Origin of the sequence: Mucilaginibacter sp. NFX135 (assembly GCF_048565145.1) — a bacterium.
In the GTDB taxonomy this organism is placed as follows: Bacteria; Bacteroidota; Bacteroidia; order Sphingobacteriales; family Sphingobacteriaceae; genus Mucilaginibacter.
In genome coordinates, this window is record NZ_CP183412.1 from 2305066 (window position 1) to 2362736 (window position 57671).

The 57671-nt window shown below is 43.7% G+C and carries 52 protein-coding genes (2 of these 52 only partly in view); 36 read left to right on the forward strand and 16 right to left on the reverse strand.

What is annotated here, in order from left to right; translation table 11 throughout:
- From metE to ACNURT_RS09965, 3 genes are all read left to right on the forward strand, one after another.
- Window positions 1-160, forward strand: partial view of a 5-methyltetrahydropteroyltriglutamate--homocysteine S-methyltransferase gene (metE, locus tag ACNURT_RS09955; RefSeq protein ID WP_419702124.1) — the 3' portion only. It extends 2147 nt beyond the left edge of the window; the window shows 160 of its 2307 coding nt (coding positions 2148-2307); its start codon lies beyond the left edge, outside the window; it ends in the stop codon at window positions 158-160.
- A gap of 57 nt (window positions 161-217) precedes the next feature.
- The gene (locus ACNURT_RS09960; protein WP_419701616.1) at window positions 218-1216 is read left to right on the forward strand and encodes a beta-ketoacyl-ACP synthase III; all 999 of its coding nucleotides are present in this window, start codon (window positions 218-220) and stop codon (window positions 1214-1216) included.
- 140 nt (window positions 1217-1356) lie between these two features.
- A complete protein-coding gene (locus tag ACNURT_RS09965; RefSeq protein WP_370994607.1) occupies window positions 1357-1740 on the forward strand; it encodes an acyl-CoA thioesterase in 384 nt (127 codons plus the stop codon).
- 17 nt (window positions 1741-1757) lie between these two features.
- Here the strand turns inward: ACNURT_RS09965 and ACNURT_RS09970 are convergent, their stop codons facing one another.
- The 5 genes from ACNURT_RS09970 to ACNURT_RS09990 form a co-directional block, all read right to left on the reverse strand.
- The gene (locus ACNURT_RS09970; protein WP_370994605.1) at window positions 1758-2654 is read right to left on the reverse strand and encodes a YitT family protein; all 897 of its coding nucleotides are present in this window, start codon (window positions 2652-2654) and stop codon (window positions 1758-1760) included.
- A gap of 149 nt (window positions 2655-2803) precedes the next feature.
- Window positions 2804-4060 carry an aspartate kinase gene (locus tag ACNURT_RS09975; protein WP_419701617.1) on the reverse strand — a complete coding sequence of 419 codons (1257 nt, stop codon included), beginning with the start codon at window positions 4058-4060 and terminating at the stop codon, window positions 2804-2806.
- Complete coding sequence (locus ACNURT_RS09980) at window positions 4061-5029, reverse strand: DUF3298 domain-containing protein (RefSeq protein ID WP_419701618.1); 969 nt, start codon at window positions 5027-5029, stop codon at window positions 4061-4063. It abuts the gene before it with no gap.
- 3 nt (window positions 5030-5032) lie between these two features.
- On the reverse strand, window positions 5033-5500 hold the full coding sequence (locus tag ACNURT_RS09985) for an N-acetyltransferase family protein (RefSeq protein ID WP_419701619.1): 468 nt from the start codon (window positions 5498-5500) through the stop codon (window positions 5033-5035).
- A gap of 120 nt (window positions 5501-5620) precedes the next feature.
- Entirely contained in the window at window positions 5621-6307 is a 687-nt protein-coding gene (locus tag ACNURT_RS09990; protein WP_370994601.1) for a YggS family pyridoxal phosphate-dependent enzyme, read from the reverse strand.
- Between the two features lie 136 nt (window positions 6308-6443).
- Between ACNURT_RS09990 and ACNURT_RS09995 the strand changes: the two genes are divergently transcribed.
- The 6 genes from ACNURT_RS09995 (at window position 6444) to ACNURT_RS10020 (ending at window position 12626) form a co-directional block, all read left to right on the forward strand.
- Window positions 6444-6950 (forward strand): DUF4296 domain-containing protein, encoded by a 507-nt coding sequence (locus ACNURT_RS09995; protein WP_419701620.1) that lies wholly within the window; start codon window positions 6444-6446, stop codon window positions 6948-6950.
- A complete protein-coding gene (locus tag ACNURT_RS10000; protein ID WP_419701621.1) occupies window positions 6931-9294 on the forward strand; it encodes an endonuclease MutS2 in 2364 nt (787 codons plus the stop codon). Before ACNURT_RS09995 ends, ACNURT_RS10000 begins: the two co-directional genes overlap by 20 nt.
- Window positions 9295-9448: 154 nt before the next feature.
- Window positions 9449-9811 (forward strand): VOC family protein, encoded by a 363-nt coding sequence (locus ACNURT_RS10005; RefSeq protein ID WP_419701622.1) that lies wholly within the window; start codon window positions 9449-9451, stop codon window positions 9809-9811.
- Window positions 9812-9866: 55 nt separating this feature from the next.
- Entirely contained in the window at window positions 9867-10952 is a 1086-nt protein-coding gene (locus ACNURT_RS10010; RefSeq protein WP_419701623.1) for an SGNH/GDSL hydrolase family protein, read from the forward strand.
- Window positions 10953-11081: 129 nt separating this feature from the next.
- Complete coding sequence (locus ACNURT_RS10015) at window positions 11082-11780, forward strand: CoA transferase subunit A (protein WP_370994596.1); 699 nt, start codon at window positions 11082-11084, stop codon at window positions 11778-11780.
- 189 nt (window positions 11781-11969) lie between these two features.
- The gene (locus ACNURT_RS10020; RefSeq protein WP_419701624.1) at window positions 11970-12626 is read left to right on the forward strand and encodes a 3-oxoacid CoA-transferase subunit B; all 657 of its coding nucleotides are present in this window, start codon (window positions 11970-11972) and stop codon (window positions 12624-12626) included.
- Window positions 12627-12709: 83 nt separating this feature from the next.
- Here the strand turns inward: ACNURT_RS10020 and ACNURT_RS10025 are convergent, their stop codons facing one another.
- The 3 genes from ACNURT_RS10025 to ACNURT_RS10035 are packed head-to-tail and all read right to left on the reverse strand — an operon-like array spanning window position 12710 to window position 15148.
- Window positions 12710-13342, reverse strand: a complete 633-nt coding sequence (locus tag ACNURT_RS10025) for a uridine kinase family protein (RefSeq protein ID WP_370994594.1) — start codon at window positions 13340-13342, stop codon at window positions 12710-12712.
- Window positions 13335-14363, reverse strand: a complete 1029-nt coding sequence (locus ACNURT_RS10030) for a LysM peptidoglycan-binding domain-containing protein (RefSeq protein WP_419701625.1) — start codon at window positions 14361-14363, stop codon at window positions 13335-13337. The genes ACNURT_RS10025 and ACNURT_RS10030 overlap by 8 nt, the downstream gene beginning before the upstream one ends.
- Before the next feature lie 20 nt (window positions 14364-14383).
- Window positions 14384-15148 (reverse strand): DUF4905 domain-containing protein, encoded by a 765-nt coding sequence (locus tag ACNURT_RS10035; RefSeq protein WP_419701626.1) that lies wholly within the window; start codon window positions 15146-15148, stop codon window positions 14384-14386.
- 95 nt (window positions 15149-15243) lie between these two features.
- Between ACNURT_RS10035 and ACNURT_RS10040 the strand changes: the two genes are divergently transcribed.
- The 4 genes from ACNURT_RS10040 (at window position 15244) to ACNURT_RS10055 (ending at window position 18789) form a co-directional block, all read left to right on the forward strand.
- Window positions 15244-15723, forward strand: a complete 480-nt coding sequence (locus tag ACNURT_RS10040; protein ID WP_370994590.1) for a Dps family protein — start codon at window positions 15244-15246, stop codon at window positions 15721-15723.
- 176 nt (window positions 15724-15899) lie between these two features.
- Window positions 15900-16730 carry a 5-dehydro-4-deoxy-D-glucuronate isomerase gene (gene kduI / locus ACNURT_RS10045; RefSeq protein ID WP_370994589.1) on the forward strand — a complete coding sequence of 277 codons (831 nt, stop codon included), beginning with the start codon at window positions 15900-15902 and terminating at the stop codon, window positions 16728-16730.
- 31 nt (window positions 16731-16761) lie between these two features.
- Window positions 16762-17580: an SDR family oxidoreductase gene (locus tag ACNURT_RS10050; RefSeq protein ID WP_419701627.1), complete on the forward strand. Its 819-nt coding sequence runs from the start codon at window positions 16762-16764 to the stop codon at window positions 17578-17580.
- Window positions 17581-18000: 420 nt separating this feature from the next.
- Window positions 18001-18789 (forward strand): DUF4350 domain-containing protein, encoded by a 789-nt coding sequence (locus tag ACNURT_RS10055; protein WP_419701628.1) that lies wholly within the window; start codon window positions 18001-18003, stop codon window positions 18787-18789.
- Between the two features lies 1 nt (window position 18790).
- Here ACNURT_RS10055 and ACNURT_RS10060 read toward each other — a convergent pair whose 3' ends face one another.
- The 3 genes from ACNURT_RS10060 to ACNURT_RS10070 are packed head-to-tail and all read right to left on the reverse strand — an operon-like array spanning window position 18791 to window position 19575.
- On the reverse strand, window positions 18791-19087 hold the full coding sequence (locus ACNURT_RS10060) for a DUF3175 domain-containing protein (RefSeq protein WP_419701629.1): 297 nt from the start codon (window positions 19085-19087) through the stop codon (window positions 18791-18793).
- Between the two features lie 19 nt (window positions 19088-19106).
- A complete protein-coding gene (locus tag ACNURT_RS10065; protein WP_419701630.1) occupies window positions 19107-19361 on the reverse strand; it encodes a hypothetical protein in 255 nt (84 codons plus the stop codon).
- A gap of 10 nt (window positions 19362-19371) precedes the next feature.
- On the reverse strand, window positions 19372-19575 hold the full coding sequence (locus ACNURT_RS10070) for a hypothetical protein (protein ID WP_419701631.1): 204 nt from the start codon (window positions 19573-19575) through the stop codon (window positions 19372-19374).
- 695 nt (window positions 19576-20270) lie between these two features.
- Between ACNURT_RS10070 and ACNURT_RS10075 the strand changes: the two genes are divergently transcribed.
- Window positions 20271-20966: a hypothetical protein gene (locus tag ACNURT_RS10075; RefSeq protein ID WP_419701632.1), complete on the forward strand. Its 696-nt coding sequence runs from the start codon at window positions 20271-20273 to the stop codon at window positions 20964-20966.
- Window positions 20967-21243: 277 nt separating this feature from the next.
- On the opposite strand, the gene ACNURT_RS10080 is transcribed toward ACNURT_RS10075, so the two are convergent.
- Window positions 21244-21642, reverse strand: a complete 399-nt coding sequence (locus ACNURT_RS10080; RefSeq protein ID WP_419701633.1) for a hypothetical protein — start codon at window positions 21640-21642, stop codon at window positions 21244-21246.
- A gap of 640 nt (window positions 21643-22282) precedes the next feature.
- On the opposite strand from ACNURT_RS10080, the gene ACNURT_RS10085 reads away from it, so the two are divergent.
- Window positions 22283-22459 carry a hypothetical protein gene (locus tag ACNURT_RS10085; protein WP_419701634.1) on the forward strand — a complete coding sequence of 59 codons (177 nt, stop codon included), beginning with the start codon at window positions 22283-22285 and terminating at the stop codon, window positions 22457-22459.
- 64 nt (window positions 22460-22523) lie between these two features.
- On the opposite strand, the gene cobA is transcribed toward ACNURT_RS10085, so the two are convergent.
- Both cobA and ACNURT_RS10095 read right to left on the reverse strand, forming a co-directional pair.
- The gene (gene cobA / locus ACNURT_RS10090) at window positions 22524-23252 is read right to left on the reverse strand and encodes a uroporphyrinogen-III C-methyltransferase (protein WP_419701635.1); all 729 of its coding nucleotides are present in this window, start codon (window positions 23250-23252) and stop codon (window positions 22524-22526) included.
- Window positions 23253-23346: 94 nt separating this feature from the next.
- A complete protein-coding gene (locus tag ACNURT_RS10095; RefSeq protein ID WP_419701636.1) occupies window positions 23347-24045 on the reverse strand; it encodes a Crp/Fnr family transcriptional regulator in 699 nt (232 codons plus the stop codon).
- A 766-nt stretch (window positions 24046-24811) separates the two neighbouring features.
- On the opposite strand from ACNURT_RS10095, the gene ACNURT_RS10100 reads away from it, so the two are divergent.
- From ACNURT_RS10100 to ACNURT_RS10110, 3 genes are all read left to right on the forward strand, one after another.
- Entirely contained in the window at window positions 24812-25681 is an 870-nt protein-coding gene (locus ACNURT_RS10100) for a M57 family metalloprotease (RefSeq protein WP_419701637.1), read from the forward strand.
- Between the two features lie 127 nt (window positions 25682-25808).
- The gene (locus tag ACNURT_RS10105) at window positions 25809-26648 is read left to right on the forward strand and encodes a M57 family metalloprotease (RefSeq protein ID WP_419701638.1); all 840 of its coding nucleotides are present in this window, start codon (window positions 25809-25811) and stop codon (window positions 26646-26648) included.
- Window positions 26649-26739: 91 nt separating this feature from the next.
- A complete protein-coding gene (locus ACNURT_RS10110) occupies window positions 26740-29550 on the forward strand; it encodes a S8 family peptidase (RefSeq protein WP_419701639.1) in 2811 nt (936 codons plus the stop codon).
- A gap of 1249 nt (window positions 29551-30799) precedes the next feature.
- Here the strand turns inward: ACNURT_RS10110 and ACNURT_RS10115 are convergent.
- Complete coding sequence (locus ACNURT_RS10115; RefSeq protein WP_419701640.1) at window positions 30800-32092, reverse strand: esterase-like activity of phytase family protein; 1293 nt, start codon at window positions 32090-32092, stop codon at window positions 30800-30802.
- A 394-nt stretch (window positions 32093-32486) separates the two neighbouring features.
- Here ACNURT_RS10115 and ACNURT_RS10120 point away from each other — a divergent pair, with 394 nt between their 5' ends.
- The gene (locus ACNURT_RS10120; protein WP_419701641.1) at window positions 32487-33230 is read left to right on the forward strand and encodes an SGNH/GDSL hydrolase family protein; all 744 of its coding nucleotides are present in this window, start codon (window positions 32487-32489) and stop codon (window positions 33228-33230) included.
- A gap of 196 nt (window positions 33231-33426) precedes the next feature.
- Entirely contained in the window at window positions 33427-33744 is a 318-nt protein-coding gene (locus tag ACNURT_RS10125; protein ID WP_419701642.1) for a hypothetical protein, read from the forward strand.
- 9 nt (window positions 33745-33753) lie between these two features.
- Here ACNURT_RS10125 and ACNURT_RS10130 read toward each other — a convergent pair whose 3' ends face one another.
- A complete protein-coding gene (locus tag ACNURT_RS10130) occupies window positions 33754-34659 on the reverse strand; it encodes an AraC family transcriptional regulator (RefSeq protein ID WP_419701643.1) in 906 nt (301 codons plus the stop codon).
- A gap of 393 nt (window positions 34660-35052) precedes the next feature.
- Between ACNURT_RS10130 and ACNURT_RS10135 the strand changes: the two genes are divergently transcribed.
- The 16 genes from ACNURT_RS10135 to dinB all read left to right on the forward strand — a co-directional run.
- A complete protein-coding gene (locus tag ACNURT_RS10135) occupies window positions 35053-37281 on the forward strand; it encodes a hypothetical protein (protein WP_419701644.1) in 2229 nt (742 codons plus the stop codon).
- A 50-nt stretch (window positions 37282-37331) separates the two neighbouring features.
- Window positions 37332-38678 carry a sugar porter family MFS transporter gene (locus tag ACNURT_RS10140; protein ID WP_419701645.1) on the forward strand — a complete coding sequence of 449 codons (1347 nt, stop codon included), beginning with the start codon at window positions 37332-37334 and terminating at the stop codon, window positions 38676-38678.
- A 17-nt stretch (window positions 38679-38695) separates the two neighbouring features.
- Window positions 38696-42040, forward strand: a complete 3345-nt coding sequence (locus tag ACNURT_RS10145) for a DUF5107 domain-containing protein (RefSeq protein ID WP_419701646.1) — start codon at window positions 38696-38698, stop codon at window positions 42038-42040.
- A 53-nt stretch (window positions 42041-42093) separates the two neighbouring features.
- Entirely contained in the window at window positions 42094-43080 is a 987-nt protein-coding gene (locus ACNURT_RS10150; protein WP_419702125.1) for an aldose epimerase family protein, read from the forward strand.
- 526 nt (window positions 43081-43606) lie between these two features.
- The gene (locus tag ACNURT_RS10155; RefSeq protein ID WP_419701647.1) at window positions 43607-46873 is read left to right on the forward strand and encodes a SusC/RagA family TonB-linked outer membrane protein; all 3267 of its coding nucleotides are present in this window, start codon (window positions 43607-43609) and stop codon (window positions 46871-46873) included.
- Between the two features lie 28 nt (window positions 46874-46901).
- A complete protein-coding gene (locus ACNURT_RS10160; protein WP_419701648.1) occupies window positions 46902-48809 on the forward strand; it encodes a RagB/SusD family nutrient uptake outer membrane protein in 1908 nt (635 codons plus the stop codon).
- A gap of 49 nt (window positions 48810-48858) precedes the next feature.
- Window positions 48859-50103: a DUF4959 domain-containing protein gene (locus ACNURT_RS10165; RefSeq protein ID WP_419701649.1), complete on the forward strand. Its 1245-nt coding sequence runs from the start codon at window positions 48859-48861 to the stop codon at window positions 50101-50103.
- Between the two features lie 23 nt (window positions 50104-50126).
- Window positions 50127-51341 carry a DUF4998 domain-containing protein gene (locus ACNURT_RS10170; protein ID WP_419701650.1) on the forward strand — a complete coding sequence of 405 codons (1215 nt, stop codon included), beginning with the start codon at window positions 50127-50129 and terminating at the stop codon, window positions 51339-51341.
- A 319-nt stretch (window positions 51342-51660) separates the two neighbouring features.
- Window positions 51661-52521, forward strand: coding sequence for a helix-turn-helix domain-containing protein (locus ACNURT_RS10175; RefSeq protein ID WP_419701651.1), 861 nt, complete (start codon window positions 51661-51663; stop codon window positions 52519-52521).
- Between the two features lie 64 nt (window positions 52522-52585).
- Complete coding sequence (locus tag ACNURT_RS10180; protein WP_419701652.1) at window positions 52586-53125, forward strand: carboxymuconolactone decarboxylase family protein; 540 nt, start codon at window positions 52586-52588, stop codon at window positions 53123-53125.
- A 6-nt stretch (window positions 53126-53131) separates the two neighbouring features.
- Window positions 53132-53542 (forward strand): nuclear transport factor 2 family protein, encoded by a 411-nt coding sequence (locus ACNURT_RS10185; protein ID WP_419701653.1) that lies wholly within the window; start codon window positions 53132-53134, stop codon window positions 53540-53542.
- A gap of 26 nt (window positions 53543-53568) precedes the next feature.
- Window positions 53569-54255: a ribose 5-phosphate isomerase A gene (rpiA, locus tag ACNURT_RS10190; protein WP_419701654.1), complete on the forward strand. Its 687-nt coding sequence runs from the start codon at window positions 53569-53571 to the stop codon at window positions 54253-54255.
- A 14-nt stretch (window positions 54256-54269) separates the two neighbouring features.
- The gene (locus tag ACNURT_RS10195; RefSeq protein ID WP_370998617.1) at window positions 54270-54833 is read left to right on the forward strand and encodes a Crp/Fnr family transcriptional regulator; all 564 of its coding nucleotides are present in this window, start codon (window positions 54270-54272) and stop codon (window positions 54831-54833) included.
- Window positions 54834-54933: 100 nt separating this feature from the next.
- Window positions 54934-55404 carry a RidA family protein gene (locus tag ACNURT_RS10200; RefSeq protein WP_419701655.1) on the forward strand — a complete coding sequence of 157 codons (471 nt, stop codon included), beginning with the start codon at window positions 54934-54936 and terminating at the stop codon, window positions 55402-55404.
- Window positions 55405-55629: 225 nt separating this feature from the next.
- Window positions 55630-56829 carry a glycoside hydrolase family 88/105 protein gene (locus ACNURT_RS10205; RefSeq protein WP_419701656.1) on the forward strand — a complete coding sequence of 400 codons (1200 nt, stop codon included), beginning with the start codon at window positions 55630-55632 and terminating at the stop codon, window positions 56827-56829.
- A gap of 822 nt (window positions 56830-57651) precedes the next feature.
- Window positions 57652-57671 carry the 5' portion of a DNA polymerase IV gene (gene dinB / locus ACNURT_RS10210; RefSeq protein ID WP_419701657.1) on the forward strand. Its footprint extends 1171 nt past the window's final position, so the window shows 20 of its 1191 coding nt (coding positions 1-20); its start codon is at window positions 57652-57654; its stop codon lies beyond the right edge, outside the window.

Sequence of the window (57671 nt, forward strand, 5' to 3'; positions counted from 1 at the left end):
CGAAAAAGCCTCGGCATTGTTACCAGCGGGCAATTTATGGGTTAACCCCGACTGTGGTTTAAAGACCCGTAAATGGCCCGAAACACAAACCGCGCTGGTGAATATGGTACAGGCTGCAAAACAACTTCGTCAGTTAGTTGTAGAAACAACAGTTTCCTGACGTCAAAAACAGGCAATTTCCGTATAATTGCCTGTTTTTTGAAGAATTTTAGTATTTATGAAGTTAAAGAGCAGCGCAGTTATAACGGGTATTGGTGGTTATGTTCCAGATAGTATCCTGAGTAACAGCGATTTAGAAAAAATGGTTGATACTAACAGCGAATGGATAGTATCAAGAACCGGGATAAAGGAACGCAGAATTTTAACCGATAAAACGCTCGCTACTTCTGATATGGCCACCTGGGCCATAAAAAATTTACTTGATAGTACTAAAGTTTCTCCAGAGGAAATTGACTGTGTGATCATCGCTACATCAACTCCCGATCATTTGCTGCTATCAACCGCAAGCATTGTTTGTGATAAGGTGGGCATGCCCAACGCCTGGGCAACGGATGTTAACGCGGCATGTAGTGGGTTTCTGTACGCTTACACCTTAGGATCCAGTTTGGTTGAAGGAGGTCGTTATAAAAAAGTGATCGTAGTGGGCGCCGACCAGAACAGCGCTATTATTAATTATAAAGACAGGAACACCTGTATACTTTTTGGTGATGGGGCAGGAGCGGTTTTAATTGAACCTGCTACAGATGGTACCGGCTTAATTGACAGTGTTTTTAAAACCGAGGGCAAAGGCCGGGAGCATTTACTGGTACCGGGCGGGGGCTCAAAAGTTCCGGCAACGGCCGAAAGTGTTGCTGCCAACAAACATTTTATACACCAGGATGGCCGGGTTGTTTTTAAAGCCGCCATTAACGGTATGACAGATACCTGTAAAGCTGTGCTGGAACGTAACGATATGACCATTGATGATATCAACTGGCTGATACCGCACCAGGCCAATTACCGGATAATACATGCCGTTGGCGATCATTTAGGTTTACCTGCCGAGCGTGTAAAAGTAAATATCGAACGATACGGAAATACAACCGCTGCCACCATACCACTTTGTCTTTGGGATTTTAAAGACGATTTTAAATATAACGACAACATGATACTAACCGCCTTCGGAGCCGGTTTTTCATGGGGCGCCACTCTGCTAAAATGGGGTAAGCTGAGATAAGCTTAGCACATTAATTAATCTTGTAGACTTCAAAAAACGTCTTAAGGCCCTCTCCTTTAGAGAGGGTTAGGGTGAGGCTTTTGCTTCGTTCCTCAATGACGCGTTTTTATGTGTGCAAAGTACTTCAACAACAAAAAATCATGACAACAGACGAAAGGATCAAAGCATCCGAAACACGCATATTTAAAGCTGTATTTCCAAATACAACCAATCATTACGATACCCTTTTTGGCGGTACTGCCATGCACATGATGGATGAGGTAGCCTTTATTACCGCCACCCGTTTTACCCGTAAAAGAATGGTAACCGTATCATCAGACCGGATAGATTTTAGCCGACCCATACCTGCCGGTACTATCATTGAGCTGATCGGCACGGTTTCACATATCGGCAATACCAGTCTGAAGGTACAGGTAGAGATCTACATTGAAGAAATGTACTCTTTTGAACGCGAAAAGGCCATAACCGGTACATTTACCTTTGTAGCCATCGACGAACATAAACACAAAATAAGCGTTCTTTAGGCAGGAGTTTTCCGCTTTTAATGCAGTCCTTTTCGTTTAAGCAGACCGCCGGTAGTATCATCAATACTTTGCTGTACAATAAAAGCTTTGGGATCGATACCCAGGATGGTTTGTTTAAGCGATGGGATCTCGAGGCGGGTGGCCACGGTAAAAACAATATCCCGGGGATCGTTGATATGCCCATCCTTGCCATAACCGCTTTTACCCTGGTAAATGGTAACACCACGACCAAGCGTTTCGGTAATGGCTTTGCGGATGGCCTCGCTATGGGTTGATATCACGGTAATACCTGAGTATTGCTCAATACCATTCAAAATAAAGTCGATCATTTTGGCGGCAGCCATGTAGGTGAGTATGGAGTACATAGCGGGTTCCACACCTAATAAAAATGCGGCCAGACTAAATATGAGTACGTTGAGCAGCAAAATAAAGTCACTTACTTTGAGTAGTTGTGTTTTTTTGCTCACCAGCACGGCGGCAATCTCGGTACCATCAAGCACCGCTCCGCCCCGCATAGCCAGGCCACTGCCTGTACCTATAAACACACCACCAAATACGGCGGTAAGCAACTTATCATGCGTAACATCCGGGAATTGAACAGTAGCCAGGACTATAGCAAGCAAACCAATGGCAAGTGTGCTTTTAATAGCAAATTGTAGTCCCAGTTTTTTATAACCCAGCCAAAGAAACGGTACATTGATAATAAAAATAAGGATAGAAATGGGCGCGTGAGTAATATCAGATATCAACATGGCTATACCGGTAGCTCCTCCATCAATAAAATGGCTCGATAATAAAAAGCCCTTTAACCCAAATCCGGCAGATAATATCCCAAGCCCTATAGTTATTGCATCCTTTACTGTCTTCATAGCGTCCATGCCCAAATATAGCCGTTTGAGGCTAAAAGGAGGCATATTTGTGTTGTTTGTTTGCTATTAAAAAGCTAAAAGCGTCATTGCGAGGCACGAAGCAATCTCTATGCTATACAGAGTAAACAAGCATAGTTGCCCTGCTTTTGTAGAGATTGCTTCGTGCCTCGCAATGACGCTTTTGTGGATTTTAACTATTTCACTACCACCTGAGCCGTATTTCTGCTCACCTGCTCCAGCAATACGGTTTTACCCTCGATGAGCTCCTTCAGTGCACCCTCGGCATGGTGCCTGATGGTGATGAGCGTTAGGCCGGTATTATATTTTACCTTGAAATCCTGCTTCAAACTGTTGAGTAGCTTGTCAAAACGCTCTTCGTAAAAGTCAAAACAAACAGAAAAACTCAGGGCTGATGTTTGCATTACATTTACTTTTACCTGGTTCTGCGCAAACAAACCGAAAATATCACTCAGGTGATCTTCTGTAATAAAAGAGTAGTCTTTGGACGATATCGAAAGCAATACCTGGTTTTGTTTCAGAATAATAACCGGCTTTATAAAGGTGTTTATACCATCTTCTTTAATGACAGTACCCGAAGCTGCAGGATCGGTAAACGGTTTAACCAGCAAAGGGATATGCGCGTTTTGCAGTGGTTTAATAGTTTTTGGGTGGATAACACTTGCTCCGTAATAGGTCATTTCGATGGCTTCGGAATAGGAAAGCTCATCAAATTTTACGGTATCCTTAAAAAATTTAGGGTCGGCGTTCAAAATGCCTGGTACATCTTTCCAGGTAGTTACCGATTGAGCATTGAGACAGGCCGCGAAAATAGATGCCGTGTAGTCGGATCCCTCACGCCCCAGCGTTGTGGTAAAATTCTCTGATGTGCCGCCCAAAAAGCCCTGGGTTACTACAATGCCCTTATCCAGTAAAGCTGGGATATCCCTGGTAATACTTTCGCGGGTTTTATCCCATTGCACAATGCCTTCGCGGTAAGTGTTATCGGTATGGATATAGCCGCGTACATCCAGCCATTGGTTTTTCAGGCCTTCCTTGTTCAGATAGGCGCTGATGATTCGGGTTGATACCAGTTCACCGATGGATACGATCTGGTCGTAAATAAAATCATAGTCGTCCTGTGGTTCGTCTTCGATCATCCAGTCAATTTCCACAAAAGTGTTGGCTATTTCATCAAACACGGGATGTTTGGGCTCAAATAGTTCATGCAGGATATCAAAATGGTATTGTTTGATGCCCTCGTATATGAGGTGCATATTGTCCGATTGATCTACATAAGCCCGGGTGAGGCTTTCCAGCGCGTTGGTGGTTTTGCCCATGGCCGATACCACAATGAGTAATTGATCCCCCGTATATTTTTTAACAACGCTGGCCAGGTTAATAATGCCACCGGCATCCTTAACAGATGCACCTCCGAATTTAAAAACAAGCATTTATTTGATGTATTTGGTCACAACCGTATTTGGCCGTAGTAATGATTTTATTTGTGAATAGGGGATAACCAGTGTGGTAGTGCCAGCTGCGTAAGGCTTGATCTCGTACTGGTTATAAAAGAATTTAAGACCAAAAGGAGTGATCAGAAAATTATCATTAAGGGCGAATTTATCATCCTTGAAAAAATAATTGTTGGCCAGTGAGGCGGTATCGCTCAGCTTTTCGTCTTTCCTGAAAATAGCCTCGCCTATTTTTTTCAGCTTGTCCTGATAGTCGGCATTAAAAATATCACCCAGTACCAGGTTCTTATTAGCTTTGGTATCCCAGTTGATGAAATAGGTGGCCGAACCGCCATGAGCGCCGCCCTGGTAAGTATAACCGCCAACTTCAATGGCCGTAAAGCTGGAATCTTGCAGCAATACTTTGGCGTAGCTGTTCAACTCAAAAAACATCTCCGTACGCGGATCCGTTTTTTTGAAATCGGCATAAGCTTTCAAAAAGTTTTTGGTCATCAGGGCAATGCTGCTATCCGGTTTACCATCCATTGCAAACAGACTGGTGAGCTTCCGGATCACCGAATCGTTCAGCTTTTTTTTCCCTGCGAAAACCGGATATTTAACTTTTACCACTGTACACGCGCTGTCTGGCTTGGCGCCGCAATCAGCCGCCCGCTCATGTATGTTTTTGTAAGTGTAAGAAAGCGTGTCTACACTGGTATCCTTTTGCTTTGATGGAACACCCCACTGGCACGACGCGAAAGCGAAACTAATAAAGATGAATAAAAGATAAAAAGACAAAGGACTTTTGGGCTTCTCGTTTTCCAGACAAAAGAAACTTTTCCACCCGCTTTGCCGTAAAGCGGAAGAGAAGGTTGCCCCGTGAAGGGGGGACGCGGTAAGTCGTCCGCGATGTGTTGTTACAGCATTGGGATCAACCTTTGAAGAATTTGATTTGTAGCTGGTTTTCATAGCTTAATAGTTTAAAAGCTGTTCTTTTGACAAGGAGGCGTTAAGCCATCCGGCTTCAATATTAGCCTCATATTTTTTATAAAAATTAATGGCGGGCTCATTCCAATCGAGCACCTGCCATACCATGCCGCTAAAGTCTAATTCTTTGGCTTCGGCAATCAGTACGTTGAACAACAATTTACCAACACCTTTGCCGCGGTATTGTTCGGTAATGATGAGATCTTCCAGGTACAGGCGACAGCCTTTCCAGGTGGAGTAACGTATATAATAAACCGCGAAGCCAATGATTTGCCCTTCTGCTTCGGCAACAAATGCCTTCCATACGGGTTTGGGGCCAAAGCCTGCATCTTCAAACTCCTGTAGGCTCACGGTTACTTCCTCCGGAGCTTTTTCAAAAAGAGCAAGCTCATGTACCAGTTCCATTAAACGCGGGCAGTCTTCTTTTTTAGCAATTCTTATATTTATGTTCATTAGTTCAGTTGTTCATTAGTTCATTGGACCATGCAAGCCATGTAGGGAGTTATCATCTGGGCATTCTTTGTATCTACTCAAAGCAACCACTCACTTAATCAACCCAATCTAACCACTCACTTAATTATTTTTCCAGTGCTTAATAACCCGGCTGCCAAAAATGGTGCTGCCTACGCGTACCATATTGCTGCCCTGCTCAATGGCCAGTTTATAGTCGGATGACATACCCATCGACAGGGTATCAAAAGTATCTATCTTGCGGAAATAGCTTTGCTTAATGCCGTCAAAAAATGTCTTCAGCTCGTAATATTCTTCTTTGATCTGCTTTTCGTTATCGGTATTGGTGGCAATACCCATCAGTCCGCGGATGTGTACGTTATTGAAAGTTACAAACTCATCAGACCGTAACAGTTCAATAGCTTCGTCAAAACCTAAGCCGTATTTGGTTTCTTCATCAGCAATATATATCTGTAGCAGGCAATCTATAATGCGGCCTGCCTTTTCAGCATGTTTGTTGATTTCATGCAGCAGTTTCAGGCTATCGACGGACTGAATCATGCTCACAAAAGGCGCGATATATTTAACCTTGTTGGTTTGTAAATGCCCTATCAGGTGCCATTGAATGTCTTTAGGCAGTTGTTCATATTTCTCCACCATTTCCTGCACGGTGTTTTCGCCAAACAGGCGTTGGCCTGCATCATAGGCCTCCTGCAGGTCGGCAGCAGGTTTAGTTTTCGACACCGCCAATAAAGTTACCCCCGGGCCCGTTTCTTTTTTTAAGCTTTTGATATTATCTGCAATGCTCATTTATCCGTAAATTTGTTTTTTTTAATTTGAAAATTTGGTAATTTGAAGATTTGAAAATGCTCGGATCATTTAGGCATTTTCAAATTAACGCATCTTCAAATTTTCAAATCAAATTAATTAGCCGCTAAATTACAGAATGCATAAATATTTAACCTTGTTTTTTTCAGTATCACTATTTTTATGTGCCTGTAAAAACGATAGTCCGCCAAAAGGCTTAATAAAACCTGATGCCATGGCCGGCTTATTAACCGAAATCCACCTTATTGATGGGCGTTTATATACCGGTTTGCAAACCCCGGATACCTTGTACAAATATGGTATGGGTAATTACCTGGCTGCTTTTGAGCGGTTCCATACCGATTCGGGAACTTTTAAAAAAAGCCTGAATTATTATGCCACATATCCGGATAAACTTATGGCGATATATGATAAGGTTGATGAGCGGATCAAAGCCCTGTCTGATTCGGTTAACAAGATAGCGGCCCAAAAACGCCAGGCCGATTTAAAAGCCGATTCCATTAAAATGGCCCACAAAGCCGATTCTATCAAAAAAGCCGCGCAAAAGCCCGTGAAGGCTGTGAGCAAGGCCGATTCTCTAAAAAAATTAAAACAAAAACATCCTGATGCTTTACCCAAAAAATAGTGTTGATAAGCTGGGGTTTACCGAGGTAAAAGAATTAATAAAAGCACATTGCCTGAGCGAAATGGGTCAACAAATGGTTGACAAGATACAGGTAATGAGCAATTACGATCTGATATATAAGTTCCTGAACCAGGCCAACGAGTTTAAAAATATCCTGGTTAATGATGCTGCCTTACCCATTCATCACTTTTTCGATATAAAAACCTTAGCCAATAAAGCCCGTATCGAGGGCGTATTTTTGTCGGAGGAAGAATTTTACCAGGTGCAAACCTCCCTGCAAACCGTGTTCGCGGTGATCGCTTATTTCAGCGAGCGGGAGGGGCTATATCCCAATCTCGAGGCTTTATTTGAGCACCTGCCCATTGAAAAGGCCATCCTTAAAAAGATAGATGCCGTAATTGATGCCAAAGGTAAGATACGGCCCAACGCCTCGCGCGAACTGAATGAAATTACCCTGGGCATTGCCAAAGCCGAACAAGAGGCCCGTAAAAAGATAGACCAGATATTTAAAGCAGCATCCGGCAGTGGCTGGACGGCTGATGGCTCCCTTACTGTGCGCGATGGTCGTTTGTGTATCCCGCTGCTGGCCGAAAATAAGCGGAAGCTTAAAGGTTTTATCCATGATGAATCCGCATCGGGCCAAACCGTTTATATGGAGCCCGAAGAAGTATTTACGCTGAACAACCGTGTACGCGATCTGGAGTTTGAGCGCCGCCGCGAGATAGTTAAAATACTAACCGCTTTAACAGATGAACTACGGCCTTATACACCGCTTTTACTATCCTACCATGGCCTGTTAACCAAGCTTGATTTTGTGCGCGCCAAGGCTTTGTTTGCTATTGATATAGAGGCAGAAATGCCGCAGGTAGTTAACGAAGCCCGATTGAAACTATACAATGCGCGCCACCCGCTGTTGTTCCTGAATTTTAAGGCCGAACAAAAAACGGTGGTTCCGCTCAATGTGCATATTGACGAAGGTACCCGCATCATTGTGGTATCGGGGCCGAACGCCGGTGGTAAGTCGGTTTGTATGAAAACCGTCGGCCTGCTGCAAATGATGGTACAGGCCGGTTTGCTGATCCCCGCTGCCGAAGCCAGTGTGGTTGGCGTGTTTAAGCAGCTGTTTGTTGATATTGGCGATGATCAATCGATCGAGAGCGATCTGAGTACGTATAGCGCCCACCTGAGCAAAATGAAAACCTTTGTGGAGGATGCCAACAGCAAAACATTGATCCTGATAGATGAGTTTGGTACCGGTACCGATCCGCAGTTTGGCGGCCCTATTGCCGAGGCTGTGCTGGAATCATTGAACCAGAAAAAGGTAAGGGGGATGGTAACCACCCACTACTCCAACCTCAAAATATTCGCCAGCAATACGGAGGGTATCGAAAATGCTTCCATGTTGTTCAATAACGTGGAGATGAAACCGCTTTATCAGCTGGAAATTGGGAAGCCCGGCAGTTCATACGCGTTTGAGATAGCTCAAAAAATAGGCTTGCCCGCCAACGTGCTTAATCTCGCTAAAAACAAGATAAGCGAAGGCCAGAAAAAGGTAGATACTTTACTGGTTGACCTGGAACGCGAGAAACGCGAGATATTTGAAACCAAACAAAAACTGGATAAACAGCAGCGCCGGGTAAACGAACTGCAAACCGAAAATGAAAAACTGAAAAGCTACCTGGATGAAAATAAAAAGGTGCTGATCAAAGAGGCTAAGGATCAGGCGAAAAACATTATCCTGAATGCGAATAAGCTGGTTGAGAATACCATATCTGAAATAAAAAGCAGCAATGCCGATAAGGAAGTGACCCGTGCCCTGCGCGAGAACCTGAATACCGAGCTTAAAAAAAATACCGTTAAAGTTGAACCCGTAAAACCCAATCCGGCTACTGACGAGGAATTAAAACCGGGCGATTGGGTAAAATTAACCGACTCGGAAACGACCGGACAAATAATTGAACTGATTAAGGATAATGTGGTGATTGCCATTGGCGATCTGCGCACGGTGGCCAAAAGGAAACGGGTTGTCAAGGTTTCGAAATCCTCAGTGCCAAAGGATATCCGCAGGAATTTTAATTCGCATACCAATGATTTGGCCAGTTTTAGTCCGGAGATAGATGTGCGTGGTATGCGTACCGAAGATGCTCTGCATGCTATTGAAAAACTGTTCGACCGTGCCCTGATGATGGGTTTTAACAACCTCAAGATCATTCATGGCAAAGGCGATGGGATCCTGCGAAAAATGATCAGGCAATACCTTAAAAAGTACGACCAGGTTGACCGTTTGGAAGATGAACACGCCGACCGCGGTGGAGATGGTATAACATATGCATATTTAAAGTAAATTAGCTTTTTATAAGAGCAAGGATTTAGGGAGTAAGGAACAAGGATTTTAGGATTAAAGAATAAAATGACAGTAAATGTCCTTGTTCTTTGTTCCCAAAATCTTTACTTTCCCCGTCCTTGTTCCTTGTTCCAAAAATCCTTGTTCCGAAAAGATGGCATTAAAAAGTATCACTCCTATGTTGTATACGCTTCGTGTTAAGGAAAGCGTTGATTTTTATGTTAGTAATCTGGGTTTCACCTGTATTGGTTTTGATGAAGACTGGGGCTGGGCAACCGTAAGCAGGGATGATATCGAAATTATGCTGGCGCTCCCCAACGAGCACGAAACATTTACGGTGCCCAAGTTCACGGGTTCATTTTATATCCGCACCAATAATGTGGATGAGATCTGGAATGAAATGAAAGAGAAAGCCGTGATCTGCTATCCCATTGAAGATTTTAATTATGGCATGCGGGAGTTCGCGGTTTTTGATAATAATGCCTATATATTACAATTTGGTATGCCGTTAGACTAACGTCGTATCAATGTGTAAACCATGTAAACCCATCTTTTAATCACAACTATTAACAATGCGCAAAATCTGCTCTGTAGTTCTGTTCCTCATTTTTGCTGCCGGCTTAGGCTGCTCCAATGCTCAAATCGCGGTACTTAAAAGTAAAGACTCGCATATTCGCTATACCGGCCGTATCAACATGACGGATGAAGCCGCCGAGCTTTACTGGACGGGTTCGTCAGCGAAAATTAACTTTAACGGTACCGGAGCCTCGACCATGTTGCAGGATGAGCGCGGTGAAAACTATTTTACTGTAATTGTTGACGGTAAGGTGACGGGCACCATCCACCTGGATAATACCAAAAAAGTTTATACCCTTGCCGAAGGGTTACCCGCTGGTGTGCACAGTCTGGAGTTATTTAAGCGTACAGAATGGGATAAGGGTAAAACTATTTTTTACCAGTTTATACTGGCCAGGGATGCCACGGCTTTACCCGCGCCACCCGCTAAAAAGCACCGCATAGAGTTTTTTGGTAATTCTATCACCTGCGGATACGCTGTGGAAGATACCACCGGGCAGGACAGAGGTACCGCTCCTTATGAAAATGGCTATATCAGCTATGCCGCCATTACCGCCCGCCATTTTGATGCCGATTATGTATGTACATCAAAAAGCGGCATCGGTGTGCTGGTAAGCTGGTTCCCGCTCATTATGCCCGAAATGTATAACCGGCTTGATCCTACGGATCCGACAAGCCTGTGGGATTTTTCGAAGTACACGCCTGAGTTGGTGGTCATCAACCTGTTTCAAAACGACTCCTGGATAGTTCAGCAACCCAACAATGAGCAGTTTAAAGAGCGGTTTGGTGCCAAAGCTCCCGAGCCTGACCAGATTATTAAAGCCTACCGGGAGTTTGTAAAAAACATCCGCAAAAAATACCCCAAAGCACAGATCATTTGCGCGCTGGGCAGTATGGATGCCACCAAAGAAGGTTCGCCATGGCCCGGTTATATTGAAAAGGCAGTAGCCAGCCTCAACGATAAAACTATTTATACTCACTTTTTCCCTTTCAAAAATACCCCCGGGCATCCCAGCGCCAAAGAGCAGCAGGCTATGGCCGATGATCTGATCAGCTTTATTGATAAGCGGGTGAAGTGGTAAAATACCAGTAGAGTCAAGATATAAGAGTCAGGAATCAAGAAGGAAAAAGCTTTATTGCATGCTATTTCTTATGTCTTGATTCTTGACTCTTGATTCTTATATCTAAATTTGAGCAACCAATTATAGAACATGAATAAAGTAGTTAGTGGTGCCGATGAGGCCATCCGCGATATTCAGGATGGCATGACTTTAATGCTGGGTGGCTTTGGCCTTTGCGGGCTGCCCGAAAATTGTATAGCCGCGTTAGTGAAACAAGGGCGCAAGCAATTAACCTGTATCTCCAACAATGCCGGGGTTGACGATTTTGGTATCGGCCTGATGCTGAAACAACGCCAGGTGAAAAAAATGATCTCCTCGTACGTTGGCGAAAACGCCGAATTTGAACGCCAGTTGCTCAGCGGTGAGCTGGAAGTAGAGCTGCTGCCCCAGGGAACGCTGGCTACCCGCTGTATGGCCGCCGGTTATGGTATGCCTGCCATTTTTACTCCCGCCGGTGTAGGTACCGAAGTAGCCGAAGGCAAAGAAACACGCAATTTTAATGGTAAGGATTACCTGATGGAAATGGCCTTTGATGCAGATTTTGCCATTGTAAAAGCCTGGAAGGGCGATACCATGGGTAACCTCGTATACCGGTCGACCGCGCGTAATTTTAACCCGGTAATGGCCATGGCCGGTAAAATAACCATAGCCGAGGTAGAAGAACTGGTACAACCCGGAGAACTTGATCCTGACCATATCCATACCCCCGGTATTTATGTACACCGTATTTTCCAGGGAAAAGATTATGAGAAAAGGATAGAGCAGAGGACAGTGAGGGTAAAGGAATAGGGATAGAAGGAGCAAGGATAGAGGGAGTAAGGACGAAGGAGCAAGAATAAGAATATAAGAACCTGAATTAAAACCGCGCGTCATTGCGAGGCACGAAGCAATCCCAAACTGTACAGAACGGCTCTGTAAATCGGGGATTGCCACGTCGTTCCTCCTCCTATGACGCGTGGGGGAAATAAATAAGAAAACATGCTTGATAAAACAGGAATAGCAAAGCGAATAGCTAAAGAAATAAAAGACGGTTACTACGTTAACCTGGGTATCGGTATCCCGACATTAGTAGCCAATTACATACCCGAAACGATGGATGTGGTATTGCAATCAGAAAATGGATTGCTGGGGATGGGGCCCTTTCCGTTCGAGGGCGAGGAAGATCCGGATGTGATCAATGCGGGGAAACAAACCATTACCATGCTGCCCGGCTCGGCTATATTTGATTCGGCCATGAGTTTTGGGATGATCCGCGCTAAAAAGGTGAACCTTACCATACTGGGTGCCATGGAAGTATCCGAAAACGGCGATATAGCCAACTGGAAGATCCCCGGTAAAATGGTAAAAGGCATGGGCGGCGCGATGGACCTGGTGGCATCTGCCGAAAATATCATTGTAGCCATGCAGCATGTAAACAAAGCCGGCGAATCAAAACTATTGCCTAAATGTACACTGCCGCTCACCGGTGTGCACTGCGTTAAAAAAATAGTGACCGAACTGGGTGTATTTGATGTATTACCCGAAGGCGGCTTTAAACTATTGGAGCGTGCGCCGGGTGTAAGTGTAGAGGATATTAAAAATGCTACAGCCGGTAAGTTGATTGTTGAAGGCGAGATACCTGAAATTTTAATTTGAAAATTTGAAGATGAGTTAATTTGAAAATGCCTGCCTAATGAAAGGCATTTTCAAATTTTCAAATCATCAAATTTTCAAATCTTTTAAAAAAGCTTCTTCCTTAAATCCGCCGATATTTCTTCGGTTACCTTGATTATATCATCGGCAACATGACTGTTGTTGGTGATCACCCGGTCACATTCGTCTTTATAAGGCAATAAAAACTCTTTATAAGCCGGTACCACATGGTTTACCCATTTGTACATGGCATCATCGTTCGAATAACCGCGCTCTATCAGGTCGCGCTTCAGACGACGGTTCATGGCAACTTCTTCATCGGCTTCAATAAAAATTTTCATGTCGAGCATATTGGCAATATCCCTGAAATGCAGGATAAACAAACCCTCCACAATTAAAATAGGCGCCGGTTTTATTTCCAGCATCTTAGGTACCGCATTAGGGTTGTTAAAGGTATATTCAGGCTTAATAACGGTTTCATTATTAAAAAGCCTGCTGATATCCTGCTGAAAATGCTCATGGTCAATGGTGGATGGCAGATCAAAATTATACACCTTATTTTCTTCAGGCGTCATCTTATGAGCCACGCGAAAATAATAGTCATCCTGCGATACCAGGCATACCTCGTCGGCAGTGAAATGTTCCAGAAAACTTTTCAGGAAAAAGGTTTTGCCTGATCCACTACCACCGGCAATTCCAATAATATAAGGTTTATTCATTCGGGTTCGGACTGCCGTAGCTGATGTTTACGTGAATGCGTTTATCTAAAGCACCTAATGCGTCGGCAGTGTTCTTGGTCATTACAATAAGCACGTCCTTAGTAGCCTCGCTGTCGGTAAATCTGCCTACAACTTTAGCATAGGTGGTATGGTTGTTCATAGGATTAGTGATCTTTATCACGGTACCGATGGGGGCGGTACGGTGCAATACCAATTCCTTTTTCGGGTCAAGGCTGGTATCATCTATCCAGGTAGCTACACCTGTCTCATTTTTTTCGTACAGACCAAAACGGTTAGCTTTTAGTTTATTGCCCGCGCTGTCAATAGCGGCAACGGTTGAATCCTGGGTTAGCACTGCATCCTGTTTAGCAACCGGCCTTTCGGCGGGCGGCATACCTGAGCGTACTTTGATGACCTGGTTTGGAGTAAGCGTGTCGGATGTTAAGCCGTTGAGCTTGGTGATATCCTCAACAGAAGTACCAAAGCGTTTGGCTATAGAGTAAAGTGTTTCGCCTGCAGATACTTTGTACTGCTGCACGTTATCCATATTAACCGGTTTGGCGGGTGTGGTATCGGCTGGGGGCGGCGTTGTTGTAGCTACTGTTGCGGCCGGAGCTTGCTGCTGAACTACCGGTTGCTGTGTTTGCGGTTTTGGTTGTTGTGCTACAGGCTGCTGTGCTTGTGGCTTTGGCTGTTGAACCGGCTGCTGCGCTTGTGGCTTAGTTTGCTGAACAGGGGCGGGGGCTGCAGCTGTAGTTTGTGTAAACGATTGTTCGGTAGGTACTTTAATAATACCGCCAATTTTAAGCGGCGCATTATTATTGAATTGCATAATAGCCTTTGGGCTTACATTATAACGGCGACCGATGGAGTAGTAATTATCTTTAGGATCAAGTTTGTGTAGTACAACTTTTTTTCCGTTCTGGTTTTCAACTCCAACAGAGTCAACAACCGGGTTTGCAAAAATGGATATGGACAGGGTAAGCAGGGGAGCGATGACTAATAAAATCTTTACTTTCATAATGAATTAAAATACTTAGCTTATAAGTTTAAAACTATTAATGCTGACCGTTCTTTTATATAGATCAGGTTATTCTTATGTACTACAAACGCCTCGGGCTGCAATTTTTGTATGTTGCTGTTTAACAAATCATGGTAAACAATTACACCTTCGCTGTTAATAATATATAAATGCTGTTTTAATTTTTCCTGAAAAAACGTGTGCAAAGATACAATTCTGTAGCTATTGTGCTCCAAATAATGCAGGGTATTTGCATAAGGTTCGGCAGGCAAGGTCAATTCTTTTAAAAGATCTGCAGGGAGCATCTGCGGCACAACAATATGGTTATTCAAAGGGATGTCAATTACCGGTTGATAGGCCTGTAAAAGACCGCCTGTTTTAATATCGGCCAAAAATAATTTTGGAGGTTGCACCTGGGCGTTATAAACTGTGGGGCCGTTTATACACAAATGATCAAAGGCCAAAGTATAATTGCTCCACAGGGTTTGTCCGCTTGTGCCATCTATCGCTATCAGGCCTTTATGTACAGGCCCTTTCTCTGATTGGTAATTGTGCACGAGGAGCGTACCATCATAAGCCGCTTCAATGCCCGTGAGCCATCGTTCGGGCGTGGTTATATCCTTAAAATAAACCTGGCCATTGAGCAGGCTTATCGCACCAAAAGCTACTTTTTTATCTTCGCTGTTACGTAATTCAACAAACAAAGTAGCGCTCATATCATCAATTTCCATGCGCCAGATGGGCCAGTTAAATTGCTCGTTGATAAAAGGTAGCATCTGTGTCATAAAGTGTGTAAATATGGGTAATAAATTCAAATCTGCTTATATTTACCAAACATTGCTGCCAAGCAAATGTTAAACATAAAAATCACTATTTATATATGAACGCTAAAGAAATTAGTCTGGAAGAAGGTAAAGTAAAACCCGTTGTTGACCACTTAAATGACCTTTTGGCCAACTATCATATCTACTACCAAAAAGTACGTGGCTGCCACTGGAACATCAAAGGGCAAAACTTTTTTACCCTGCATTTAAAATTCGAGGAACTGTATACAGCCGCGTTAACCACTATTGATGAACTTGCCGAAAGGATACTGACCCTGGGCAAATCGCCATACAGCACATTTAATGATTACATCGAAAAATCGGCTATTAAAGAGATCCAAACCATTGGCTTAAAAGATACCAAAATGGTAAAGGCTGTTATTGATGACCTGGCAGTTTTAATTGCCAAGGAAAGAGAGATCCTTGACATTACCGCCGAAGCCGGTGATGATGGCTCCAACGATATGGTAAACCGCTTTATGCAGTTTAACGAAAAAAATACCTGGATGCTGCGTTCGTTTGTGAACGAAGACTAACGAACACCGGTCAAGTATCATTTTATAAAGCCGCTGATATTTTATGTCAGTGGCTTTTTTTGTTGCGTTTACGTTAATAAGGCCTCTCAGCGCAAACGTTTGAGTAGAATAAACCGGCGAATACTTTTGATTTAAAAAAGATACGTTGTAGAATTGCCTTACCAAAACATAAAGCCTTGAAAGTAATACATAGCGTACACCCCGAAGATTTTAAAAGTTATCAAACCGCACAAATAAGAGAACGTTTTTTAATTGACCAATTGGTACAGGCCGATAAGCTGAACTGTACTTATACCCATTATGACCGTATGATAATAGGGGCGGCGCACCCGGTGACTAAACCGGTAGAGCTGGAGAACTACCCTGATCTGCGGGCTGATTATTTTTTGGAGCGACGCGAAATAGGCATCATCAACGTGGCCGGCGACGGGGAAGTTACCGCTGATGGCCAAACTTTTAAGGTCAACAAACTGGATTGCCTTTATATAGGCAAAGGTGTTAAAAGTGTAAAGTTTGCCAGTAAAAACAGTGCGCAACCCGCGGTATTCTATCTGCTTTCGGCCCCGGCACACGCGGTATATCCAACTACGTTAATGACTAATGAGGATGCAGCCAAAGTGCACACCGGCTCTATCGAAACGGCCAACAAACGTACCATTAATAAATACATTCACCTGGAGGGTATTAAAAGCTGCCAACTGGTGATGGGCCTTACCATATTGCATGGCGGTAGCGTGTGGAACACCATGCCTGCACATGTGCATGATCGCCGGATGGAGGCTTACTTTTATTTTGACGTACCCGCGGGACAAAGAGTATTCCATTATATGGGCGAGGGACAGGAAACCCGTCATATCCTGATGGATAATTATGATGCCGTAGTTTCACCTCCGTGGAGTATCCACTCGGGCAGCGGTACGGCCAGCTATAGTTTTATATGGGGCATGGCCGGCGAAAACCTCGACTATACCGATATGGACGCTATAGCCATACCTGATATCAGATAAAGATCAATTGATTAACAAAATATAAAAGACATTGGAAAATTCATTTTCATTAGCCGGTAAAGTTATTGTAGTAACCGGCGGTACCGGAATATTGGGCGACGCCTTTGTAAACGCTATTGTGGAAGCCGGAGGCGCGGTAGGTATCCTCGGCCGTAAAAAAGAAGTGGCCGAAGAGCGTGCCGAAGCCATCAATAAAAATGGCGGTAAAGCCATAGCATTGGTGGCCGATGTGTTGAACGAAGAAGAGCTTATAGCCGCCAAAGATAAAATTGTAGCCGCTTTTGGCCGGGTGGATGGCCTGGTGAACGGCGCCGGTGGTAACATGCCCGAAGGTGTTTTAGCCCCCGAAGAAGATATTTTTAAAATGAACATTGCCGGTATGAAAAAGGTAATGGACCTGAATACCTGGGGAACTATCATCCCTACACAGATATTCGGCGAAGCCATTGCTACCACTGTTGGTAAAGGCAGTATCGTGAATATATCGTCCATGAACTCCAAGCGTGCTATCACCAAGGTATTGGGTTACAATATTGGCAAGGCCGCGGTTGATTGCTATAACCAATGGTTCGCGGTAGAGCTGGCCAACCGTTACGGCGATAAGATCAGGATGAACGCTTTGGCACCTGGCTTTTTCCTGACCGAACAAAACCGTAACCTGCTGACCAGGCCCGAAGGTGGTTATACCCAACGCGGTGAGTTGGTGATCAAGCAAACGCCGTTTAAGCGTTTCGGTCATGCCGATGAACTGAAAGGCGCGCTGACCTGGTTACTGAGTGATGCTTCGGCATTTGTAACCGGATCCATGATTTGCGTTGATGGCGGGTTCTCAATATTTGGCGGGGTTTAAAAAATAAGACGTGATGTGCGATTCCCCTCTTGAGAGGGGTGGAGAGGTGTGTTGTCTGCTTATAGTATAACACACCCCGCTACTACACAAACATACGCGCCCCCTCTTGAGAGGGGAATAGCCCATGAAAAGACAGCATCTATACTAATTCAAGAGGTGTAGCCCCTAATGGGGCAAAAAACCTTTTGGTTCTATTTCTACAAATATGTAATCCCTATGGGACATGAAATACAGCCACATTTGCAGCTTAAATTGTTGCTCTATGTCCCGTAGGGATTACATATTTGTAGAAAATAATTGTAAAAATTTGGTGTGCCCCGTAGCGGGCTACCCCTCCTGTCATTTGATGGGCTATTACTCTCCCAAGGGGGGAACTGTAAAACTAAATTGTATTCAAATTGTACACTTATTAAAGTACTCATGATGAAAGCCAAAATAGCCATTACTGCCTTGTTAATGGGTGCCAGCGCAGCCGCCAGCGCGCAAACTGTTACGCTCGATTATTATTTTAACCACGAAGTGCATAAAAATAAGGCCGGGCAGCAGGAGCGTTTTCATTACCTGTGGGGCGAAAAGCAGAATTCTGGCTTTTCAATTTTAGGTGCCACTTTTGCAACCGCCGGTGCCAGGTTGGATTCTCTTGATCAGGCACCTACAGCAGATAATCTCAAAAATACGGCTATCTATATTATTGTTGATCCGGATACCAAAAAGGAAAGTCCGAACCCCAACTATATCCAGCCAAAAGATGTGGAGGAAATTGCCAAATGGGTAAAAAAAGGCGGTGTACTTTTAATGATGGCCAATGATAGCGCTAATGTAGAGTTGCCTCATTTTAACACCCTGGCTGCCAAATTTGGGGTGCATTTTAATGATGATCTGCAAAATCACGTAATTGATGACGCTCATTTTGAAGATGGCGCTGTAAAAACCACGGGTAACCCGGTGTTTCCTTCTGCCAACAAAATATTCATGAAGGATGTATGCTCCATTGGTCTTAATGGCCCGGCAAAATCGGTTTTGAAGAATAGTAATGGCGCTACCATTATAGCCAGCGCCAAATATGGCAAGGGAACAGTGGTTGCCGTTGGCGATCCCTGGTTATATAACGAATACATAAATGGCCGGCTCCCGGCCGGTTTTGAGAATGACAAAGCCGCCAACGACCTGGTGCAATGGTTAGTGCAACTGGCTATCGCAAATAAATAGCCTATTGTTCTGGCTTGCCGAATAACTTGCGCAGCTTATTCTTGGCTTTTTCAAGAGGTGCTTTTTGCTTTTTACTTAAGTTTTTACCCGCCCGGTTCTCATAAAAATTCAGCATCGACATGGCGCTTTGAAATGGCGAGGCCTTGCGGCGGTGACTTTCTTCGGCCGATTTTTTCAATGACTCAGCTATTTTTTCAGGGTCCTTTAATTTGAATACGCCGTTCTTCAGGTCGAGCGCATTGCTGGTATTGGTTACTCTGGCCGACCATTTTCTTCGTTTCGCTGTTTTTGTTTTCATGATCAATTAATGATGTTACTTACTTCTTACTACTGTCTGGCTTTGCCAATTGGGCGCTGTCTTTTGCTATCCGGGTGCCGCCCGATGCGCTGTTATCCAAATTGCTGGCATCGCCCGTAGTTGTGGTGGTTTTGGAGGTATCGATGTTAGAGGGAACGCTGTCATGTGTGTTTTTAGCAGTATCCCGAACAGTCCTGTCGGAGTGATCGCCGTTGCATGCAAAAAATGTAGCAACAGTGCAAGCCAACAGCATAACCGAAATTTTCTTTTTCATAGTGTATCTTTTAAAGGTTTTCGCCTTTAGGGCCTTTATCTACATTGGAGCTGTCTTTTTGAACATTGGGGCTATCTTTTTGAGCAGGCGCGCCCGGGTTGCCACTATCATTATCGGGGGTTACTGTTTTTACGCGTGGTTCATCGGGTTTCTTTTGTACGTTGGGTAATTTACCCTTTTGGGTATCCTTTGTGTTTGCTGGTGTAGTTTCCATGGTTTAATATTTTATATGATTTGTATAGAAATAAAATAAACTAATAGTAAAAATTGTTTTGTTTTATTTGATATTGAAGAAAGGAGAGTTATAAGAGTAATAGCCCATTAAAAGGCATAAGGCGAAAATTAGGCACCTATCGACTCACCCCGACATCGCTGCGCTCGTCACCCCTCTCTCCGCTTCGCGCATAGAGGGGGCTTTCTTTACCCTCTTTGCGGCAAAAGCCGTAGAGAGGGTGGTCCAGCGTAGCGTAGACCGATGAGTCGGCTCTGCGGTTTATTTTTAACCTTGTCGGTTTCAACGCAGTCTTTTCATGGGCTATTACTCTTATAAGAAGGCAGGGCAACCTTAAGAACCGAAACCCGTTCCAGGTATCGGAAAGCACTTCATTTATTGCGGTCAGCGATCTATATAATGGAGGTGAAGTAATGAATAAACTTATAAACTGAAGTACTTTTTGACTAATGAATGGCAAGTAATATATTGGTATTATATTTTCCGGTTGTGTAATGGTGGCATTTCTGATTCCGGTTCAGACGATCGTGGTTCGAGCCTATGCAAGAAAACTTAAAAATAATTTGCCGGTTCGACTCCGGCGCTGAGTACTATTTATGACAAGTAGCCAATTTTATTGGCTACTTTTTTTATGGGGTAAATTTTAGCTCTTATTAAAAATAGCTATATTTATAAATATGCAATTGTTCAATCTCTTTAAAAAGAAAAGTGAGGATCTATCTCAATTAAGCGTGGAAGAACAGTTGAGCTATTTAATTGATTATATACCTGACTTCTATAAAGATCACAGACAATATTTAAATGCTACCGACTATCTTAAACACGATGAATGGGGCTTGTCACTTGAAAGCCTGATTGAATTAGCAGTAGAAACAGGCCATTATTTTTCTGAAGAATATTGGCAAAGACTTGCTGATATCGCTAACTCAATGAGCATGTCTGAGTTGTCCAATTATTGTTTGAAACAAATTGAGCACAATCAAAAGGACTTGAAATCAATAACATCGTTTGGGTGGACTACTATAAAGTTTGACGACAATCATTTTCAGCATTATATTTCAGAGAAAATCAAAGAAAATTGGGTTGCGGAAAGGCACGAAAGAGATAACGTTAATTCACTTTTAAAAAATGAGAACGGGGTTTATTTAAAAATGAACGGTAGATCAGGTACTATATATGTGATCGACCAAGATAGATTAGCAGAAGTAGACCTTGAAATAGGTATGTCTGGTTTACTTTTATATTTCAACAATACTACACATTGGATATTGCCTTTAAAGCAGGTATTGACAATTGAAGAAAAGCAGATCATTAGGACGTCAATTATTTCTTGGGCATCTAAGACAAAAAACAGTGTCGAATTTGACGACTAATAAAAAAGGACATTGAAGGGGAAAGATATTTAACCTTTAGCCTTGGTTATTCCTGCAATTTTTTACCTGACGTCGGTTCAATCAAAAACGGGTTAGATATTTCAAATCGCCCTCAATCATCAAACAGAGTGGCTAAACGTTTCAGGGCATCTAAAAATTGGTTCGTGGGGACGTCGGGTTGGGGTACACAAAATAGGGGCTAACAATTTAATTGTTAGCCCCTATTTTGTAAAAACCACATGTTCTGTAAAGTCCTAACGGTGCTTGCAGTATTTCGTTACAGGCTATAAATGAGTTTTTTCCCTTTTTTAAGCTGATATCCATCTTTATCAGTCAGCTTCAAATCGCCTTTCTTCCAAACGTAGTTTCCTTTTTTACCGGCTCTGGTTAGGATCTGGCTCTCTTTGTAATCAGACAGAAATATCTCTGCTTTTTTGTTATCGTCACTAAAAATAACGGCTGCAATAGTGGAAAAGCTTCTCTTTGGATCGACTTCCTTTAGCTTAATTTTTTGCGCGAAGGTTTGTATGCAATCTTTTTTTATAATGGAATAGGTATACCCGGCGGATCCAATGCAGCCATGTTTGTCGCGGTCGCCACCGGTTGCTTTTTGGGCGTAACTGATTGTTACAAAAAGCATAAAAACCGTACTGAGAATTAGTGATCTTTTCTTCATTTTTAAAGGTTTTAGGTTAATCCTTACTCTAAAGGCTTTTCAGGAATCGCCAGTAATTATTCATACTGCATAAATATAATAAAAAAAGAAGTTTTATGATACCCGTATTAAGCTGAAGAGTTAATCAATATCCGGCCTGTCTTTTTTTAATATGATTTTCAGTCCCCTCATGGTTTCCTGAAAGTTTAAGTTAACCCATAAAATTCCCCAATCTAAAATTTCAACAGGAGGCGCCTACGGAGCCAAAAAGCGTGCTGTTTTAGGGCTATAAACACGTGGCCCCGTCGGGGCTGGCTGTGCGATTATACTATAATGGTGTACCCTGACTGCCATTCGGCCTCAGAGAGGCCTCCTGTTTATAGAAAGTTTAAAGAAATTGGACTCCTGCGGAGTCTCCTGATCGTGAACATGCCTTCCATGTACTCTTTAGCTCTCATTTAGATTTTATGGGTTAACTTAAACCTGAAAGGGACTCTGAGGGTGTTTATTTCTCACTTTATACCTGATGGTCCTATTGGGTTGGCAAAACCCCTTAACTTAATGACATTGCCCTAAGGGATTGCAAATTTTATTTTTATTAATTAATATAACCGTAATAATCAAATTGCAGTTTTGCGGTTATTGCCAACCTCTGCAGAAGATGCCGGAAGAAAAATTGGTTAATGAAAGAGTATATATGACAAGTTCTGGAAGGAGCCTTACTATTGCCTTGCTTGCCCTGTTGTTTACGCAAACACAGCTGGGACTGGCTGATTGCTCATGGGGCAACCATCATACAAACAGGCCGCCCAAAAGAGCTTTTGAATTATCTGCGTAAAAGATTATTGCACCGGTAAAACATCAAACCCAGGCAGTTTTATGAGGTTTTAAAACTATCGGTCTTAAGTGCTTAAGCCAGCAACCTCACCTATAATAATGATTGCCGGGTGAGTTAACTGGTGCGAGTCTGTCATTTGGCGCAGATCCTTAACCAGGCCCCGGGCTACTTTTTGTTGTGGTAATGATGCATGCTGTATAATGGCCGCGGGTGTATCACCTCTGCCTTCGGATATATAGGTTTGGGCAATAGCATCAATTTGTTTCATGCCCATATAAATGGCCACGGTGGCATTGCTTTGCATAGCCAGTTTCAGGTCGGCAGATAAAGATCCATCTTTTTTAGTGCCGGTAATGATCCATACCCCTTCACTCATAGCCCGGTGAGTTAACGGTATATCTAAAAAGCCGGAAGCCTGTATGCTGGTAATACCCGGAATGTAATGCGTTTTGATGCCTTGTTCCCGGGCATACGCTATCTCTTCAAATCCACGGCCAAATATAAATGGGTCGCCGCCTTTTAATCTCACAACGCTTCCCTTGGTAAAAGCATAGTGTTTGATCATCTCCAGGATGGTTTCCTGTGGGGTGTAGCTGCCATAAGGGTGTTTGCCTACATAAATTTTTTCACAACCGGGTTTGGCTATATCTAATAATGCTTTGTTGGCCAGGTTGTCATATAATATCACATTGGCCTGTTGTAAAATTTTATATCCCTTAACGGTGATCAGCTCCGGATCGCCGGGACCGGCGCCCAGTACAAATAACTCGGGAATTGGGGTGTTGTGTGACATGCGCTGATGTAGAAATTCATCAATTATATCTATTTTAATTCATAATTGATAGATGACATATAATAATGTGAAATTTTATATGGTTAACGGGAACTTAAATAAAAACAATATCCTGCGCCAGCTTCAATAGCTCCTGATGATTAGTAAGGCGGATGCTTTTGCCCGATAGGCTGATGAGCTTTTCATTTACCAATTCGTTCATCATCCGGAACACGGTTTCGTAGGTGGCTCCCGCATACGAGGCCAGGTCCTGCCGGCTCAGGTCGATATTGATAAAACCCTCAGCGGTGGTGCCAAACTGGTTTTGCAGAGAGATTAATGCCTCAGCCACACGGCCTTTAACGGACATGTGCGCCAGGTTGCGCATTTTTCTTTCAGACTGCTTTAATTCCTCTGTCAAAAACATCAATAATTGATAAGTAAAGCTGGGGTTTACTTTCATGGTTGCTTCAAAAAAGGCTATATCCACATAACAAACAACCGTTGGCTGTAGCGCTGCCGCAGATATGGGATAAAAACCGCCTTTACCTAAACCTCTGTGGCCAAAAAGGGAACCTTCCCGTGCAAATCGAACGATCAGTTCTTTATCCTTGTCCCATTTTTTATAAACCTTTACACTTCCCGAGTTAACAAAATAAATACCTGTTACCGGATCACCCTCTTTAAAAATAACTTCACCTTTTTTTACTTTGTAGGTTGTTTTGTGTGCCGATATTGCCGGTCGCCACTCAGTTAAGCTATTTTTACATAAAAAACAGCTCTCTACATCGCAAATATTTTGAATTTTTTTCATTTACACCTTTTTATTTTTATATAAACCGCATTATTTGCAAGTCTAATTAATAATTTCCATAAACTATGCTTGTTTATGGTATGATAAATATCATGTTTTATAACATTTTTATAAAATTTAATAAAATAAAATGAAATCAATTGAATTATTGGGCATTAATTCAATTGATAGTGATAAAACTCGCTGGTATTGTGTTTTTTATGCGTTGCACAGAGAATGTGTCTCTGGATGACATATCTGAAAAGCCTGCGAATTGTAAATTTTCGAATAGCGATCCCTTGTCACCCGTACATTTTTTTGCACCATAAAATCGTAGCTGATATATTTGTATCAATATTTTCCTATGGTGTAATGGTAACACGTCAGATTCTGGCTCTGAAGATTGAGGTTCGAGCCCTTGTAGGAAAACTTAAAATGGACAAACCCGTATAAATTCCGGAGCTTGTCCATTTTTATTTTACCCGTATTTTACCCGGTTAGGCAGTAGGTGTTTACACGGGTTGGGCGCCGGCCTGTTTTTTTCTGAAAAAGTGTCTTGAAATAATTTAAAGCAACTATAACGCTAATTTTTAGTAGTTATTATACGGGGTGCAATTTTTACTATTTCTTAATTTTAAGGATAATAATGGTCTTTTTATTTATCAAATAAAAAATAAATGTCGTTGTATTTTAATATATTTATAATCGTAAACAAACAGCTGGCCGGCTATCACAATGATTGTTTATAATTATTTTTTAACTATTAACAAAATTAGAGTACCGACAAATGAAAAAACAACTCTTGTTTAAGATGGGGGTATGCCTTGCATGTGCATCTTCCTTACTAACTGCTTGTACCAAAAACAACCAGGGCGCCGACACCAAGGCCAATCCTAAAACCACCATCTCTGCCGATGTAGCCCAAAAAATTAAAAACCTGGGTTTTAGTGCAGATAATGTACGTAAAATGGGTGGCAATTACATCGTAGAAGGCGATATCATGTTAACCCCGGCCAATTTAAATGAGGCCAGCACTGCCAGTCCTGTTCTTAGGATAGCCGAAACAGAACAGTACCAGACGCACAACCTGGTGAAAAACCTGCCCAGAACCATTACCGTATCGGTTTCAAATTTACCCACAGTTTATGCCACAGCTACAGCTAACGCGGTAGCACGTTACAACGCGTTAAACCTTACACTTAAATTTCAGGTAGTAAGCAGCGGTGGTAATATGGTTATTACCGGTTTTAATGAAGGCGTTGATTCTGATGGTTTTATTACTTTAGGATACTCGGGTTTTCCAACCGCGGCCGGTAACCCTTATAACGCCATCGGGATGAACACCAATGCTGATGCATACGGCAGCAACCCTGATGTAGGATACCTTACGTCTGTTATCCAGCATGAAATGGGTCATTGTATAGGCATGCGCCATACCGACTATTTTAACCGGAACCTGAGCTGCGGTACAGGCGGCGGCGGTAATGAAGGCAGCACTTACAGCAGCAGCGATCCGCAGGATTATCCTGGTGCTATCCACATCCCGGGCACACCTACCACTACATTTGATGCCGGCTCATGGATGCTGGCCTGCTCAAGCGGTACCGACCGTACCTTTAACGCGAATGATAAAATAGCATTGAACTACCTGTACTAAAACTATATTGTATTACTCCTTATTGATCAATGAAGTAATTGTTACTGATAATAGGCAGGAGGCTTAGTTCTCCTGCATATTATTTGAGTCTTAACTAAACTATTAAAAAAATTAGAGTACCGACAAAATGAAAAAACAACTCTTGCTAAAAATGGGATTATGCATCGTATGTGCATCTGCCTTATTAACTGCTTGTACTAAAAACAATCAAGGCGCCGACAAAAAGGCCGATCAAACTCCACAAATTTCTGCGGATGTTAGCAGTAAGATCACCGCCCTGGGTTTCAGCACCGATAATATGCGTAAGATAGGTGATAATTACCTGGTAGAAGGTGATATCCTGTTAACCCCGGCTAACCTTTCTGAAAGCAGCACCAGTCCAACCCTGAGAATTGCTGAGGTTGAGCAATACCGGACAACCAACCTGGTAAAAAACTTACCAAGAACCATTACCGTATCGGTTTCAAATTTGCCAACCGTTTACGCTACTGCTACAGCTCAAGCCGTGGCACGTTATAACGCGTTAAACCTTACCCTTAAATTCCAGGTGGTAAGCAGCGGTGGTGCTATCCAGATCATTGGTTTTAACGAAGGTCCAAGCGGTGGTTTTATCACCTTAGGTTCTTCAGGTTTCCCAACATCATCAGGTAACCCTTACAACCAGATCCAGATGAACACCAATCCTGCCGCTTACGGAACTAATCCTGATCTGGGATATCTGACTTCCGTTATCCAGCACGAAATGGGCCACTGTATAGGTATGCGTCATACCGACTACTTTAACCGTAACCTGAGCTGCGGAACAGGTGGTGGCGGTAACGAAGGTTCTTCAGGTGTTGGAGCAATCCACATTCCGGGTACACCAACCAAAACATTTGATGCCGGCTCATGGATGTTAGCCTGCTCAAGTGGTACCGACCGTACTTTTAACGCTAATGATAAAATAGCGTTGAACTATTTGTACTAAAAAACCTTATCGTATTGCTTCCTATTGATCAATCAAGTAGTTTTACAAATAAAGGGGAGCATAACTCCCCTTTATTTTTTTAATACACAGTATGGTTAAAAAATTACTCTGTTTTATACTGATATTTTTATGTTTTAAATGCTCCTGGGCGCAAAAACCAGCGAACGATAAAAGCATGGCCGCGCTTTATAAGGCAGCGCCCGCTGCTGCCCGGCCTTTGCTGGGAAATAACACGGTTAAATATTACCTGGTTAAATTTAAAGAACCGGATAAGGCCGATATTAAAAAACTTCGCCCGGTAAAACGGGTATCTTATAATTTTTATGTGGTGGCTACCACAACTGATATAGCAACCGATGCCAATATACAGGAGGCTACACCCGCAAATTCCTTATGGAAAGCCACAGATAATTTAATACAACTTTTGCAAAAACATCCATCTGCAAAACAATCGATCGATCTGTCAGTCACTTCTCAGAGCGATTCGGTGATCAGCGATATCAAAAAATACGGTGAAATAACCGCTCAAACTCAAAACACCATCACCCTGAATATTTCATTGCAGCGCCTTACCGATCTGTTGCAGCAACCTTACATTGCTTTTGCCAATGTTACCCGGAAAGCCCACGCCGAACTGGTGATCAATGATATTGACCTGGGCATCAATCAGATCTCGGCCATCGCCGATAATTTTCCGGGTATTGATGGCAGCGGCATCAATGTAGCTATAAAAGAAGAACGTTATGATGATGACATCGATCTGTTGGGCCGCAGCTTTACCTCGTTCCCGGCCGCAGCTATCACCTCGGGGCACGCTACTATTATGGCCACTTTGATAGGGGGTAATGGCAATTCATTTATCAGGGGATTGGGCTCCGCGCCTAAGGTAAGGTTCACCTCGTCTGATTTTGCCCGTTTGCTGCCCGATAGTACCGCGCTTTTTAAAACCTTTGATATAGGTGTTGAGAATCATTCCTACGGTACCGGCGTCGAAAATTATTACGGGGTTGAGGCGGTTGCCTATGATCAGCAGGTGATGGCGAATGATTCCATCATCCATGTGTTTTCTTCGGGTAATATCGGTACAACGGCGCCAACCACAGGCTTATATAACGGCATCCCGAATGTAGCTAACCTTTCGGGAACTTTTAAACAGGCCAAAAATGTATTGGTTATTGGCGGTACCGATCAAACCGGTGTGCCGGCAGATCTGAGTTCGGCCGGTCCGGCTTATGACGGACGGATAAAGCCCGAGCTGGTATCCAACGGCGAAGATGGTACATCCGGCGCTGCGGCCCTGGTTTCGGGAACGGTGGCCCTGTTACAGCAAGCCTATAAAAAGCAATTTACCCGGTTACCATCGGCCGCGCTTATCAAAAGCGTGCTCATCAATTCGGCGGATGATATTGGTTTGCCCAATGTAGATCATAAAACAGGTTACGGCCAGCTTAACGCCCTGGAAGCTTTACGAACCCTTACCGATAACCGCTTTAAAAAAGGAGCCGTAAGTAATCAGCAACAGGTAGACTATACCATCAACGTTCCGGCGGGCAGCAGCCTGTTTAAAGTATCATTAGCCTGGAACGACCCACCGGCGGCGCTGAATGCCCCCAAGGCCCTTATTAATGACCTTGACCTGTCTGTTACCACACCCGATGGTCAAACCTTGCTGCCATGGAGCCTGAGTACTTATCCCTCCACAGATTCCTTAACCAAACCGGCCGTTCGCCGCAGGGATACACTGAATAATACCGAGCAGGTTAGCCTGCAAAATCCTGTTGCCGGTAACTATATTATCCATGTAAAAGGCAGCAAAATAGCTTCCGGCGTACAAACTTTTTATATAGCGCATGGAGCTACGGCCGCCAATCGTTTTGAGTGGACCTATCCCTCGGGGAATAACCATCTTTTCGCGGCCGGCGAAAATTACCTGCGCTGGCAAAGTTCGTTCAGCGCCGCAACCGGCCAGCTGAGCGTAAGTTATGACCATGGTACTACCTGGAAAGCCATCAGCAACGTTACCCTCAAAAACAGATATTACGACTGGACAGCTCCCGATGTTTTTACCACCGCCATGCTTAAAATGGACATTAGCGGCCAGTCGTTCATCAGTAAAGAATTTGTACTTTCCCAACCCCTTAACCTGGAAGTGGGCTATAACTGTACCGATGGTACTCTTTTGCACTGGAAGGCGCAGCCAGGCAGCAAAGGCTATGTTATTTATACCATTAAAGATAATTTACTGCAAAAGTTAACTGCTGTTACCGATACCACCATTTTGATACCCACCCAGCAGCAAACATCATCCTACTTTGCGGTAAGCGCGCAGGGCGATGGCTTTGAAGGCCTAAAAAGTTTGACCATTGATGCCAAGAACCAGGGGGTAGGCTGTTATGTGAAAACCCTGCTGGCCAATGTTGTTGATAATACTATTGTGCTTAACCTGCAAATAGGTAGTGTGGTTAATCTCAAATCCATCACTTGGCAAAAACAAACCGGTGCAAATGCTTATACCAACCAGGGCACAACTACGGTGAGCTCTGCTTTAGGGTATCAGTTTACGGATGCTAATCCTAAAAAAGGGATTCAATATTACCGGGTAGAACTGCATACTAACGACGGCAAGGTCACCTATTCCGATCTCGCTAATGCCACGTTTTTACAAGCCAGCCAGTTTACGCTTTATCCCAACCCGGTAAGCACACAGCTCAATATCCTGAGCGGTGATATCAACAATACGTATGATTTTAAACTATATGATGCCGTTGGACATATAAGCCTGGAAAGGAGCATTACCCAATTGCAAAATACTTTTCAAATCAACCTCAATCCGGGGGTTTATATTTACGTGATCATGCTCAAAGGGAAGATCATTACACGGGGTAAGTTGATTAAGGTATAGTGAAGCTCATCACCCTTCATGCAGTCGCTCGGCTTCAGCCCACCGGTGTTGGGAAGATCGTTATTTAGGCTAAAGCCAGGAAATACTACTATTATCCGCCCCATAAATGGGACGGCAATGAATAAAAAGCAGTTGATTTATCTTTCATTGCCGTGGGTTTTAACCAACGGTTTACAAACAAACAGTTACTGGCTTTAGCCTAAATCCGTTTTGGGTCTTTGTTTTTTGTCTTCCCAACACCTGTAGGCTGGAGCCGAGTGGCTGTTTGAGTAGCCATTCTTGTTTTTTCAGTTCCCTCCCCACGGGCTACTGTGTGGACACATCTTTTAATGTGCCCTGTAGGGGCTGAATGTCGGTAGAAGAAGGATCAAAAGAAATTTTTACGTGCCGTAGGTACGTCACTTTTTAACTTCGTGGGGGAAATAATAGTGCATTAATAGACCCTAAGTCGGTTAGTGTAGTACCTATGGCACTAAAAGAGGTTAACTTTTATTATTGCTACCGACATTTTGCTCCTCCGGAGCAGCTTTTTTTAACTATTAGTGCATTGAAAAGATGTGTCCACACAGTAGCCCCACGGGAGGGGTGCGGTTGGGTGGTGTTGTGGTAGGGAGGGGTTTATTCATGCGGCATAAACCGGTATGATGTATGAACCCCTTCCTTCACCTTCCCGAGGGAAGGAATCGCACGTGGCCCGGGCTTTTAATGGGATGTTATGTTTCGATATTCAGGGTGACAGCCCCTTTATCAAACAAAAAAGCATTACCCTATTAAAGGTAATGCTTGTGTTGAGGCCGGTCAGGACCATTTAACTAAGCATATCACCAACAATATACTTAATTTTGTTTGCACTTTCTCAGGGTGCTTTTCATAGGTGGTATTCTTAATATACCCCTCTCAGGAGGTATGATATATTTGTAAACAACGCGATGACTGATCTCAGGTGTGGTATCAATCCCAAATGGAGATGTAAACTACTCACCATACCGTTCACCATCTGATAGCTTGGGCGTTGTACTATAATTGCCATCAGTAGGATAAAAAAAATAAGTGCCTTATCAGTTAACCTTAGCTTCATTATCAGCGGTTTTAGTAAAACGCCTTGATACAAATGTAAGTAGAGTAATAAGTCGCCGCAATCCGTGAAAACACCGTATTTTTAAGAGTAAAATTACGGTGTTTTAGCCATTCCGAACTTCGGGATGGCCTTGAAAGTACAATTGTTATCTTAACTTTTGACTCTAACCTCTTACAATTTGATCTTAACAAAGTAAATGCTGTTATGGTCAACCGTGTTGGTAGCCGGCAGTATCTTGGCCGCGAAGCCACCTTTGCCATTATCCAGCACGCCAAAGTCATCATCGTTAGATATGGCCAGGATATTACCCGGCAACAGGGCCAAACCTTCGGCTTTATCATGCGGATAAACGGTTGGCAGGTCTTTCAACAGATCAAGCACCAGGGTTTTGGATACCGGGGTAATGCCTGCGCCTTGCAAACCGGCCTGGTCGTTCAGCTCTTCTACGGTTTTGCCGCCATAAAGCTTGCCATTAGCGCCGTTTGCCTCATCGGAGATATCCGTAGCGCCGGTAAGGCTGATTTTAAATACTTTTTTAAAGGTAGCCGGTTTTTTTGGATCACCGCCGTATAAACCATCGCGCTCAATGGTTAAAAAGGTAGTGGCGTTCACCGCTACAATATCACTCACGCCGGTAAGCGATACATTGTCCATTACATAAGCGTATTGTTTGGTTGCACCCGAGGCGATATCGAAAGTTAAGATGCGCAGTATAGTTGAAGCGGCACCCGCTGCTTTGGTTGGGTTAAGCATTGGCGATTGCATTATGCCCACCAGCGTTTTGCCGTCGGGGGTAATGGTAAGGCCTTCCATGCCACGGTTGGGTTTGCGTTTGGCAAATACCAAGGGGATTTTACGACCACCCGTGCCGGTTCCAAACGGATTGATGCGCTCAATAGTACGACCGGTGGCATCAAAATGAACAATATGCGGACCGTATTCGTCGCTGATCCAGAAAGAGCCGTCGGAGGCTAAAACCATGCCTTCGGAGTCGATACCATCGGCGCTTGGCGCTACCTGGTTGCCGTTCAGGTCAAAAGCGATCTCTCCGGTACCGCCCTCATTGATAGGGTTAGGTAAGCCGTTTAGGGGTTGCCCCGCAGCATTTTTAAGCTGGATGGTTTGCTCCAATACCAGTTTACCATCTTTTAGCCTGAACTTGCCTATTTCGGGTGTAAAATCGGCTTTACCGAATATGATGGCATTGGCAGTGGAACCAGCAGCGTTTGGTCCGCGATCGGTAAGCAGGTAAAATACATTAGCATCCTTAGGATCGGGCGCTATGGCCGAACCAAAGCCGCCGTTGTATACTTTTACCCCATCGGCAGTGGTCATCAAAACGGCAGGATCAGCCGCTTCGGCCATATCCGGGTATGATGGAGCTATATTTACTTTGTGATCCTTTTTACAGGCGCTAAATGCTATAGCACTAAAAGCGAAGAGGGTTAATAAAGTTTTTTTCATGAGTTATAGGATTTTATAATAAAGTTGTCACAAAGTAAGCCCCGGCCTGTAAAGGAATTGTTAACTTAAAAATAATTGATTGGGGGCTGAGGCACTGCGGAGGACTCAGCCGACCATTGTTTCGGCTTGGTCGCTGGAGAGAGAAGTTTGGAAAAATATTTGTTATACGGAGTGAGGTATCTATTGTCCGCCAGGCATGGCTGCAGAAGTCCTTCGTTATCGCTCAGGATAACAAACAGGGATTAGGAGAATCAAAACCGCGATAAAATTTGTTAAAAAGTGTTAAAGCCGATGGTTTTGAATCAATTTTTAAGCGTTTTTACACTGTTTTAGAATCGAAAATTGTTAAAATTTAAGGTTTAAAAAGTTTTTGTTACCGATATTTATCATCCATATGAATACAAAACTTACACTGTTATTATCCGCCGGATTATTGATCGCCTCTGCCGGCTACGCGCAGCAAAGTGCCCCCGATACCGGCAAAAATAAACCGGCCGCTGTCGTAAAAGAAGATCTCCGTGACGATTGGGCCGCGTTATCGCACTATGCCCTGGAAAATAAGCAGATAGGCGACCCTAAACCGGGCGAAAATAGGGTGGTTTTTTTGGGAAGCTCTATTTTTGAAAGATGGAAAACTACTGTGCCTGAGTTTTTTAAGGGTAAACCTTACCTGGACCGGGGCATCAGCGGTCAAATTTCAGGGCAGCTACTGATCCGCTTTCGTCAGGATGTGATCAACCTGAAACCCAAAGCCGTGATCATATTGGCAGGTAGTAACGATATCGCATCCAACTACGGCCACTTGACCAACGAGTACATCATGAACAACATCCGCTCGATGGTTGAGCTGGCTAAACTGCACCATATCAAGGTGATATTGTGCGCGTATTTACCTGTATTTGATTATCCATGGCGTAAAGGCATTGAGCCTGCAGGCAAGATCATAGCGCTCAACAAGCTCATCAAAACATACGCAGCCGAAAATAACCTGACTCTGCTGGATTATTTTACACCTTTTGTTGATGAACGCAACGGCCAAAAGCCCGAGCTCACTACCGATGGGGTACACCCTAACACGGCTGGTTACCGGGTTATGGCTACGGTTACAGAACAGGCTATTGCCAAAGCTTTAAAATAGAGTAATTAAGAAAACCTTTAGCTGCAGGTAGTTTGAATAGTAAATTTACTATAATTATTTACCGACCGGAAACGAACAGCCCCATGTATCAAAACAGTACATGTTAAAATATGTAGTGGTTATAATTTGCTGATAATCAAATAACTATAACGATGGCACTCGCTTTGTTAATAATATTGCAGCCAGGTAGATTATTATGAAACAGCGTAGATATTTGGAGCGACGTACGTTTAACCAGGATCGTTTTGATATTTTGATAAAACGACAGCAAAGGGGGGTAGCTACCTTTAATGAGCTTACAGAACTGGATGCTATTGTGAACCGTGATCCTGATATACGCGAAAGTGTCCTGGAAGAAATGCAGGCGATAAATGACCCTCCGGATGAGCCAAATCCAGAGGGAATAGCCCAAACTCCTGCTGTAAAAACGCAAACCTGGCTGGATAAGATCGCTTCCTTTTTTAAACGGTTATTTACACATACAGATGTACCAGCCTCTGCCTTAATAGCCTGAAATAGTAGTTTATAGCGCCGATTTGATCTTTTTGCGGTATTCATTAGGCGAACTTCCCATGAGTTTGGTAAACATTCTGGAAAAATAATACTGATCTTCAATTCCCAGGCTAATAGCTATATTTTTGATAGACATGGCTGTAAAGGAAATATACTGACACGCTTTCTGTACTTTAAGCTGATTGAAGTATTCGATAGGGGCATAACCCGTTTTAGCCCTGAAAAGCGCCGAAAAATGCGAGGTTGATAAATTAGCAAAGGCCGAAAGATCATCAAGCCGGAGGATCTTATTGATGTTATCCTGCATAAAGCCAATGGTTTTCTCCACTACATTATTATCCGTATTTTCTTCCAGGTGATTGAATTTATCTTCATAGATGAGCGAGGACAAGAAATGTGAAAATATCATGTTTACATAGCGTAGCGTATCGCTGCTATAGCCCTTCTCCAGGTTATAGCAAATATCCTCAAATAGCTTTATACGGTCTTCATTATAAGATAAATATGGCTTATAGTTTTCTGAGTTTTGGAGGATAAGGTCGATGATGAAAGCCGATATTTCCCCTTTAAAGTGGATCCAGTAAATGGTCCAGGGTTTATCCATATTAGCGGCATACTTATGCGGCGTATTCGCCGGAATAGCTATAAATTGTGACGGTGAAACTTCTACTTTCTTTTTATTGATCTCCAGCCAGCCATAACCCTCTGTACAATAGATAATAATATGCTGATTGATGCCATTAGGGCGTTCGGCATAATGATGACTGGCTTTGGGGTAATACCCTATATCAGTTATATAGATCTGTTTGGTAACAGGGTCTTTACTTAAAAAGTTGGCGATGATCTTTTTGGGCAGAACAATAAGTTTCTGCCCTTCAAAACCTTCACGCCGTCTTAACGCTGTGCTTTTTGTCATTTTTTCAAGAGGATAGGGATACGCTGACCGGTTTATAATATGGGTGCACAACGTTAATCAAAAAAACAAAATCATCATAAAATATTTCATTTTATGATGATTGGGATCTTCAACTTTAACTTCGCCGAATATTCTACCCGCCCTCTTTATATATCCTGAGGTGCAAAATAGCTAAACCAAAGGTTAAATCTTCACTTAATATCAATTGTGCTTGTTGTCATAAAAAAGTCCATCATTATCGTAACATTAACTATTTTTTAATCTGTTTTAATCCGGGAGCTTTACATCGAACCAATTGAACATATTATCCATATTTAAGAGTGCCTGCCTCGCCGCTATGTAAATAACGGTATGCCTGTTAATAACAGATAATATGATTTGCCGGTATAAGCCATGATAAAAATATTACTTTGCCCATTTGCTGTTATTGTTTTGTTAATATATGGTCAGTGTGCATTCGCGCAGAAGATCATTACCACAGTGGATAAGTTAGAAATGATCACCAGTTACGTTACTATTAAACTGGATGCTCATACCGGTATGGTAAACTACACGTTTTCCAATGGCATCCGGATCGAAAATACGGTGGCCTACATCAACGACATTAAATCGGGAATTACCACAACCGCCGATTTTGCCAACCATGAATTTGTTACTGCCGAAGTTCATGACAGCATAGGTACCGGTAGGCAAATAATTATTACACATAGCGATCAAAAGCACCCGTTTATACTGGAACAGCGTTTTACCAATTACAAGGGGCACCCATATACGCTGATTAGTTTGACAGCGAAAAATAAAGACGCGAAAGCCGCCCTTTTAGAAACCCGCGATATCAGTCCGATAGCGGTATTGCCCCAATATAAAGGCCGGTTGTTTATTCCCGGTACCGAACCCCGCATACTGGATGTGCCCTTTGATAATGACGACTGGACACCTACAGTAGAAAGGAGCTGGCCTAAAACAGGCTCGCCAAAAACTACGGGAATCACCTATGAGTTCGCGGCCATTTATGATATGCTGAAAAACTCTGGACTGGTTATTGGCAGTGTAAAGCACAATTTCTGGAAAACCGGCTTGGCTTATCAAACCTCAACAGAGTTGGGTTATGTGGATTCGCTCCGGGTTTTTGGCGGTGCCTCTACGCCCGATGACTCTAAACTACCACCGGCTTACGGCGGTAACGATGGCACGCACGACCTGGTGGCGCATGGTACCACGGTAGGGCAGTCAGTAAGTTCGCCTCCCATATTTTTATGCGCGATGGACGATCTACATAAGGCTTTTACACAATACGGCGAGGCAAATTCGACCATTAATGGTAAATGCACCTGGATTGGTAATGCCCCGGTGTATTGGAACAGCTTTGGCGTGGAAGGCGTGTTGGGTTACGAAGGGGTAATGATGCCGCCGGCTGTTGAAAAGATCTCTGATTTTTTGCATACCCTAACTAATTTCAGCGGCTATTCTAAACCGGTCATGAGTATCGACTCCTATGATCAGGGTATTTACTCGACTGAAGTTTTGGCCAACCTGGGTAAATATTTCGCTAAGAATAATCAGCAAATGGGCTTTTACTTTATCCCCTTTGCGATGTGGAACTGGAAGGATGATATCGAGGGGAAAAAGGTAGCAGGCTCAAATTATGCTTTAAAAGATGTATTGCTGCATGATAATGAGGGAAAACCTATTATGTATAAAGATGGTAAATGGGGGGCTTACGCGATGGACCCCACGCATCCGGCTGTTCGTCTGTATATCATCCAGCAATTGAAAAAGGCCAAAGCCATTAACGCTAAATTCCTGAAGATCGACTTCCTGACAGGTGGTGCATTAGAGAGTACCACCCGCTATAATAAAAACATTCGTACAGGGATGCAGGCTTATGATTATGGCATGAAAACGCTGCGTCACCTGGTTGATTCTATCCTGGGTAAAGATATTTTTATTACCCAGGCCATATCGCCTATGTTCCCGCACCAGTATGCACACACCCGTTTTATATCAACCGATGTGTATTCGCACCTGCGTGATGACCAGCCCGGCTTTCCGCATTATGGCAGTACGGAGGCTTCATTGGCTATGGGCTCGCACATGGGCTGGGTTCAGGGCACCTTGTTCCCATACACCAACCTGGATGTAAGCATCATGAAAAGCTTTCAGAAAAATCCCGATCTGAATGAGCAGGAGATCAAGGTAAGATTATATGCCATGATGGTAATGGGTAGCATCCTTGGCGATGGATCAGATTTCAGGCACCCGCTGGCTGCAAGCCGGGCGCAGAAGTTTTTAAACAATAAGCGGATAGCAGCGTTTTTTAGTCATCCCCAAGCCTTTATTCCACTGAAAGCAGCCGATGGCGAAACGCTTGATCAGCAAATGGCATTTTACCTGCCGGGTGAAAATACCTTGCTGGCCTTGTTCAATTTCGACAGGCAAAAGAATTTTGAGCAGGTTTTAACCCGCCCGGTCCTGCACCTGGAGGCCGGGAAAGCTTATCAGTTTAAAGATCTGCTGACCGATACTGTCGTGGGCGAATTAAAAAAGGACGACACTGAATTTAAGTTGAGCGCCGCGCCTGCCAATGCAGTAATGATAAAATTAGTTCCCGTAAAAGAATAACCCTGCCAAATACCGATATTATGCTTAAATCAATAAACATATCCTAAAAAATGAGTAGTTCAAAAACATTTAACAGCCGGTATATTATCGGGATCTCCTTTATTTCGGCCCTGGGCGGATACCTTTTTGGGTTCGACTTTGCCGTGATCTCGGGCGCTTTACCATTTCTACGTACCCAGTTCGCGCTCGATCCGGTGTGGGAAGGCTTTTTGACCGGCTCCTTAGCTTTAGGTTGTATTGTAGGCTGCCTTCTCGCCGGTAACCTGGCTGATAAATATGGCCGCAAACCCGGATTGATGGTAGCTGCGCTCATCTTCGCGGTATCATCCATAGGCATCGCCTTTGCGCAAACCCTTACCTATTTTATCATACTGCGTTTTGCCGCGGGTATTGGCGTGGGCATGGCTTCTATGCTTTGCCCCATGTATATAGCCGAAGTTTCGCCGGCCGAGGTACGCGGCCGTAATGTAGCTATAAACCAGCTCACGGTGGTGATAGGTATATTGATAACCAACCTGGTCAATTACTTTTTAGCTGATGCAGGTCATGATGCCTGGCGCTGGATGTTTGGTTTAGGCGCTGTACCTTCAGCGGTGTTCCTGATCGGTGTTACCTGGTTGCCAGAGAGCCCGAGATGGCTCATGAAATCGGGCCAGGTGGATAAAGCGCAACAGGTGCTCAACAAAATTGGATCGGTTAATTTTGCTGATACCACCATGAAAGCCATTGAAAAATCATTGGCAGGAAGTACAGCCAAACAATCGTACAAAATGGTATTTGAAAAAGCCGTGCGCCCGGCGGTTGTGGTGGGTATCACGTTGGCCGTTTTTCAGCAGTTTTGCGGTATCAATGTGGTGTTTAACTATACCTCCACCATATTTGAATCGGTAGGGGCCAACTTGAACCGTCAGCTTTTAGAAACAGTTTCTATTGGCGTAGTGAACCTCGTATTTACCTTACTGGCCATGTGGCAGGTGGATAAGTTGGGCCGTCGGCCGCTGATGCTGGTGGGTTCGCTGGGTTTGTCCATCATGTATATTGTGCTGGCTATTGCCTTACAAAACCACTTCCCAGCAGGGTTGGTATCCATATTTGTGCTGCTGGCTATCAGTACTTATGCCATTTCGCTGGCCCCGGTTACCTGGGTGCTTATTTCAGAGATTTTTCCTAATAAGATCAGGGGGGTGGCCTCGTCGGTTGCTATTGTTTCGTTATGGGGCGCTTACTTTATATTAGTCTTTACGTTCCCTATCCTAGCCAAAAAGTTAGGTACCTACGGACCGTTTTACCTGTATGCGGGTATCTGTTTCCTGGGCTTCCTGTTTGTAAAGGCGCGTGTTAAAGAAACCAAAGGCCAAACCCTCGAAGAACTGGAAGGAAATTTAATCAGACATTAATCCATTAAGAAGAATATATGATGCATCATTCTAATGTATCCGTTTGGGAAGAAAAAGTAGTGATCCCTACCTATGGTGTAGGCAAGCCCGATAAAAACCCGATGTTTTTTGAAAAACGCATTTACCAGGGCAGCAGTGGCGTAGTATATCCCAACCCGGTGATCGAAAAAATTGCCGACGAGAAGGAAGATAAAGAATACACCGGCCTGTTCCTGGAGAACAAGTACCTCAAAATAATGATCCTGCCAGAGCTGGGCGGCCGTATCCAGATGGCGTTTGACAAGATCAAACAGCGTCATTTTATCTATTATAACCAGGTGATCAAACCGGCGCTGGTAGGCTTAACAGGTCCTTGGATCTCGGGTGGTATCGAGTTTAACTGGCCGCAACATCATCGTCCAAGTACTTTTGATCCCATTGATTACACTTTGGAAGAGCATGCCGATGGCAGCAAAACCGTTTGGGTAAACGAGGTGGAGCGCATGTTTCATACCAAGGGCATGGCCGGTTTTACGCTTCGCCCGGATACGGCTTATATCGAGATCAAAGCCAAATTGTTTAACCGTTCCTCCTTGCCGCAAACTTTCCTGTGGTGGGCAAATCCGGCAGTAAAGGTAAACGACTATTACCAATCGGTATTCCCGCCTGATGTGAACGCTGTGTTTGATCATGGCAAGCGCGATGTGTCTGATTTTCCTATCGCTACCGGCACCTATTACAAGGTTGATTATTCGCCGGGTACCGATATTTCGATGTATAAGAATATCCCCGTACCAACCTCGTACATGGCTATTAATTCCGACTATGATTTTGTTGGTGGTTATGAGCATGACTCGCAGGGTGGTTTGCTGCATGTGGCTAATCATCATGTATCGCCGGGTAAAAAACAGTGGACCTGGGGCCACAGCGATTTCGGCCAGGCCTGGGACAGAAACCTTACTGATGAGGACGGCCCTTATATAGAACTGATGACCGGCGTATTCACCGATAATCAGCCCGATTTTAGCTGGCTGATGCCTTACGAAGAAAAAACTTTTACGCAGTATTTTTTACCCTACCGCGAATTGGGTATGGTGAAAAATGCTACTAAAGATATCCTGCTGGCGTTAAGCAAAGAAGGCGGCAGAGTAATCATCAAAGTACAGGTAACTTCGGCGCAAAATGGGTTGAATATCAGTCTGAGTTATAAAGGAGAAATATTATTTGCGCAGACAACCGATATTAGCCCTGAACAGGTGTTTATACAGGAAGTAGCCGTTAACGCAGGCGTGAACGAAAACGAATTATTGCTGATCATCACCAACAGCAGCAAACAGGAAGCACTGCGTTACGAACCGGCAAAAAACAAAAAGAACGAGATGCCTTTGCCTGCGAAACCCGCACTGGCCCCGGCCGATGTGGAAAGCGTGGAGCAGTTATTTTTAACCGCGCAGCACCTGGAGCAATATCGCCATGCTACCTATAGTCCTATCCCGTACTATGAGGAAGCGCTGCGTCGTGAACCTACAGAGATTCGCAATAATAATGCGCTGGGTAAATGGTATATCCGTAAAGGACAGTTTGCCAAGGCGGAGCCCTATTTGCGCCAGGCGGTAGAAACCAGCATCCAACGTAACCCTAATCCTTATGATAGTGAGCCTTATTACAACCTCGGTCTTTGCCTCAAATATTTAGGCAGGGCCGATGAGGCTTACACCGCGTTCTACAAAGCCACCTGGAGCAATGCGTGGAAGGATACCGGCTTTTTCTGCGTAGCGATGATAGATATGGTCCGCGGTCATTACGAACTGGCCTTGGATCATATTAATCAGTCGTTGGACAGAAATGCCGCCAACAGTAAATCATATGTGATCAAAGCAGCTGCTTATCGCAAGCTTAACCAGTTAGATAAAGCGCTGGCTACAATTGACACCGCTTTGGAACGTGATGGTTTTAACCTGGGCGCGTTGTTTGAAAAGATATTGGCTTACAGGATAAGCAATGATGCGGATAAGACAGAGGAAAGCCTGAACCAATTACTAACACTTTCTCGTCGTGACGACCAGAATTTTATAGAGTATGCCCTGGATTATGCCGCTGCCGGTTTATATGACGAAGCATCGCAATTGCTGCAATTGGTGGTAAAACCTGCAGAATCAAACCCGATAGTTTATTATACCCTGGGTTGGTTGAGCCATCAAAGTGGCCGTAAAGTCGAGGCTGCGGAATGGCTGGCTAAAGCTGCCAAAGCCGATTCGTACCTGTGTTTCCCTAACCGTTTGGACGAGATCACTATCCTGAAACTGGCTATTGAGCTTAACCCGGCTGATGCCAAAGCGCCTTACTACCTGGGTAATTTGTTTTATGATAAACGCCAGTATGACGATGCGGTGAGTCACTGGGAACGCTCGGCCAAATTGGACGATCAATTCCCGACCGTTTTCCGTAATCTGGCTATCGCTTATTTCAACAAACAAAACAACGAGCAAAAAGCGCTGGAATATTTTGAGAAAGCTTTTGCTTTAGACAAAACAGATGCACGTGTACTTATGGAGCTCGATCAGTTATATAAGAGACTGAACAGATCGCCGGAGGAACGTTTGAAATTCCTGGAAGATAACCTGGCTGTAGCGGATCAGCGCGATGATGTTTACCTGGAAAGGGTAACGCTCTATAATCTTTTAGGTGATCATGAAACTGCTTTGAACCTGTTGAACGCACGCCAATTCCATCCATGGGAGGGTGGCGAAGGCAAGGCATCGGGCCAGTATATATTTAGCCTGATTGAGCTGGCTAAAAAATATATGGAAGAAGGTTTGTACGAAAAAGCCATTACTTACCTCAACAATGCCAAAACCTACCCGCATAACCTGGGCGAAGGTAAATTATACGGCGCCCAGGAAAACGATATCGATTACTGGTTAGGTTGCGCCTGTGAAGCCGCCGGCAAACCAGAGCAGGCTAAAAAATACTTTGAGCAGGCTACCATTGGTTTAGATGAGCCATCAGCAGCGGTGTTTTATAACGATCAGCAGCCTGATAAGATCTTTTACCAGGGATTGGCCTGGAAAAAACTGGGTAATACAGAACGGGCCAATAGCATATTTAAAAAGTTAAGCGATTATGGTGCACTACATGCGAATGATGAAGTGAAGATCGATTACTTCGCTGTGTCATTACCCAACCTGCTCATATTTGATGACGACCTGAACCTGCGTAATCGCATCCACACCAGCTTTTTACAGGGCTTGGGCGCATTGGGCTTGAACGATCTGGATGTCGCGCAAAAAATGTTAAATGACGTGCTGGAACTCGACGCTGCTCATGCCGGAAGCAAGATCCATCTGAATATGGCAATACATGCTTTAAATATCCAGGAGTGAACAGTACTACCATAATAACCTGTCGGGAATGGGGGGATCATGCCGGCGAGCCCGTGTGTCTCTTTAAAATGGAGAATACTCACGGTGCTTATGTAGAATTAACCAATTACGGGGCTACCCTGGTTTCGGTGGTAGTACCCGATAGGCATGGTGTTTATAGTAACGTGGTTTTGGGATTTCCGTCATTGCACGCCTATTTGGATGATGACTGTTATATTGGTTCTACCATCGGCCGTTATGCCAACAGGATAGGAGGGGCCAGTTTTCAGTTGGATGGCATCACCTGGTACCTGGAAAATAATGACGGTGAAAATACCAATCATGGAGGTAGTAAGGGTTTTAATACCCGGGTTTTTAAATATGTGGTTACAGCCGAAGGGCTATATTTTACAATACAGAGCACTGATGGAGAAGGTGGGTATCCGGGTAATCTGGAACTTACCGTACATTATGTGTGGACGGATCTGAATGAGTTGCTCATCAGTTATTGCGCGTCGACAGATAAAAAAACGATTGCCAATTTTACCAATCATGCCTACTTTAACTTGTCAAATGATGGGGCTAAAATATTCGACCACAGGCTTACCATTCATGCGGGTAGTCTGTTGCAAAATGATGGAAATTATATCCCTACAGGTATTATTGAACCGGTTGGTAACAGGCGGCTTTCGGATACTGTCATCAAAAATAAAATGATGGTGAATGAAACCCATATTACGGGTTTAAATGACTGTTATATATTGGATGAGCAACCCGGTACCTATCATAAACTGGCCGCTGAGCTAACCGAAAAAAGGTCGGGCCGTAAGCTGGAGATATTTACCACTTACCCTGCCCTGATGGTTTATACCGGAGATTATTTACAAAGTGAATATTTAGGGCATCACCAAAATCCATACAGCCCCTTTGATGGTATATGCCTGGAATGCCAGCATTATCCGGATAGCCCCAATCATTCCAACTTTCCCACAACAGTTTTAAACCCCGGCGATACTTATCATGAAAGTATCATTTACAAGTTTGGTATTATAACGCTTTAAGGGCCTCCCCGCAATTTTTTATAGCTGGTTTATAGTAAGGAATAAATAATGGACAAAACCACACTTGAGTTATAAATTCATAAAATTGTCCATCTTTTTTGAAAGTTTATCCATTTTTAAATGCGATGCTTCCACTTACATTTACAATACCAATTGTAAACTAAACCAAATATGTATGTAAAAAAATCGACTACCACATTAGCGGGAAAGCGAGCGCCGGTTTATCCTTAATTCAGGTGATCTGTTAATTCTATATGCTTAATTATTAGGAGATTATTGTTAAAAGTCTTGAGCCTAAAAAAAGACTTAACAGGATTTTTATGGCCTGTTCGGTTCATATTTTAACCGATAATGATCTACCTAAAGCTTTGGATTTTCTCAGGTTACAAACCTGGCTTTTGAACCTGGAAAATTCCGGTTAAATAATAAACACGCTTCGCGAATATCCCCGTGCTATCCGGTGAATAATACAAATCTGATTGGATTAAATCCTGATTAATTAAAATAATTTTTATGACCCAATTTTATGAAGCAATCTTACATTTTTAGTAAAACACTTTTTAAAAAGTATGAGAAGCCCGGACGGTTTTTGATAAGATGCTGCTTACTGTTTTTAACATTAACCTTATTTTATGGTACGGCCCATGCGCAAACCAAAATTACGGTTACCGGTACTGTATCTGATACGGCGCATGTTAAATTGCCCGGTGTAACTATCTCTGTGGTGGGCAATTCCCGCTTAGGTACTGTAACAGATGGCAACGGAAGGTTTATTCTGGATGTTGAAGACGGTTCGGTATTGCGGATATCCTTTGTAGGCTTCAAGGCACAAACCTTTACGGTATCGGCACAAAACAAGATCTTTAATGTAGCCCTTAAAGAGGATAAGCTGCTTGCCGATGAGGTAGTAGTTACCGCTTATGGTAAAAAGGAGCGCAAGGAGGCCCTTGTTGGCTCGGTTACCAGTATTAAACCCAGCGAATTGAAAATTCCGGCGAGTAACCTCACCGCGGCGCTTGCCGGGCAGGCTGCTGGTATTATTGCCTATCAGCGCAGTGGCCAGCCGGGGCAGGATAATGCCTCGTTCTTTGTGCGTGGGGTAACCACCTTTGGTTATAAGCAAGATCCGCTAATACTGATAGATAACGTAGAATTAACCACCACCGATCTGGCACGCTTACAAGTTGATGATATTGCCAGCTTTGTGATATTAAAAGATGCCAGCGCCACCGCGCTTTATGGTGCAAGGGGAGCCAACGGCGTTATCCTGGTGAGCACCAAAGAAGGTAAAGAAGGGCCTGCCAAGATCAACTTTCGCTCGGAGTATTCCTTATCGCAATCAACAAGGACGCTTGATCTGGTTGACCCCATTGAGTACATGAACCTGTATAATGAGGCCACCCTTACCCGCGACCCTACATTGCCGTTACCCTTTACACAAACCAGAATTAACAATACCCAAAACACCCTTAACGGTGGCCCGGGCAGTAACCCTTATGTGTATCCAGCTGTGGATTGGTTAAAGATGTTGTTTAAAAAGAACGCTACCACTATGCGTAACAACATGAGCGTTAGTGGTGGTTCGGGTTTGGCGAAGTATTATATCACCGGTACTTACAACGTGGATAACGGTGTGCTGAATACCGATATCCGTAATAATAATGATAACAATGTAAAGTTCAGGAATTACCAGTTACGGTCAAACGTAAACATCAACCTCACCAAAACAACCGAAGTTATTGTAAGGTTATGGGGTAACTTTAATGAGTATAACGGCCCCATTACCTCAGATGGTTCTTTTGCGTCTGACCTGTACAATGTGGCCATACATACCAGCCCCGTATTGTTCCCGGCCTACTATCAGCCCGATGCTGCTAATGCCAACGCACAGCACATCTTATTTGGTAACGTAGGCGGGGTTGATGGCACCAGCAGTAACAGTATTTTATACAACAATCCATATGCTGCCCTATTACGCGGCCACAAAAATTCGTCGGAATCAAGGATGCAGGCTCAACTGGAATTGAACCAGAACCTGGGTTTTGTAACTGACGGCTTAAAATTCAGAAGTATATTCAGCACCAACAGGCACTCTTATTTTGATTCACAGTTGGCTTATAACCCATTTTATTATAATATAGGTTCTTATGATAAGAAAACCAATAATTATACCCTAAACTGGCTCAACCCGCAGCCTACGGGTAATAACGTAGCGCAGGAATACCTCTCATACTCGCGCAGTACGCCAAATGCCGATACCTTCTTCTATCTGCAAACCTCGCTTGATTATAATAAACAATTAGGTAGCCACAACATTAACGCCACCCTGATCGGTACGGCTCAGCAAACTGTTTATTCAAATGCTGTCGATCCCAAAACCAACCAGATATCCTTACAATACTCGTTACCCTACCGTAACCTGGGTTTAGCTGGTCGTGCTACCTATGGTTACAAAAGCAAGTATTTTGCCGAGTTTAACTTTGGGTATAATGGTTCTGAGCGATTCTCAGCCAATCATCGTTATGGTTTTTTCCCAACTATCGGCGCTTCATGGGTAATATCCAACGAGTCGTTCTGGAACCCTTCATTTATTGATCGGTTAAAGATCCGCGGAAGTTACGGTTTGGTGGGTAATGATGCTATTGGCGCGCAGCGTTTCTATTACCTGTCTGATGTGCATTTTAATGAAGGTTACAACTATGCTCAGTTTGGTTTCAACAACTCCTATGAGCGTAAAGGCTTAACCATTGTAAGCTATGACAATAATAACATAACCTGGGAAACCTCAAGGCAAACCAACGTTGCGGTGGAGATGACCGTGTTAAAAAACCTGAACATTATTGCCGAGTTTTATAAAAACCACCGCTACAATATTCTGAGGGATAGGTTGGTGCCGGCTACCGAAGGTTTTGAAACTTCTATCGCAACCAACTTAGGTCAGGTTGATTCAAAAGGTATCGACTTATCTGCCGATTATAAGCAAAGCTTTAGCAATGGCTTGTGGGCATCGTTCAGAGGTAACTTTACTTATTCAACCAATAAATATACTTACATAGAAGAGCCTAACTATGCCGAGCCGTGGCGCCACTTTATTGGCCAGCCAATCAGCCGCGGTTATGGTTATGTGGCCGAAAGGCTATTTGTTGACGATCAGGAAGCCCGTAACTCGCCAACGCAGAATTTTTCTTCCGCACCACCAAAAGGGGGCGACATCAAATACCGTGATTTGAATGGTGATGGTAAAATTGATAATCTGGATCTTACCTTCCTGGGTTATCCGCAAACACCCGAAATTGTTTACGGATTTGGCTTCTCAACAGGTTTTAGAGGATTTGACCTTTCTGCATTTTTCCAGGGGCAGGCCAGGGTTTCTTTCTTTGTTGATCCAAACAGGGTAAGCCCTTTTATCCCGAGTCCTGACCAGTACATTTATGGTAATACACAGGTTCTGAAAGCATTTGCCAATGATCACTGGTCTGAAGAGAACCAGAATTTGTACGCTTTGTACCCAAGATTAGGCACCAACCAAACAGTAATAGCCAACAACCTGCAACCCAGCACCTGGTGGTTACGCGATGCCAGTTTCCTGCGATTGAAATCATTAGAGATCGGCTATACCCTGCCAGCGCGTATAGCAAAGGCCATGAAACTGACCAATTGCCGCATTTATTTTAACGGATTGAACCTGTTTACCTGGAGTCCCTTCAAACTATGGGATCCGGAGCAGGGAGGCAACGGGTTTGCTTACCCCATCCAAAAGGTGTTTAACGTTGGTCTGAATGTGAATTTATAATTACAAACCGATTTAAAAAGAGAACGATATGAGATCATATTATAAATTATTACTGGCAATAACGCTTTGTACAACAGGGGTATCCTGTAAAAAATACCTGGATGTTACCCCCAGTAACGTAGGTACGTTGGAGTATGCCTTCAGAAACCGTAATGAAGCCGAAAATTATCTGTTTGCCTGTTATTCAACCATGCAGCAAACCTCAAACGTAATTTATAACGCGGGTTTTACCACTTCTGCCGAAATTGTGTACCCTAACAATTTAACGACCAACTTTTTTGACCAACGGGGCTTTGACCTCATCCGGGGGACGCAAAACACCGGCAGCCCCTCACTAAATTACTGGGGAAACAGCAATGGCGGCGCTCCGCTTTTTCAGGCTATCAGGCGGTGTAACATCATGCTCGAAAATATTGATAAACCCATAGACCTTGGGGCCGATGAAAAAAAGCGTTGGATAGCTGAAGTGAAATTCCTGAAAGCCTATTATCATTATTACCTCATCAGGATGTACGGTCCAATTGTGCTGATAAAGGATAGCTACCCGATTGATGCCCCGCCTGATACCTTAAAGCGCAAAAGGGCGTCTGTTGATGAATCATTTGCTTACGTAATATCCCTGCTGGATCAGGCCATACCCGATTTGCCGCCAAATATTCAAAATCAGGCGCAGGAATTTGGACGTATCACCAAGTTTATAGCCATGAGTGTAAAAGCCGAAATTTTAACCACGGCTGCAAGTCCGCTGTTTAATGGCAATCCGGATTACCAGGGATTTAAAGATAAGGCGGGTAAAAGCTTGTTTTCTACTTCGTATGATGCGTCTAAATGGCAAAAAGCCGCCGATGCCTGCAAGGCTGCCATTACCGAATGTGAAGCGCAAGGCATTAAATTGTACACTTTACCACCAACCGGTAATATCAATGTATCTGACGAACTGAAAAAGATATTAACGCTGCAGCTTACCATCACCGATAAGTGGGAGCAAAACCCGGAGCTGATATGGGCGCTTAATTATACCTTTGGTTACCAGGGTTATGTTATTCCCAAATTAACCAGTGCGGCAGTAGGTATGGCCAATACATACCCTTCAAACTGGGCTGTGCCATTGGCCGAGTCGGAGTTGTTTTATACCAACAACGGCGTACCGTTGGTTGAGGACAAGAATTTTGACTATACCAATCGTTTTATACCCCAGGTTGGTGATGATGCTAACAAAGATTATATAGAACAGGGATATGAAACCGCCCGCGAGCATTTTAACCGCGAAAGAAGATTTTATGCCTCGATTGGTTTTGATGGCGGTATTTGGTTTGGTAACGGGGTAACAGACCAAAGCAAAGCTTATTATGTGCAGGCCCGCGGTATTTTTGGTTTGGCTGGCCCAAAAAGCTTTAACTCAACCAATATAACCGGTATATGGCCAAAAAAACTGGGTAACTATCAAACCGTAATGGATCAATCTTTTACCACGGTTGATTTTCACCTGCCGCTTATTCGCTTATCAGGTTTGTACCTTTTATATGCCGAAGCTTTAAATGAGGTACAGGGCCCAACAGCCGAAGTGTATTCCTACATCGATCAGGTGCGTGCACGTGCCGGACTAAAAGGCGTAGTGGAGTCATGGAACAGTTTTTCGAAGAATCCATCCAAGCCGGGTTCAAAAGATGGTCTGCGCCAGATCATACACCAGGAACGAAGGATCGAACTGGCTTTTGAAGGTCAGATAGGCTGGGATCTGCGCCGTTGGAAAGAATTACAGGATGTATTAAGTCGCCCTGTACAAGGCTGGAATATTAATCAGGCTGCATCGGCAAATTATTATCGCCCAACCAACGTGATCACGCCGCTTTTTGGTTTGCGGGATTATTTATGGCCTATCAGCTCAACAGACCTGGTGGTTAACGAAAATCTTACCCAAAATCCATACTGGTAGTAGTTGAGACTAAGGCATTATTGATAAATAATTATATAAAATATAAATTATGAAAAAGATTAATAACGGCAGATCCATAGTATCGATGCTTTATATATCGGCACTACTCGTCGTGTTTTTGATTTCCTGTAAAAAAGGTCAGTCAAATATCGAGATCGTATCCAACGACAAAACCAAGCCGGGTGTAGTTACCAACATAAAGGTCGAGAACCTGAATGGTTCGGCACGTATAACCTACACACTGCCCGATTCAAAGAACCTGTTATACGTTCTGGCAACGTATAACATCAATGATAAGGTGGTAAGGCAAACCAAAGCCAGCTATTATACCGATACAGTAATGGTTGATGGTTTTGCCAAAGCTAAAGAGTATACGGTGACACTGAACGCGGTAAGCCGTGCCAACATCATGTCAGACGCGGTAACGGTAAAGGTTAATCCTAAAATACCAAATTACCTGCTTATTAATGATAACCTGGCCATTACACCTGATTTTGGCGGAGCCAACTTTTATGGTTTCAACCCCAATAAAACTCCGGTGGCCATACATATTTTATCATATAACGACGCTACCAAAGGCTATGATGAGCAGGATCCGCAGTACCTGAGTAACGATACGGTGAATATATCGGTACGCGGTTTCTCGGTAAAGAATACCAAATTCGCGGTTTTTACTACGGATAGGTTTGGGAATGTTTCTGATACAGTGACCAAAGAATTAACACCCCTGTTTGAAACACAACTGGACAAGAGCAAGTTCTTCACTTTTCACCTCACCACAGATAGCCCGATAGGCTATGGCTGGGAACTCAAATACCTTTTTGATAATAACCTGGGCGACCCGGGATGGCACACCACCAGCGCTCCTTTAAAAATATGCAGCTTTGGTATAGGTCCATTAGCCAAAATAAGCCGTGTGGTATTGTTCAACAGGCTGCCTGATATATGGGGTTACCAAAATAGCCGTCAGTTTACCATCTGGGGTTCAACCAAGGATAATCCGGGCGATTACCCATCGTGGCCTGCTACCGTTACCGCGGTAGGTACCGTATTGGGCGATTGGATTAATCTGGGCAACTTTGTGGTGCCGTTGCCACCATCAGGCGCACCGCCAAACCAGGCTACCGATGCCGATAAAGCTACAGCGGGCGCAAATGGCTTTAGCTTCAATATGCCGAATGTAAGCCAGATGCCAGCGGTAAAATATATCCGTTTTCAGTGTACGCAAACCTGGGCCGGACTTGATTATGTGAATGCCAAAGAGCTTACCCTGTTTGGTGCACCTGTACAGTAAACCGTTAATTAAAAATTAAAGAAATGAAAATAGCATTCAACGTTACTGTTTTCTTGCTCATGTGTTTGGCAATTGCAGGTTGCAAAAAATATGATACGGATTATAAGTCGTTTTTAGATAATCATGAAGTAACCTATCCCGGATTAGCTGCCGGATTGAATTACCATTCCGGTAACCTGCGTGCCGTGCTGGTTTGGCACCCAAGTCCCGATCCAAGTATCAGGAGATACGTGATCAAGTGGAATAATGGTCTTGACTCCCTGTTGCTTAGCGCCGCCAGCCATGATCCGGGCGATTCCGTTGTAGTAAGTATCCCCAACCTGCAGGAGTATGTATACAGCTTTCATATTATTGCGTATGATAAGGATAATCATCCATCCATCGGTCAGGATATCAATAACGTAAGGGTATATGGCCCCACGTATCAGTCGACGCTTTTAAACAGGGCTTATAATGCCGCCAACCCCTATGTTACGCATAGTGATGGTTCCGTTACCCTCAACTTTAACAAGGCCGATACCGGGAATGTGGCTACCACTATAAGGTATACCAATAAGTTAGGAACCACTACAGAGCGTTCTTTTGTGGCCGATAGCAACTCGATAACTCTGACCGATTATAAGTATGGCACAGATGTAACATACCGATCGTCATATAAACCGGTAAAGGATGCTGTAGATACATTTAATGCCTTGAGCTATGATAAATTCCCAACGATTATCGGGACAATCGAAATGGATAAGAGCCTGTTTAAAGCGGTGTATTTACCAACCGATGTTGGCTCGGCCTATGGTTGGGAGCTTCCATTTTTATGGGATAAAAGCACCAATGAGCCGGGCTTCCATACCCCGGGTACCGACTTTCCGATCTGGTTCACCATCGATCTGGGGCAATCGGCCAGCCTGACACAATTAAAGCTTTGGCAACGGATGTCGGCCCTGTATGATGTGGGTAATGCTAAACGCTTTGAAATATGGGGAACCAACAGCACGCCTGATCCATCGGGCAGCTTTAACGGCTGGACCCAGCTTGCCAGCTTCACTTCCTATAAACCTTCGGGCTTACCTCGCGGGCAAAATTCAGACGAAGATAAAGCATTTGCCGCTGCCGGCGAACCTTTCAACTTCCCGGCAAATGGTCCAACGGTAAGGTATATCAGGTTTAAGATCCTGGAAACATGGGGCGGAACCAATTATTTTCACGCCATTGAAATATCAGTTACTAAACAATTGAAATAATCAGAGAGATATCAAAAAGAGAGCAGTTGTTATCAGCTGCTCTCTTTTTGATTTGAGGGCACGTCTAAAGCCCGGTCTGGGTGTAGAACCGACTCACTCAGTCTATTTCCGCAAGCTGGCAGGTGGACCACCTCTGCGGCTTCGCCGCAAAGAGGGTGGCGGAAAATCCCCTCTATGCGCGAAGCGGAGAGAGGGGTGACGAGCGCAGCGATGTCGGGGTGAGTCGATATAACGGCTGATTCGACGCACTTTTACTTTTTTATTAAGTATACACATTAAAAGAGCCACTCAATAGCTACTTTTGGCTTAACATAAATTAATGCAAGAAGTATTTTCAAGATCTGGCGAGTATCTGATTGGGTTAAAAAACGCCGATACGGATCTGTTGAGTTCACCGGCCCAGTTCTCTGAATATACCATATTGTTTATCCCCGAAGGGGAAGGCGTTTATCATGCTGACTTTGGTACATTCAATTACTCGGGACCTATTTTGTTATTCTCCACGCCCTTGCAGGTTATTTACCTGGAGCATAACAAACCCGCCAGGTTAACCATGCTGCAATTTCACTCCGATTTTTATTGTATTGAATATCACCGGGAAGAAGTGGCCTGCAATGGCCTGTTGTTTAACAATATTTATATACAACCCTGTGTTAAGTTAACCCATACCGATGCGCGGGTTTTTGAGCAGCTATTAACCGATGTTGACCAGGAGTTTGGGCAGGATTCACCTTCGGAGATTGTGCTGCGGGCATATCTGCAATTGTTCCTGGCTAAATCAAGCTCCATCAAAATAAAACTGATAAAAAACCATCAGGATCGTAAAGAAAAAGATGAGCAGATGGAACAGTTCAGCAAATTGTTGGATCAGCATTATCTTACCCTGCACAAACCCAACGATTATGCGCAGCTACTGGCCATAACGCCCAATAATTTCAGTAAGCGCTGTATGCGGTATTTTAAAAAAACGCCTTCGCAACTGATCCAGGAACGCCTGATATTGGAGGCCAAAAAACGGCTGCACCTAACCCGGCAAAGCATCAAGGAAATAGCCTACGCGCTTCAGTTTCAGGATGAATTTTATTTTAGCCGTGTTTTTAAAAAAGTAACCAAGGTATCGCCCCAAACCTTTCGCGATAAAACCGGGATCTCCATCGTGGCAGATTTGTCCAAGCAATAGCCACATTCGTCCATGTTGGGGCGTTGAAAACTGATGTAGCTTTGATCAAACAAAAATTAATATCATGAAAACAATACAAGTTCCTTCCCGGGATCAGGTAAGTGCCGGATCGCAGGTTATATTTGATCAGTATCAAAAACGTATGGGTAAAGTTCCCAACCTGTATGCCACCATGGGTTATTCCGAAAATGCCTTAAAAGGCTTCGTGGATTTTGAAGGCGCTTTGAATCATGGTGCGTTCCGTCCCAAAGAAAGGGAGGCCATTGCCCTGGTAGTGTCAGAAATAAATGGTTGTGCCTACTGTTTGGCAGGGCATACTTTAGCCGCCATAAAAAATGGCTTTACTAAAGAAGAAACCCTCGACCTAAGAAGAGGCAAGATTAACGACGATAAGCTGGATGCCATATTACAATTGGCCAAATCCATAACCGTAAATAAAGGCCATGCCGATCAGAAAGCCCTGGACGATTTTTATGCCGCCGGTTTTAATGAAGCCGCCTTAATAGATTTGATAGGTCTGGTTACCGTGCGGGTATTTACCAATTATGTTTTTGCTGCAACAGAAATTCCGGTTGATTTTCCTTTAGCAGAACCATTAAACTAAGCAGCAATGAAAAATACCGATCTGCCATCTGATGATGACAAACTACAGCTGGCCAACACCTTTATTACTTCACTAAAAAATAATGATTGGGAAACCATGCACTCCATATTAGCCGCTGATGCCAGTTGGACGTTGCCTGGCACAAGCTTACTATCCGGTCCGGCAAATGGGGCCGGGGCCATTATCAAGCGGGCACAGGGCCTTAAACATTTCAGGGTTAATTTCGATCTGAAACATATCCTGATCGGTCTTAATGGTTTCACTTTGTCTTTACATAACACCGCAAGTCGCGGCGATCTGATCCTGGACGAGCAGGTAGCCATTGTTTTTGAAGTGAACGGTGGGAAGATAGTCGATATGGCTACCTATCTTTCTGATGTGGCGGGCATCAATGCTTTTTTTATTGCGGGGATATAAAGTATCTTGCCGTAAAATTAAAGCACATGGCTGATCATAAACTGGAGGCTGCCAAAGCCGCTTTTAAATTTATAAAAACCGGGCAAACCGTTGGTTTGGGTGCCGGCACAACGGTTTTGCACCTCGCCGGGATGATAGCGCAGGATACGGAGTTGGCCCGGTCGGTTGTTTTGGTGTCATCATCATTCAAAACCAATAGCTACCTGCAGGAGCAGGGCTTAAACGTAAAGCCGGCATCCGCAGTAAAACACCTGGATATCTATTTTGATGGCTGCGATCAGTTCGATCAACAGCTTAATGCCCTCAAAAGCGGCGGCGGGATCCACACTACCGAAAAGATCCTCGCTTCGATGGCTTCTGAGTTTATTTTAATGGGTGATGATACCAAGTTTGTACCGCAATTGAATACCACCTATCCATTGGTGATCGAGATTTTGCCGCAGGCTTTACAGATCGTATTGGCTAAACTCCGGTCGGCCTATCCCGATGCCGATATCAAATTACGCATGGGCGATCAGAAAGACGGGGCTGTTATTTCTGATAATGGTAACCTGCTGGCCAACATTCGCTTTAGCACGCTGCCGCAATGGCAACAGGTCAACACCCAGGTAAAAATGATCCCCGGTATCGTGGAGCATTCCCTGTTTTATGGCATGGCTACCAAAGCGATTATTGCCGGTGAAGACGGGATACAGATTATTACGCCTCAATAATAAATTGCTTATACATGCAGGAGATACTAAGGAAACATATTGAAAAAATAGTGCCGCTTACCGATGAGGAGTTTGCGTTTGTATGGAGCCATTTTACTGCCAAAAAGTATAAGAAACATCAATTCCTGATACAGGAAGGCGAAGCGGTAAAGCATCATTACTTTGTGCTCTCCGGACTTTTAAAACTGGTTTATACCGATGATGATGGAAAGGAACACATTGTTTCTTTTGCTATGGAAGACTGGTGGGAAAGTGATTTTTATGCATTTTACACCCAAACCAAAGCAACCCTTTCTTTGGAATGCCTGGAAGACACCGAAGTGCTTTGCCTTTCGCTCGATAATTACAAAAAGCTATGCGATGGTCTCCAAAAAATGGTGCGTTTTTTTCTGGAGAAGGCCAATTTTGGTTTTATCGGATCACAGCGCCGCATTATATCCTGGCTCACCTTAAGCTCCAAAGAGCGTTATGAACAGCTGCTTAAACAATACCCCTCTCTCATTCAGCGGGTGCCCAAAAGTCTGCTGGCTGCCTATCTGGGAGTCTCGCGCGAAACCCTGAGCCGGTTATCTTCTTAGTTTTTAGTGTGACATTTCTCACATCATAATCGTGAGGTTTGTCAACCCTTCATTCCGGGTGTTATACGCAGTTTTGCCTTATGGATTTTTAACAGAGATCATGAAAAAAACAGCAAAACTTTTAGCATTACTATTAATAACTACGGTGCCTGTTTGGGCACAAACTCAAAATACCAATAAGATGGAAAAAAGAATCATTAATCCCTGGCAATGGCAGGATAAACGCAGCTATGTACAGGCTGTTGAAGTAAAACACGTGGAAAGCACCCTTTATATTTCGGGACAGACAGCCATTAGCGACGATGGCGTATCCAGTAACGACGATATGAAAACCCAATTAGTTAAAGCCCTGCAGAACCTGGAAAAGGTGATTAGCGAGGCCGGATACAAACCCGAAGGTATTGTCAGGCTAAATATTTACACAACCTCTACCGAGGAGTTTTGGCCCAATTTCCAAATTTTTCAGGATTGGGTGGCTAAACACGGCATCAAACAATCGCTCACGCTGTTAGAAGTGAAAAGCCTTTTTGAAACACTAAAAGTTGAATTGGAAGCTACGGTGGTGAAGTGATCAATTTTGGGCAAAATATTTTATCTTTAAAGCCGCTTGCTGCCGCGGGCTTTCTGCCCGTGGTGTGCATGTTTCACCTTTCAGCTGAATAAAGCCGGAGGCTTTAGCCATGCAACCCACGAGATACGCTACGCTAATCTCGCGGGAGCGGGAAGCTACAGTAGTGAAGTGATCAATTTTGGGCAAAATATTTTATCTTTAAAGCCTAACCTAAAAACGCATAAAATGATCTTCCCGCTAAAATCCAAACGTGCCTGCTCGTTACTGTTGGTACTGTTATTCCTGATACAGGGTGTAAAAGCCTATGCCACAGGGCCGGTTGTTAAACAGGATTCGCTGCTGCAGAAAGCATATATACTCAATATTATGCGCCGGGTGGCCGATTGGCAGATCAACGATTGGAATACCAACGGTTTTAAACACGCCAAGGTCGATTGGACAAACGCTGCCTGTTATACCGGAATTTATGCGCTGGGATCTATGAAACGCAATGAGAAATACCTAACGGGATCCATTAAAGGCAACGAGAAATACTTAACCACCCTGGTGAAAATTGGCAATGATCTGGGCTGGAATACCGGGCGCGACCGTTTTATGGCCGATGATTATTGTATAGGCCAAACCTATTCTTTATTGTATGCAAAATACAAGGACAAAAAAATGATAGCGCCCTTTACTTTGCTGGCCGATAGTATTGTAAATAAGCCGCATGACGAATCGCTGGAGTGGAAAAACCACATAGCTTCCAGGGAATGGGCCTGGTGCGACGCGCTGTTTATGGGGCCAACGGCTTTAAGCTATTTGAGCACTGCTACCGGTAACCCACAATATTTAAATACAGCAACTAAACTTTGGTGGAAAACAACCGATTACCTGTATGATCCTGCCGAACACCTGTATTTTAGGGATGGCAGTTACCTGGATAAAAAAGAAAAAAACGGTAAGAAGATCTTTTGGGCGAGGGGTAACGGATGGGTGCTGGCCGGCCTGGTAAGGGTAATGGAAAACATGCCTGCCAATTATCCGGACAAAGTTAAATTCGAAAAACTATACCGCGATATGGCTGTTAAGATAGCTTCGTTACAACAACCCGATGGCAGCTGGCATGCCTCCCTGCTCGATCCGGAAAGTTACCCGGTTAAAGAAACAAGTGGTACCGGCTTTTATTGTTATGCCCTGCTCTGGGGGCTTAATCATGGTTTGCTGGATAACAAAACCTACTGGCCTGTAGTGAAAAAGGCCTGGGCGGCGCTGGCAACGTCGGTTCATGCCGATGGGATGCTGGGCTATGTACAGCGTATAGGCGCCAGCCCGGATGCCGTTACCGAAAACAGTACCGAGGTGTATGGCGTAGGCGCTTTTCTGCTTACCGGAGCCCAGTTGTACCAATACCTGAATGCACATCCCGCAGCTGCAAAAAATTAAGTATTTAACAATACCGAATAATAAATTTCGAATTTCCAACACCGGACTCTTCTATTCATTATTTGATATTGGATGTTCAGTGTTCGATATAAATAGAAGCAGAGCGTTTGGCTTTCCGCTTTCTGCATTAGGCTTTCAGCTTTCGCATGCGTAAAACTACGTATCAGATACAGTAAATCCCGAAGGTTATTTCAGTAGTAACCCTGCCTATATTTGGTAGCGATCAAAATATCTTTGACTATACAAAAAGCCAAAGAATATTTATGAAAAAACAATGCTACTTAAATCTATTACGCTACAGCTCATTAATGTTAACCGTTATGAATAAGTTTATGAACCTGCAATAGCAGGAGCAAGATAATAAGTTATAAATTAGGGATAATAACTTAGGAGCAGCCGCTTACAGTAATGTAACGGCTGTTGTTTGTTTATAGCGGGTTTTTAGCTCCCCTCTTGAGAGGGGGAGCGACGGATGGTGTAATGGCGGGTGTGTTTAAACGCGGCATAACACACTCCGCTGTCCGAAGTCTCTGACTTCGGATTGGCTATGTTTGTAGTCTCTGACTACAGGAGAACGAGTAACAATACTTAGCTTGGTTTAATGTATCGGTAGTTGAAAACTACCGGCATAATCGTTCGAAGTCGGAGACTTCGGACAGCGGGGTTGAACAAAAAGAGTTGCCTGTCATGCTTCGACGGTGCTCGGCATGACACTCTTTTTATTCTTCTCAATAACAATAATTTAACAAAAAAATGGCATAGGCGTTGCATGATGATTACTAAAAATATTAGTAATTTAGCATTGTATTTATAGCAATCAACATGACAACCCCGGCCGACCG

Excerpts from the sequence above, each read along its gene's own strand:
- ACNURT_RS09960 (WP_419701616.1), top strand. The coding sequence starts at position 218 with ATGAAGTTAAAGAGCAGCGCAGTTATAACGGGTATTGGTGGTTATGTT.
- ACNURT_RS09965 (WP_370994607.1), top strand. The coding sequence starts at position 1,357 with ATGACAACAGACGAAAGGATCAAAGCATCCGAAACACGCATATTTAAA.
- ACNURT_RS09970 (WP_370994605.1), bottom strand. The coding sequence starts at position 2,654 with ATGCCTCCTTTTAGCCTCAAACGGCTATATTTGGGCATGGACGCTATG.
- ACNURT_RS09975 (WP_419701617.1), bottom strand. The coding sequence starts at position 4,060 with ATGCTTGTTTTTAAATTCGGAGGTGCATCTGTTAAGGATGCCGGTGGC.
- ACNURT_RS09980 (WP_419701618.1), bottom strand. The coding sequence starts at position 5,029 with ATGAAAACCAGCTACAAATCAAATTCTTCAAAGGTTGATCCCAATGCT.
- ACNURT_RS09985 (WP_419701619.1), bottom strand. The coding sequence starts at position 5,500 with ATGAACATAAATATAAGAATTGCTAAAAAAGAAGACTGCCCGCGTTTA.
- ACNURT_RS09990 (WP_370994601.1), bottom strand. The coding sequence starts at position 6,307 with ATGAGCATTGCAGATAATATCAAAAGCTTAAAAAAAGAAACGGGCCCG.
- ACNURT_RS09995 (WP_419701620.1), top strand. The coding sequence starts at position 6,444 with ATGCATAAATATTTAACCTTGTTTTTTTCAGTATCACTATTTTTATGT.
- ACNURT_RS10000 (WP_419701621.1), top strand. The coding sequence starts at position 6,931 with ATGCTTTACCCAAAAAATAGTGTTGATAAGCTGGGGTTTACCGAGGTA.
- ACNURT_RS10005 (WP_419701622.1), top strand. The coding sequence starts at position 9,449 with ATGGCATTAAAAAGTATCACTCCTATGTTGTATACGCTTCGTGTTAAG.
- ACNURT_RS10010 (WP_419701623.1), top strand. The coding sequence starts at position 9,867 with ATGCGCAAAATCTGCTCTGTAGTTCTGTTCCTCATTTTTGCTGCCGGC.
- ACNURT_RS10015 (WP_370994596.1), top strand. The coding sequence starts at position 11,082 with ATGAATAAAGTAGTTAGTGGTGCCGATGAGGCCATCCGCGATATTCAG.
- ACNURT_RS10020 (WP_419701624.1), top strand. The coding sequence starts at position 11,970 with ATGCTTGATAAAACAGGAATAGCAAAGCGAATAGCTAAAGAAATAAAA.
- ACNURT_RS10025 (WP_370994594.1), bottom strand. The coding sequence starts at position 13,342 with ATGAATAAACCTTATATTATTGGAATTGCCGGTGGTAGTGGATCAGGC.
- ACNURT_RS10030 (WP_419701625.1), bottom strand. The coding sequence starts at position 14,363 with ATGAAAGTAAAGATTTTATTAGTCATCGCTCCCCTGCTTACCCTGTCC.
- ACNURT_RS10035 (WP_419701626.1), bottom strand. The coding sequence starts at position 15,148 with ATGACACAGATGCTACCTTTTATCAACGAGCAATTTAACTGGCCCATC.
- ACNURT_RS10040 (WP_370994590.1), top strand. The coding sequence starts at position 15,244 with ATGAACGCTAAAGAAATTAGTCTGGAAGAAGGTAAAGTAAAACCCGTT.
- ACNURT_RS10055 (WP_419701628.1), top strand. The coding sequence starts at position 18,001 with ATGATGAAAGCCAAAATAGCCATTACTGCCTTGTTAATGGGTGCCAGC.
- ACNURT_RS10060 (WP_419701629.1), bottom strand. The coding sequence starts at position 19,087 with ATGAAAACAAAAACAGCGAAACGAAGAAAATGGTCGGCCAGAGTAACC.
- ACNURT_RS10065 (WP_419701630.1), bottom strand. The coding sequence starts at position 19,361 with ATGAAAAAGAAAATTTCGGTTATGCTGTTGGCTTGCACTGTTGCTACA.
- ACNURT_RS10070 (WP_419701631.1), bottom strand. The coding sequence starts at position 19,575 with ATGGAAACTACACCAGCAAACACAAAGGATACCCAAAAGGGTAAATTA.
- ACNURT_RS10075 (WP_419701632.1), top strand. The coding sequence starts at position 20,271 with ATGCAATTGTTCAATCTCTTTAAAAAGAAAAGTGAGGATCTATCTCAA.
- ACNURT_RS10080 (WP_419701633.1), bottom strand. The coding sequence starts at position 21,642 with ATGAAGAAAAGATCACTAATTCTCAGTACGGTTTTTATGCTTTTTGTA.
- ACNURT_RS10085 (WP_419701634.1), top strand. The coding sequence starts at position 22,283 with ATGCCGGAAGAAAAATTGGTTAATGAAAGAGTATATATGACAAGTTCT.
- cobA (WP_419701635.1), bottom strand. The coding sequence starts at position 23,252 with ATGTCACACAACACCCCAATTCCCGAGTTATTTGTACTGGGCGCCGGT.
- ACNURT_RS10095 (WP_419701636.1), bottom strand. The coding sequence starts at position 24,045 with ATGAAAAAAATTCAAAATATTTGCGATGTAGAGAGCTGTTTTTTATGT.
- ACNURT_RS10100 (WP_419701637.1), top strand. The coding sequence starts at position 24,812 with ATGAAAAAACAACTCTTGTTTAAGATGGGGGTATGCCTTGCATGTGCA.
- ACNURT_RS10105 (WP_419701638.1), top strand. The coding sequence starts at position 25,809 with ATGAAAAAACAACTCTTGCTAAAAATGGGATTATGCATCGTATGTGCA.
- ACNURT_RS10110 (WP_419701639.1), top strand. The coding sequence starts at position 26,740 with ATGGTTAAAAAATTACTCTGTTTTATACTGATATTTTTATGTTTTAAA.
- ACNURT_RS10115 (WP_419701640.1), bottom strand. The coding sequence starts at position 32,092 with ATGAAAAAAACTTTATTAACCCTCTTCGCTTTTAGTGCTATAGCATTT.
- ACNURT_RS10120 (WP_419701641.1), top strand. The coding sequence starts at position 32,487 with ATGAATACAAAACTTACACTGTTATTATCCGCCGGATTATTGATCGCC.
- ACNURT_RS10125 (WP_419701642.1), top strand. The coding sequence starts at position 33,427 with ATGAAACAGCGTAGATATTTGGAGCGACGTACGTTTAACCAGGATCGT.
- ACNURT_RS10130 (WP_419701643.1), bottom strand. The coding sequence starts at position 34,659 with ATGACAAAAAGCACAGCGTTAAGACGGCGTGAAGGTTTTGAAGGGCAG.
- ACNURT_RS10135 (WP_419701644.1), top strand. The coding sequence starts at position 35,053 with ATGATAAAAATATTACTTTGCCCATTTGCTGTTATTGTTTTGTTAATA.
- ACNURT_RS10140 (WP_419701645.1), top strand. The coding sequence starts at position 37,332 with ATGAGTAGTTCAAAAACATTTAACAGCCGGTATATTATCGGGATCTCC.
- ACNURT_RS10145 (WP_419701646.1), top strand. The coding sequence starts at position 38,696 with ATGATGCATCATTCTAATGTATCCGTTTGGGAAGAAAAAGTAGTGATC.
- ACNURT_RS10155 (WP_419701647.1), top strand. The coding sequence starts at position 43,607 with ATGAAGCAATCTTACATTTTTAGTAAAACACTTTTTAAAAAGTATGAG.
- ACNURT_RS10160 (WP_419701648.1), top strand. The coding sequence starts at position 46,902 with ATGAGATCATATTATAAATTATTACTGGCAATAACGCTTTGTACAACA.
- ACNURT_RS10165 (WP_419701649.1), top strand. The coding sequence starts at position 48,859 with ATGAAAAAGATTAATAACGGCAGATCCATAGTATCGATGCTTTATATA.
- ACNURT_RS10170 (WP_419701650.1), top strand. The coding sequence starts at position 50,127 with ATGAAAATAGCATTCAACGTTACTGTTTTCTTGCTCATGTGTTTGGCA.
- ACNURT_RS10175 (WP_419701651.1), top strand. The coding sequence starts at position 51,661 with ATGCAAGAAGTATTTTCAAGATCTGGCGAGTATCTGATTGGGTTAAAA.
- ACNURT_RS10180 (WP_419701652.1), top strand. The coding sequence starts at position 52,586 with ATGAAAACAATACAAGTTCCTTCCCGGGATCAGGTAAGTGCCGGATCG.
- ACNURT_RS10185 (WP_419701653.1), top strand. The coding sequence starts at position 53,132 with ATGAAAAATACCGATCTGCCATCTGATGATGACAAACTACAGCTGGCC.
- rpiA (WP_419701654.1), top strand. The coding sequence starts at position 53,569 with ATGGCTGATCATAAACTGGAGGCTGCCAAAGCCGCTTTTAAATTTATA.
- ACNURT_RS10195 (WP_370998617.1), top strand. The coding sequence starts at position 54,270 with ATGCAGGAGATACTAAGGAAACATATTGAAAAAATAGTGCCGCTTACC.
- ACNURT_RS10200 (WP_419701655.1), top strand. The coding sequence starts at position 54,934 with ATGAAAAAAACAGCAAAACTTTTAGCATTACTATTAATAACTACGGTG.
- ACNURT_RS10205 (WP_419701656.1), top strand. The coding sequence starts at position 55,630 with ATGATCTTCCCGCTAAAATCCAAACGTGCCTGCTCGTTACTGTTGGTA.